Genomic DNA, 57,671 nt, shown 5'->3' with positions numbered 1-57,671 from the left:
GACAGTAAATAGAATAGTTCCGGCAATATAAAAATAACCCAAGTTCCTCTCCCCCTAACACTTCATTTCATTACCCTTTTTAATAGAAGGAACCATTCACTTTATGATAAATATCCTTACCCGCCCGTAACCGAAAACCTAATCCGATAAAGACATTTAATGATGCCGGATTACTGGGAGAGATCGATGTAATCAGCTGCTCCTTACCTGTCCGTTCAAACTGCTCCTTAACGCATGCGGCTGCAAAAGGACTGGCAAATCCTTGCCCACGGATATCTTTATGCATTGCCAAAAGCAGAATATTCTCTTCCTGATAAGCAAAGAAGCCTTCCACACGCCCCTCCTGCTTATAAGCAAGAATCAGCTTTTGCTCAATTAAGTCCTTTACCCAATTTCGATAACGTAGATCAGCCATCTCATTTGGTACTTGAAAATCACGGTGGTATCTGCCGCCTTGAAATGCTTCTTCGGCAATAGCTAATATATCATCTGCATTATAATTTTCATGAAAGGATACATCACCAGCCCGCTCTTTTAAAAATTTATCGCGGTAGCAGTAGGGCTCCATTAACGTATCTGCATAGTAAAAACCATATTTATGAAGTAATGCCTTATCTGCGAGCGGGTCTACCTTAACGGTAAAATGCCCCTCAACATCTGCCGATTCCCTTAATGCATCTTCATTATATTCGGTCAATTGATAGGTTGCGAGCGGGAAATTACGGCTGTCCCAGGGCGTGGGTTCTAAATATTTACTCATTCTCCTCTTCCTCTCTACCAGACTTCTTCTTTCAATATGTTATTTTTGTTGAACTTTTTGAACTGCACCTTTTATATCTTTAATTAAATAGATTGGCCGGTTTTTCGCTTCATTGAAAATTTTTCCAAGATAGAGGCCGATAATTCCAAGCTGGAAAAATATTAAGCCGCCAATAAAAAAGATAGATACCATCACACTGGTCCAGCCTTGAACAAGCTCATCTAAAAAGAAATAGCGAAAAAACAGATATAACGCATAGATAAAAGAAGCAAAAGCCATCAGAAATCCCACACCAATTGAGAGCCTCAACGGTTTATTTGATTGAGAAACAATCGCATCCGTTGCCAGAGCAAATAATTTTTTCAATTGGTAGGATGACTTTCCTTCTTTTCGGGCATCATGCTGCACTTCTATTTTTGTCTGCTGATATCCCATCCATTGAATAAAAAAAGGGAAATAACGGTTCTGCTCACGCAGCTTTCGAAAGCTCTCTACTACTTTTTTATGGGAAATGCTGAAGTTCGCTATCGAAGCGTCTGTCTTTTTCCCTGTAAAATAATCATAGACTTTATAAAAGGACTTGGACGTGAATTTTTTCAAATTTTTATCCTGCCTTTGCACACGCTGTGCAAACACAACATCATAACCATCCATTGCCCTTTCATACAGAGACACAATTTCCTCCGGGCGGTCTTGCAGATCACAATCCATCACAACCACCCAATCTCCGGATGTAAAATCAAGACCTGCGGTTATTGCATGATGCTGTCCAAAATTACGGGACAGGTTAATTCCCTTTATTTTTTTATCTTTTTGGTGAAGTTTAAGAATTGTTTCCCAGGCATGATCCGGGCTCGCATCGTTTACCATAATAATTTCATAATCTGCTGGAATGGACTGGATTGTTTGAATAATTCGGTTTGCAAGCTCGATCAGGCAGCGTTCACAGCCATAGACTGGAATCACTACAGAAATTAAATCGGTACGTTCGTTTTCCATTTTTGTAAATACCATCCCACAGTTTTTCTCAGTCCATCCTCTAAACCTACTTCGGGCTGCCAGCCTAGTTCTCTTTGTATCTTGCTTGCATCAATAGCATATCTTTTATCATGACCTTTACGATCCTCAACAAAGGTAATCAAGTCAGAAAAATGCTCCAAACGGTAAGTTTGAAGTAAATCCGATCTTTGTTCATCTAGTAAATGACAAATTAAATTTGTAATTTTCATATTTTCCTGTTCATTATTCCCGCCAACATTATATATCTCCATGGTTTTGCCCTGATGATAAACCATGTCAATGGCTCTGCAGTGATCCTCTACAAATAACCAGTCACGTATATTCTTCCCGTCACCGTAAATCGGTATCGGTTCATTTGCCAAAGCATGCCGGATAATCGTCGGAAGCAGCTTTTCTTCATGCTGTCTCGGACCATAATTATTCGAACAGGAGGAGATAATAACATTCATACCATACGTGTGACCAAAGCTTTTCACTAAAAAGTTCGCACCAGCTTTTGATGCACTATACGGATTTCTTGGATCGTAAGGAGTCTCTTCTGTAAACTTGCCAGATTCTCCTAATGATCCATAGACTTCATCGGTCGATATTTGATGAAACCGGCGCTCCTGAAGCACTCCCTTTGTCTCCCAGTCGGCTCTGGCCGCCTGTAAAAGATTCAAAGTCCCCACCACATTCGTATTAATAAATGGACTGGCGTCATCAATGGAGCGGTCTACATGAGACTCAGCAGCAAAATGAATCACACCCTCAATATCGTATTCTTTGAAAATTGCTGCCACTGTATTTATATCCGCAATATCTCCTTGAATAAAATGATAGTTCTCTTTATTTTCTACTTCTGTTAAGTTATTTAATGAACCGGCATAGGTCAGCTTATCAATATTAATTAACTGCTGGTCAGGATATTTCCTCTGATAATATTGGATGAAATTAGAGCCGATAAATCCGGCTCCGCCTGTAATTAAGATAGCCTTACTCATTTCCTACCAGCCCTAACATTGGATGATGGTCAATAGCATCCCAGTATTGCTGGTTATGCTTTCGATTTGCAATTTCCATTAAATATTGTCCATAGTCTGTTTTCTCCATAGATTTTCCTTTTTCATAAAGCATATCCCGGGAGATATAATTCAGATAGAAAGCAATTTCCTCCAGGCAGGCAATCTTGAAACCTTGACGCTGCTGTGTTGTTTTAATAAATTCAGCTGCATCAAATAAGGATTCCTGCGTTCCTGCATCCATCCAGGCAAATCCTCTTCCTAACAGCTCTACATGAAGCTGGTTCCATTTTAAATATTCTTTATTTAAATCTGTAATTTCTAATTCACCGCGCTCAGAGGGTTTGAGCTTTTTCGCAATTTGAACAGCTCTGGAATCATAGATATACAGACCTGTCACCGCAAAATCTGATTTAGGGTCCTCCGGCTTTTCCTCAATGGAAATCGCATTTTGATGATGGTCAAATTCAACCACTCCAAAGCGCTCTGGATCCTTCACACGATAACCAAACACGGTTGCATGCTTATGTTTTTTGATTGCATTCCGCAGTAATGTTGTAAAGCCCTGACCAAAGAAAATATTATCTGCAAGAATTAAAGTGACATCATCTTTTCCAATAAAATCTTCTGCAATAAGAAAAGATTCCGGGATTCCTTTTGGCTCAGACTGTTCTTTATAGACAATTTGAATACCTAAGGAAGATCCGTCTCCTAATAACCTTTCAAAGCGTTCAGTATCTTCCGGTGTACTAATTATCATCACTTCTTTAATACCGCCAAGCATTAAGACAGATAATGGATAATAAATCATCGGCTTATCAAATACTGGCAGCAGGTGCTTATTAATACTATCCGTACTTGGAGATAGACGTGTTCCGCTTCCTCCGGCGAGAATAATCCCTTTCATGGTACACACCCTCCGTTAAAATAGATTTTTATTATAAAAAACTTCTCTGTGAATATAACTCTTAGATTAAGTATTCCTTCTTATGACCATTTATAAACTTACATTCTTATTTCAAATTTATTTCGGGATGGTAATAATAATGGTGTTCATTGCCTAAGAATTGCCACAATTAGGATAAAGGTGTTAAAAGACAGAGACGTTCAGGGGTAATCTTGTATCTAAGGACCCAGCTTTTAAAGTTTAAAGCGATATTCTCTTTAAGTCCGGGAAATTATAATCTATAAAAAATATAAGCACGCATATGCTGATTCTTCTTTGGTAAAATAACAATCATAATTAAATAGATAGATGGAGATTGATTTCAAATGAATCAAGAACAGTTAGAGGAAAAATATATATAAATGCCTCCGCAGAGCTTAGAGACAAAGGTTATATCAGTCCAATTAATGTTTTGGTGCAAATGGACCGGCTAACAGTTAAGCAGGTGGAAGGCTGGCGTTTCAAAAGAATTAATTATTTAGAAGGAGCAATTAATCTTAATCTGGCAAAATTAAAACACTTTCTACAGGGCTTCAAAAAATATGCTAAAGAACATCATTTAAAGCCTTCTGTAACTGTCTATAAATCCTGGGGAAAAGGTGCAAAAAAAACATTGCGATTTTCGAAGACAGGAAATCCCAGTTTGGAAAAATCTTGTTTGACGCATTATGTAAAACAATCCGATAAAGAATAAAATTAAAAACCCTCTTCACCATTTTGAATTGAATGATGAAGAGGGATAAAATAATTAATTTATTTTAATTTGCCCAGCTTTCTTCGCTTACTGCCGTTTCTTGTTTTACCATTTTCGTCTGCTTTGCTTTTTTCCCATGCAGAAAATAGTATAAAACGGTAATGCCGACCACTAACAGACCCATGGCTAAATATAGATTACGGTAGCCTAAGAATGGAATCAGCATGCCTAAAAGAAATGGAGCAAAGCCTGCTCCTAAATCTGCAAGCATATAAAAGGTTGATGTTGCCAAACCAATCTTTTCTTTTGGAGCAGCTTTTACAGCAATTGCTTGAGAACTTGGTATGATTGTTCCATACCCCAGACCAATAAAAACAGCGGATAATAATAGTAAAAACCCGTTTGTTGCTGTTGCTAATAAGCCTAATCCAATAACAAAGCTTAAAAAGGATGGGTACATTACTTTATTTTCTCCAAAACGGTCAAATATTTTTCCAGTAAACGGACGTGAAACCAATGTGCTTACGGCATAAGCCATAAAGAAGAAGCTTGCAACAGAAACAAGGTTAACTTCCTGTGCATATGCAGTTAAGAAGGAAAGTACACTTGCATATGCAACCCCTACGAATACTGCAACAAAAGCAATTGGCAATGCTTCTTTCTGCACATATTTATCCAGCCCTTTTGCCGGAGCAGGCAATTTTTGATCCTCCAATTTTGGCAGAGGAGCCATGTTAATTTTTTTTATTGTCAGGCCAATTAAGAATGCTGCTGTAATAATTGCCAGACAGAATGTAAAGTTCATTTCAAATCCAAGGCGCTGGTTAATTAAAATACCAACAAATGGTCCGATTGCAGATGCTACGGTTGTACTTAATGCATAGTACCCAATTCCTTCTCCCTTACGAGATTCAGGAACAATTTTGGAAGCAATAGCCCCCGTAGAGGTAGATGAAATACCAAAAGCGATTCCGTGTAAAAAACGGACAATCATTAGAATTACCAAGCTATGAATTGTGAAATAAAGAGAAATAGTGGCAATAGAAGCAACCAGACCAATCATTAAAATATATTTGGGCTGCCATTGGTCAATATATTTACCGGAATACAGACGTCCAACTAACATACCTATAATGAATATTCCAGCTGCTAAGCCTCCCATTCCTTCACTTGCCTTGTACTCTTCCATTGTGAATACAGTCACAGTTACAATAAGAGAATAGTGAATAATATACATAAGAAAATTCACTAGTGTAATCAACATAAAATCCTTTGTCCAAAGCTTTTCCGACATGAAAAACACCACTTTCTTAAAAAACAGTATATATTTATTATATCCATCAGAAATATTGTTGTATAATTAAAATTAGTGATGTTTACATTAATAAAACTTATGTAAAGGAGTGATTAGATTGAATTTTGAACAATTACAGTATATCAAAGCTGTATTAGAATATGAGTCGATCACACATGCCTCTGAAGCGCTGCATATCAGTCAATCGGCTTTAAGTCAATCGATTGCAAGTTTTGAAAAAGAAATAGAGCATAAACTTTTTATCCGTTCCAGAAGCGGTACGATACCAACAGAAAATGGAAAAAAACTTATCCCGATTATCTTAGAAATCCTGGAATCCGAATCAAAGCTAAGGCAAACTGCCAACTCCTTATCAGCGACGCTGCGAGGAACGTTAAAGATTGCAACAACTCCATCCTTATTTATGACAGTTGTTCCACGTGCCCTCTCAAGCTTCAGAAAGGACTATCCGCAAATCGAAGTAAGTATTATCGAGGCAGAGAATGATGAGATTTTTCATCTCGTACAAAAAAAGGAGATAGATATCGGTCTGTTTTCTTTAATGGATTATCATAAAATTGATTCCAGCATGGAGGTCTATTCTTTATTCCTCTCCAGCAGCTTTAAAGTAATTGTTCCGATTGATTCCAAACTGGCTTTCCGAGAGTCATTAACCTTGGAAGACATTCAGGATTCACCTTTTATTTTATTCGACCGGGAATTTTATAATGTAAATATTGAAAGGTTTGAAGCAAGCCAAGGGCCGTTAAATATTTTGTTTACGACAAAGAATCCCAGTGTTCTTTTCCGCTCTGTATCAGCCGGGCTCGGGATCAGCATTGCTTCTGACTTAATGCTGCAGGATGATCCTTATATACAGACGAAAACAATTACCGCTGTTCCGATAGGGTATCCATTTAATGATGAAATTCAATTTGCAGGATTAGCTAATAAAAATAATGAAAAAAAACAGCTTACTGAGACATTTATTTCTTATATAAGAAATAATAAATAATCAGCTTAATCCATTAAGCTGACTAAAAGGATATAGCATATTAACTCTTCAAAATATACTATATCCTTTTTATTTAACTGATGTATTTATAGATGAAATACCTTTATTGTGCTCTAATCATGCTGTCTGATACACTTTTTAATATCCATAATTGCCTGCAAATGCATCCCTTCATGGAAAATAGTACGAATTAATACCTGCTCAACTGTATACATCCCCATATCAATCGGTGCAAATTCTTCGGTCAGCCGATCTTTATATTGTTTCTTAATAACATCAGGCTGCTCTCTTAATAAACTCACCAGCTGTTCAAACGCTGGTGTTTCTGAGGTGAAATCCTCTGGAGAAGTTCCAAAACCGAACCACTTATTAAAATACCTTGTTGCTTCAGAGGTCTCTTTCGTTAATGCCTCGATCCACAGAAATTGATCCAGGTAAATATGCCCCAGATTCCAGCGGATATTATTATTAAAATTCCCAGGTATTACCTCTGCCTGCTCACTTGATATTCCTTCCACAGCTGTCAAAACATCGGCCCGATATGCAGAAAGCTGATTAAACAATACTTCCTGTTCATTAGTCAATGTTGTCTCCTCCCTTCTACAGGTATTCCAACCTGTTTGTCCCCTCTTTAATCATTTCTACATAATTGATATAACTCCTGCCTGAACAGTACACGTATATGTAATAATCTATTGTGCCCTGCAACAAAAAAAGATATGATACTCATTTTCCAATGAGCAACATACCTTTGCTTAAATACTTATGCTTCTTTCTTAAATTTCTGGTCAACAGCAGACTCAGACTGCACATGCGAATTTTTCTGTGTGATTCCATACCAATAAGCAGCTCCAATAAAAACAGCTCCGCCGACAATATTACCTAAGGATACAGGAATTAAATTTGCAGCAAGTCCGGCCAGGGAAATTGTTTCCGGATGCGGAATCATTAAGGCCGTTGTCAATACAGTCATATTTGCCACACTATGCTCAAATCCAGATGTGATAAAAGCGAATAGACACCAGAAAATCATAATAAGCTTTGCTGTTTCATCCTTCAGCTTCACAGAACACCATACTGCAAGACAGACAAGAATATTACACAAGATACCACGGACAAACAGCTCCATAAACGCGCCATTCATCTTTGCTCCTGCTGAGGAAATAATGAAATCAGCCGTTCCTCCCGTTGCAAGTCCAGAATAAAAGAATAATCCGGCCACAATAATCGCTCCGGCAAAATTACCAAAATAACTGAACACCCAAATACGCAGCACATCTAAAATCTTTGTTTTTTTTGTTAAAAAACCAATCGTCATAATCATATTGTTTCCCGTAAATAAATCAGATCCAGCCATAATGACCAGGCTCAATGCTATTCCAAAGGATACTCCCATTACAATAGATGTTCCAGCAAAACCTGTCGGAGCAAGCATACCGCCGATAGTAAAAATCAAAATGATACCGAGTCCCACGAAAAAGCCTGCCAGCATGGTCATAATGAGATACTTACTTTTACTATGATTCAATTGTTTCACCTTGGAAACAGCGGTGTTACCGAAAGTGGTTATTGTCTCCATCATTTTTTATTCCTCCTCTTTGCATACATGTCTACAGTATAACCCAGGGTGTTATTATAGCGGACTTCCAGTTCAGCTTTCAATTCTTTGGCGAGCTCCGGACTTGCACCGGATGTGGAAATTGCCAGGATGAACTTATCCCGTTTGACCACTGCCGGAGTAATAAAATCAGACCGTTCACTCTTACTCGTATCATTAACCCACTGATTCGCTGCAGCACACTGGCAAACATACTCATTCACTGCTTTGTTATCTGTCGCTGCAAAAATAAGATGTGCTCCCTTTAAATCTTTTGCTTCAAATTCTTTCTGCTTCCACACCACATCATGAAGTTTAAATAACTCCTTCCGTATACCTGGGCTGACAACTACTATTTTAACACCAGTCTCTGCCAGCCCCTTTGCTTTACGCAGAGCTATTTTTCCTCCTCCGATAATTACTGCCTTCTTTCCGCTCAGATTCATCATTACCGGATACAGCTTCTCCATCACAGGCTTCCTCCATCCGTTTGATTAATGTTTTTTTCATCAGCTCATCAAATTCTAAATTTCGGCAGATATCAAAGGTATCTTTTGAGTTGAAGACAGTCTGTTTTATTTTTTCAAGCAGCAGACCTGTAAATAATAGATAAGGCATTACATAGACTTTTTTATATCTATAGGGAAGGAAGGCCATTGCCTCCTCCATACTAGGTTTGCCAAGCTTTAGAAAAGCTGCATACACAGGAATACCCAATTTCTGCTCAACTTTTCTTCCAATCTGCTGCAATCCTTGAACAGGCCCAAGATGACTGCTTCCTCTGCCAACAAGTAAAATTGCTGTATCCTGCTCGTTCTTTTCAGCATTAATACGTTTCACTACAAGATCAACCATATATGGATGCGTGCCAAATGGTTCTGTCATTTTAAATGATATAAAAGGATATTTCTTTTGAACAGCACGTAGTTCTTCTGGAATATCCAATTTATGATGGAGTGCTGAAAAAAGAAGGATAGGAACAACTAAAAAGCGTTTTGCTCCTCCAGCTATTAATTTTTCAAGTGTCTCAGAAATTGGTGGATCTGTTAATTCTAAAAAAGCAATTTCCTGGTTCCGATAATCTACTTCCTGCATCACTGATTCTATAAACTTCTTAAATTGAGCATTCGCTGCTTCACGCCGGCTTCCATGACCAATATAAACCACTGCATCAAACATGTTAATCCCTCCAATTCATTCGTTTTAATTCCGACTGAACCGCTTCATCAATAACACTAAACCCATGCTCCATGGCGTATTCCTTTACAGACTCTCCTATATATGCAAACTGAATATCCAATAGATGATGCACGTCAAGCTTCTTTAACTCTTTTATAAAGCTGGTTACCGCTGCTTTATTTGGAAAAATAACCGTTTCCCAATCTTCTTCCATTAACATTCGTTTGTTAATCTCATCAAAACGTTTATCAGCCAGCCACTCATGAGTAGAATAAGGTTCCTTTTCAGGACATATATCCGATTGTGAACCAATCACTATCGAAGATGCATCGCTGATCTCCGCTTTGTTCGCCATAATTCCTCTTGCTTCCAACGCTTTTTTGGTTTGCTCCGTCCGGTATTCTATATTACGAGGCAGATCACGAATATCATAATGGGCCTGAGTATATTGACGAAACAGAATATCTACACTTGATGCATTTGTAAAAGTGAGCCGATTCGCATGCATAATCACTTTTAATTCTTCCTTTGTAAATGAATGAATCTTTTGCTTCCATATTGGAAAGGAATAAGCTTCTGCTCCGAGCTCTGTAAAATAATCCTCCATAGAAAATGGACTTCCGGATGCTTTGGCAATAAGAATTCTTCTTCCACTGAACATTTTCTTATCAAACCAGATAAGCTTCTTTCTAAGCTCAACAACATCGCCGACAATCATCATCGCCGGACTTTCAATATGTCCTTTTTCAATGATGGCTTGAATGGTTTCCAATGTTCCCTCGGCCACTTTTTGTTTTCCTAATGTCCCCCACTGGATAATAGCTACTTTGGTGTCAGCCGGCTTTCCCTGATTAATCAATTCTCTGCAATTAACCAGCATTTTTTTCATGCCCATATAGTAGGCAATCGTATCTCCCAACAGCTGTCCGTCACCATGCAAAGCCGCATTACTTTTACAGGTATGCCCCGTTCTGAGCGTCAAGCTGGTGCTGTAATCCCGATGAGTAACAGGGATTCCTGCATAGGCTGCTGCCGCAATACTGGAAGTAATACCAGGAACTATTTCAAATGCAATATGATTAGCGGCAAGCTCTTCCGCCTCCTCGCCGACTCTTCCGAAAACGGAAGGATCGCCACCTTTCAAGCGGACAACATAACACCCTTTGCTCGCGTATTGAACGAGCAGTTTATTTATCTTCTCCTGCCGCATCGTATGTCTCTCTGGGAGCTTCCCGCAATAAATAAATTCACAGGAATCCTTCGCATTGCGCAGCAGTCTCGGGTTTGCCAGACGATCATACAAAATGATATCCGCTTTATTTAAACATTGAATTCCTTTTTCAGTCATCAGCCCTGTATCCCCAGGGCCGGCACCGACGAATGAAACAAATCCTTTTGGCTTTTCCATAATCTACACCGTTATGTGTACATAACCGTCAATAATCTCTGTCTCATAGACAGTTACGCAGCCGTCATCCGGTGCTTGCACTTTTCCAGTGAGCAATGAAATTTTCCGGTTATGCAGTGGACAAAAGACAAATCCTCCAGAGACAATTCCTTCGGCTAAAGGGCCGCCGGCATGCGGACATCTGCTTCCGATTGCCTGAACCTCTCCATTAGTCAGATGAAAAAGAGCTATAGCCTCTCCGTCCACATGGATTTCCTTTCCAATTTGTTTTGGCAAATCCTCCAATTTAATGATTTTTATCTTCTCTTTACTGGCTTCCATAATAAGAACCTCCCTTTGTCAAAAGTACTATACTCTCCTACAGCTCATTGTTCATTTTTTCACAATTTCATACAGCTCTTTTTCTTTTCTATTTTTAAGTGTGCTGCTCCAAGCTTCTTCATACGTACCTTTTGCATGATGGAATCTTTCTATCAGTGCAGTATTTTGTTTTTCATTTAAAAGAACAAGTTTAATATTTTCCGCTCCTATCCGATCGACCCAAGGAGCAGTTCTTTCATTATAAATACCAGTTTCCCGATAATACTGCATAAAAGCCGTCGCCATGGTGATTACTTCTTCTTCCGTCTTTACGGTTGTAAAGGAGTCACATTCGCGGACCTCTGTTCCGCCATTTCCTCCAAAGTAAAGCTGAAATCCGTTTTCGACACAGACAACGCCAAAATCTTTGGTTAATGCTTCTGCACAGTTACGTGGACAGCCTGACACACCTATTTTCATTTTATGAGGAGTGTCTACCATCTCCAACTCTTTCTCTAAACGAATTCCCAATCCCAGAGAATCCTGCGTTCCGAAACGGCAAAACTGAGCGCCGACACAGGATTTTACATTTCGCAATGATTTGGAATAAGCATATCCTGATCGCATGCCAAGGTCTTCCCATACTTGTGGTACATCTTCTTTTTTCACTCCGTATAATCCAACTCTGCTTGCACCGGTAATTTTTACTAAAGGTACATTATATTTATTCGCAACTTCCCCCAGCCGGATTAAGTCATCGCCAGTTGTTGTTCCGCCGTACATTCGTGGAACAACAGAGAATGTACCGTTATTTTGGATATTACCGTTCATCCGCTCATTTACTAAACGGGAAGCTTTGTCATCTTCATATTCTCCCGGTCTAATCATTCTCATATAATAATTGAGCGCAGGACGGCAGACATGACAGCCTTCTTCATTTGCAAATCCAAGTACATTACGGACTTCTTTTGGAGATTGCAGACCTTTCTCTTTGATTTCTGCAACGACTTCATCCCGCGTCAGCATTGTACATCCACACATTCCAGTTTTTACCGCAGCCGGATCAAAGCTGTCTCCCAGCGTATTTGAGAGGATACCTTCCACAACACCCTTACATTTCCCGCAGGAAGCGCCAGCCTTGGTACAGGTTTTTACTTCCTCAAATGATTTTAAATTCTGTTCCAGGATAGCCTGAACAATCGTTCCTTTTGTGACACCATTACAGCCGCAGACTGTTTCATCCGGGCTCATCTCAGCTATCATCTCTTCTGATGCATCTTCACCAGCTTTTTGCAGGACTGCAGCACTTGTAAAATCACTGATATCTGTTTCTTTCTTCAGCATGCTGAACAGCCGGGTTCCGTCTGAAGCATCACCATAAAGCACGACACCGACTACTTTGTTATCTGAAACAAGAACCTTCTTATACACACCCGAAAACTGATCCTGAACGATAATTGCATCTGTATTTTCATCTTCTTCAATTTTTCCACCTGAGAATAAATCACAGCCCGCAACTTTTAGTTGTGTAGATAAAATACTGCCGTGATACCCGGCTGTATTCTCTCCCGTTAAATACTTCGCAAGCTCTATCCCCTGCTCATAAAGTGGTGCGACCAGTCCATAGGTGATACCGTTATGCTCAGCACACTCCCCTATTGCATAAATAGAAGGAACTGAAGTCTGCATCTGATCATTCACGACGACACCCCGATTGACATTCAGCCCGGCCTGTTTTGCCAAAACAACATTAGGCCGGATCCCAACTGCCATCACTACAAGGTCACATTCGATAGACGAACCATCTGAAAATGTGATTCCTTCCACCCGTTCCCCTCCATAAATTTCAGCTGTCTGCTTTTCCATTAAAAATTCCATTCCCTGTGCTTCTAAATCCTTCTTAAGCATTTTAGCTGCAGGGTTATCTAATTGCTGCTCCATCAGTCTTGGCATCAGGTGTACAACCTGAACCTGCATACCCCGATCCATTAATCCTCTGGCTGCTTCCAATCCAAGGAGTCCGCCGCCAATCACAGCTGCTTTTTTATAGCGCTTTGACGTGTCAATCATAAATTCTGTATCCTGAATGTTTCTAAAGCCGATAACACCTTCCAGCTCGCTTCCAGGTACAGGTAAAATAAATGCGCTGGATCCAGTTGCAATAATTAACTCATCATAAGGAATAACTCTATCTTTATCTGTCTTCATTTTTTTATCTTCCGTTTTTATTTCCGTTACTTTTTCACCGGTAAACAGTGTAATTTCATTTTCCTGATACCATTCCCAATCATTCATATTAATTTCAGAGACCTCTGTTTTTCCTTGTAAAACATGTGAAAGCATAATCCGATTGTAGTTTGGATAAGGTTCATCTCCGATAATAGTGATTTCAAAAGTCTCTTTATTTCTTTTTAAAATTTCCTCGATACACCTGACTCCAGCCATCCCATTTCCAATCATTACGAGCTTTCTCTTCATGGCATAATCCTCCAATTTTTGTGAAGTAATTCACATGACATCCCAAAAATAAATTGTGAATTGTTTCACAATGGTAATTAAAATTTTTTGCTTTTTTAGCCTATATTTAGTTAAGAAGTAAATCCCTCTACAGTTAGTGTAGCATATTCTTTTTTTGAATTGCATTGATTTTTTGAACAGTTTGTGTCTGGTTTTGAGTGACTTGATGAAAAGTTGTTTAATTGAAAGGGCGTGCTTTAGGAAAAAATTAAATCGGTGAAATATATGCCATCATTTATTATGACAAAGCAGGGTCGCCTTAACCTCCAGGCAACCCTGCCAAATTAATGTTCATTCTGTATCTTTTAGCTTTATATATTTGTAAAACTATTCACTTTTTAGAAGTTGTCTAAATCCAAAGTGAAGGCGTCCGTCTTTAAACTGCAACAGGAAATCAGTGCCCTGCATGGTAATTGTCACCGCTCTGCTGCTGACGGCTTGCGTTGGTATTTGAGCTCCCTGGATCTCTACAAAAATTGCTTTATCTTTTTCATAAACCTTAATTGTTTGTCCCTCATTAGATTTGTAGACTCCAGTAATAGCCTTGCAATCTGCTTCGCTAAGTGTATAATCATCATATTTAGCAGCTTTTTTATCTGGTGCTATATCCATTTCGCTTTGCAGAGCTCCTCTCAGAAGAGATTCCGCAGGGGCACCTGCAATATTCGTCAGACAGATAGCGGCAATATTTTTCTCAGACAGCACTGCGAAATGTGCCGTCACGCCTTTAATCCCTCCACCATGTTCAATAAGCGTTGTACCAAAAAAGTCAGGTGTAATCATAACTCCATAACCATAATACCGGCCAGGCTCTATTTCAATATATTGAGCGGTCATTGCAGTAAGACTTTCTTCCGTTAAAATACCATTGCTTTTGTTTAAAAAGACATCACTATAACGAAGCATATCATTCGCAGTTGATTTAACATAACCGGCTGCCCACATTACTGGGGCATCCCACCATTCAGGTGAGTATTTAATAGCCGGTGTCTCAGCTGTCGGGTCAATATCATACTGCCGTGCTGCCTGCTCGTCCAATTGATTCGGATCCAAAAAGCTGCTTTTCATCCCGAGAGGAGTAAAGATATTTTTCTCTATATAATGTTCATATGGCAGCCCGCTAACACGTTCAATAATGATACCAAGCAAGGCATAGCCGTCGTTTGAATAGCTGAATGATTTTCCGGGCTCGTCAAGCAGGTCAAATGACAGGCTATTTAAATAACCTATAAATTCGTCATACGTATCAATACTGTCCTGCTCCCGTTCAAGAGGTAAGCCCAATTTGATCTGCACATCGAATGAGCCATCTCTTTCCATTGACCGCTTATTTGCGTAAAAAAGTGTGTTTAATGGCGGAATGCCGGACGTATGAGTCATCAAGTGATGAAGCGTTATTTCATCACTTCCTTTAAATGTAATCTCAGGTATATATGCCTTAATATAATCATCGACGGATAGATTTCCCTTTTCTTGCAGCTGGAGAATTGCGATACTAGTCATTGATTTTGTGGTACTTCCAATTCCAAAAATCGTGTCAGCCGTTACAGGTAATTCATTTTCCTTATCCCGGTACCCGAACCCTTTTTCGTAAATTTGATTGTTCAATGCAACGATTGCTCCCGGAGTTTTATAGGCATTCACGAGCGATTCAGCGAATTCTTCATATACTTTTTTATCCATAGAACTACCTTCCTTTTTAACTTAATAAATATTCTTTTTATTGTTCAAATGTTCTCTGAAATTTCCTTTAAATACAATACTTGTTAAGTTATTTTAACATACATGGAGGTTAGTTCATGAAAAAAATCCGCCTATTTTTATTTATTAGTCTTTGTTTAATTCTTAGTAGTTGTAGTAGTCAAACGAGTTCTTCAAAAGAATTACCTCCTTCCATAACGATAAAACAAGCGATCGATTTAGCTTATTCAGATGCTATAAAATGGGATGAAAAAGCTAAATTAATTGAAGGGACCAGTGTTGATAATGATATGATAAAGAACCAACCGGAGCTGATGGAAAACGGAGATATTGGAACATAACTTTTGGAGTACCTAATACAAGCCGCCTTTATTTGGTAAACATACATGACGCAAAAATTAATGAACACGTAGAATTACCTGATGAAGGCATCATTCATCCAGAAAATCATTTTATTGATGACTTATCAAAAATCAAACATGACAGCCCTGAACTCTTAGAAAAAGCAAAAAAATTAACAGACTTATATCCAGGCGACCTATTTGCAAAAGGATATAACTTCGGAGTTACAAATGATCCTAAAAATGGGACAGTGGTGATAAAAGTAGTTGGATGGGACAAAGCATTAAAAAGCATGAAATATGTCTTATTTAATGCTGAAACTGGTGAATTTTATTCTGAATTTGAAAGAGAACAATACAGATAACATGGGGATGCTTTTTTTTAGCAAAGAATAATTTTGAACCTTAAAAGGGCCGCACATTTTTATCTGCTTCTAAGATGTGATCCCCCTTTTACTAATCAATATTGTAAAACTCTGTACATTGCAGATCGTCAAATACTGCATCTCACAAACCATTCAGGTGGATTATTATTATTAAAATCATGTGTTTCAATGATATAACGCGTTCTCTCCTGCACATCTTTCAAATTTCCTCTCAAGTAACCGCTGATTTGATTCGCATGCTGGTTTAAAGCAACAAATAAATTGTACTTTCGCCAGAATATATCCGGAATTTTATTATCAAAATATCCCATCACCTGTCCTTTAGCAAAATAAATGCTTGTTTGAATTGTGTATTTCGGCAGCTTAAAAAATTCTTCCCATGGATCGCCCCAGTCAAATGAATCAAAATCGATAATTCCGTTTAACTTCTCATTTTTTATAATAATATTTTGAGGATGAAAATCATCGTGCTGGAAACTCACCGGGCTATTCTTTAACATATCAATATTCTCATTAATATAACCCTCTATAAATTTTTGTTTATAAAAGGCCAGGCCGAATTTTTTGCAGATTTGTAATTTATCTTGATATTTTTGGAACCTTTTTTGATACCAGTTAAATGTGATATCCGGTGTTAATAAATGAATTTTCCTTAATTCTCTCCCTGCTTGCAAGCCAATTTTATACTGTGAATGCTCCCCTAGCTCAGGTAAAGCAATATCACCGCTTATTCCTTTAATATAAGGCAGAATCAGATAGCATATCCACTCTTTTTCACTGTATCCAAACAGCTTTGCTTTTTGGCATAAAACTTTATTTTGATAATGATGATTTAGCAGCTCAAATTCATGTTTGATTCTATCTCTTTTTTCAAAATCATATATTTTCAATAAATATGCCGGATTATTTTCAGAAGAATAGAGTTTATATTTTTTTGCAGATGAATACCCTGCTTTTAATTCTTTATAGCTTTCTGCGTGTAAATGATTAGAAGTGATGATCTCTCTTATGTTAACCATACAGCCCCCTTCATAAGTTCCTTTATCTCATTCAATTTTTATCAAAGGTGCCCTTTCTCTTTTTTATACCATTCCAAAGCTCTCTGCTCCAGTTCACTCACATAGCTTCTTTTTGCTTTACTGTATTCGTTTGTATCCTGATACTTCATTGCTAACTGCTCTTTAAACTGGCTATATTTAACGGCTTCCTTTGTATGTATCCTTAAATAATCTCTGAATATTAAATGTCTGTCTATCTCCCCATTTCCTTCTTGATAGATATGTATATGATGTGTTCTATCCTCGCCTCCTTTGCGCAATAATCTTCTGCCTTCAATGCCCCATTCACCAGCTATATCATAGCCTAGTTCTCTTATGTACGGGTTAAGTTGATCAACTTTATCAATATTTTTAACAATAATCAGCATATCAATGACTGGCTTGGCTTTCATATTAACAATAGAGGTACTGCCAAAGTGCTCAAATTGAATGACAAGATCACCAAACAGTTCGCTTAACCGCTTACATTCCTTTTTATATTCATTTACCCAATCAGGGTTATAAGGGCTTAATCTGACTTTCAACATATCTCTCCCCTTTTATATACATAGTTTAAGATAATATTTTTAACCTGATTTCTGAGCTCAGTAACAAAATAGCAGTTCTAAAATAATAAAAAGAGTTGAAAACATTGATATATCAACATTTACAACCCTTTTTCATATTCTCCAAATGGAGACGGAGGGAGTCGAACCCTCGTCCAAGAGTATCGGCACTCAAGTATCTACACGCTTAGTCAGTATATTATCATTCGCTCTCATGTCAGCCTACTGACAGGCTTTCATGGAACTAGTCTGATTAAGTTCTTCTGCCCATCCTCAGACGGTGGATAGCAGTATAGCCCGCTTCATTTGAGACCCTTCAATCTGCCACACGGGCGATGGCAGGAAGGATCGTTTTAGGCTACTTACGCAGCTGCTAAAACAGGTTGATTGTTTTCTTTGCCAATTATATTTAGGCGTAACGTTTTACGAGCCGTAACCTCGACGTGCAACTTGAGCTCAATCTACCCCTGTCGAATCCGTAACGTCCCCGTATAAAAAAATCACAGGGAATAATTAAACACATTTTAATTATTCAGTTATCCCTTGTTTCTATAGTAATAGCTGTTCAATAAACAGCATACTATGAACAGGGTACCTTCCATTATAACAAATCATGCTAAATTGTCAAATATGCTTCAGATTAACGCATATGGTCTTTAATAGCACGGTCCACATCGCGCTTCATTTGCTTACGTTTTAGGTCTTCACGCTTATCGTATTTTTTCTTCCCTTTTCCAAGTCCAATTAACACTTTTGCATAACCATTTTTAATATAAATTTTTAATGGGACTAATGCATACCCCTGCTGCTGAGTCAGACCAATTAATTTATCAATTTCCTTGCGATGAAGCAACAGTTTTCTTGAACGGGTCGGGTCGTGATTATAACGATTTCCCTGCTCGTATTCAGCGATATGCAAGTTAATTAATTGCACTTCCCCTTTTCTGTCAATCCGCGCATGAGCATCTTTAATGTTCACTCTGCCGTTACGAATGGACTTAATTTCCGTGCCCTGTAGAACAATACCCGCCTCATACGTTTCTTCAATAAAATAATCGTGGGAAGCTTTTTTATTTTGTGCAATGGTTTTTCCATTTCCTTTTGGCATCTAAAATCATCCTCTTCCATCGAACTTTTAAAAGTTCTTGTTCACATGGAAAGAAATCTCGCTCTCTCCCCGTATGAATCCTCTGTATATTTTACCAAAAAACCTGTCTTATCTCAAAAGTTTCATTCATTTGATGAACCTCTGCTCCCTGTGTGAAAAAACGATAAAATCTCCTAGGCAGAGATTTTATCGTTTTGGTTTATTCTTTTTCTTATTTTTAAGATTTGCTTTGCCTTTTGGGTTTGCTTTACCCTTCACTTTTGGCTTTGCTTTTGATTTTTCTTTCGTTTTTGGTGAAGATTGGATAACCCGTCTGGAAGACTTGTCCTTTCTTTCCTTCCTGCGCGGTGAACCTAAGGATGTCAGTTCAAAATCAACTGTGTATTCCTCCAGGTTTACATCAGCCACCTTAATATCCACTTCGTCTCCAACACGGAATACTTTAGCTGTCCGTTCGCCAATCATCGCCTGACTGCGCTCATCGAAATGATAGTAATCATCTGTCAAATAGCTGACATGAACCAGCCCTTCTACCGTATTTTCCAATTCGACAAACATACCGAAATTCGTTACAGAGCTGATAATGCCGGTAAATTCTTCACCAATCTTATCTTTCATAAATTCTGCTTTCTTCATATTATCGGTATCACGCTCGGCATCTACTGCCCGACGTTCCATTTCTGAAGTATGGCGGGCAATTTCCGGCATCCGATCCTTCCAATGCTTCATCGTTTTCTTATCCATCTTGTTTTCAATTAAATAAGTGCGGATTAAGCGATGTACAATTAAATCCGGATAACGGCGGATCGGCGATGTGAAATGTGTATAAAAATCCGTTGCCAGGCCAAAATGGCCAACACTATGTGGCGAATATTTTGCCTGCTGCATGGAACGTAGCATTAACTTGGATACAATCATTTCCTCTGGCTCATCTTTAATGGAGTCCAGCACTTTTTGAAGCTGCTGCGGATGGATTTCGTTAGCTGTTCCTTTTACTGAGATGCCAAGTCCAGCTAAGAATTCATAGAATTTCTCAAGCTTCCCTTCATCCGGATCCTCATGAATACGATGGATAAATGGTACATCCATCCAATGGAAATGCTCAGCAATTGTTTCATTCGCTGCCAGCATAAATTCTTCAATTAATTTCTCCCCGACGGAGCGTTCGCGAATGACCACATCAGTCGGATGGCCTTTTTTATCGACAAGCACTTTTGCTTCTTTAAAATCAAAGTCAATAGCGCCTCGTCCAAAGCGTTTCCCGCGCAAAATAGCTGCAAGCTTTTCCATATTCTCAAACATCGGAACAAGCGGTTCATATTTCTTGCGTAATTCTTCATCCTTATCTACTAAAATCTTATTCACATCAGAGTAAGTCATTCGTTCATTCGAATTAATAACACTTTGGAAAATTTCATGATGAACAACTTGTCCACTTGTATTAATCTCCATTTTACATCCCAGTGTTAAACGATCAACCTGGGGGTTAAGGGAACAGATACCATTGGATAGGCGATGAGGAATCATCGGAATCACTCGATCGACTAAATAAACACTTGTTCCCCGCTCAAATGCTTCATTATCCAGCGGTGTACCTTCCTTCGCATAATGACTGACGTCTGCGATATAAACTCCGAGCTCATAATTTCCATTATCAAGACGTTTGACACTTACAGCATCATCAAGGTCCTTGGCATCTGCTCCATCAATCGTAACGACAACTTCATCCCGCAGATCCTTTCTCCCCCGTATATCATTTGGATCAATTTCTTCCGGAACCTCATTTGCTTGCTCTATTACCTCTTCCGGAAAATCTATCGGGATACCGTGCTTATAAATAATGGAAAGAATATCAATTCCCGGATCATTTTTATGACCCAGAATCTGAATAATTTCTCCTTCTGCACTTTTTCTTCCTTCCGGATATTTAGTAATGCGTGCAAGTACTTTATGACCGTCGATAGCTCCATGTGTATGTCCCTTAGAAATAAAAATATCATTTGGAATCCGCTTATCATCAGCAATAACAAAACCAAAGGAACGGTTATCCTCAAATGTACCGACAACAGTAACTACTGCACGCTCTAAAATACGTATAACCTTTCCTTCCGGGCGGGAGCCTTCTGTATCTTTCTTTTCCAGACGTACAAGTACTTTATCCTTATTCATTGCAGATTCCATATCATTTGCATGGATATAAACATCCGTTTCATTTTCATCTTCCGGAATAAGAAAGGCAAAACCTTTTGCATGCATTTGAATGGTTCCCTTAATGAGATTCATTTTGTCAGGAAGTCCAAATCTGTTTTTCCTTGTCCGGACAAGCTCTCCCTCTAATTCCAGTTCATTCAGAGCAATGACCAGCTCTTTAAATTCTGATGCTTCCTCTAATCCCAGGGACTCTTCTAATTCTTGTACAGACAAGGGTTTGGTACTATTTTCTTTAATATAATCTAAAATTCGTTCTTTCATTGTCTCACCTTCTTTCTATTTATCTTTCCTGCTTTATAGTTTATACTTCCCAATTTAAGTTTTCTAAAAACATATAGATATCTTCGTGAAGCTGTTCCTTTTCTTTATCCATTGTAATAACATGACCTGAATTGGGGTACCACTTAATCTCTTTTTGTGTAGATTCTACATTATTATAAATATAATTAGCACTGTCCTTGTTGATCATTTCATCCTTTTCTGCCTGGACAACAAAAGTTGGTGTATAGATCATATCAATATTTGATTTTACTTCTTTAATGGTAGCTCCTACACCCTTAAACAGCTCCTTGGAATTTTCCATTAATGTATCCAATTCTTCTTCAATAACAGCTTCATCCTTTTGTTCGAGCTGTTTAAACTCTCTGGAAAACTCCCGAAAACCCTTCGTTAGCTGCTCCTCATTATCAAAAAACATCGGTGCACACATAGATACCATACCTTTAATTTGCTCAGAATAAGCAAGTTTTAAACCTAATACCCCTCCAAGAGAAAGACCCGCTACAGCAATTTCCTTATAACCTAAATCCTTCAAATAGTTATATGCGGCTTTTACATCTGCCCACCACTGTTCCGGATTACTTTTAATTAATTCCTCCGGAGGGAGCCCGTGCCCGCGATAAATTGGCGCATGGCTCGTATAGCCTTTCTTTTCTAAAAACCGTCCAAGCATACGGACATCTGCAGAATGACCTGTAAATCCGTGTAATAATAAGACAGCACGCTCTCCAGCTTCAAATGTAAATGGCTGCGGCAGCTTTATTTTCACAATCATCCATTCCCTTCATCTTCTCTAAATCATTTTTTCCAAATTCATTTCTAGTATACCCTGTATCGTTATAGAAGTGTGTTCAAAAAGGCTGGTAAAGCGTACTTTTTAAACTTCCCCTTTAAGCGGAAATAAAAAAACCTTACCACAAAACTGTGATAAGGAATAATATTTATTGTAATACGTACGCTGCCAGGAAAGCTAATAAAAAGAACAGCACACCTGTAACAATTGTTAAACGATGAAGCACTAAATCAATTCCGCGTGCTTTCTGTTTTCCAAATAACTGCTCTGCACCACCAGAAATAGCTCCAGAAAGACCAGCGCTTTTTCCAGACTGCAGTAACACAAGTGCAATCATAACGATAACGTCAATTACTAATAAAACATTAACCACAGTTAACAACATGTTTCCATACTCCTCCTATGTTCCGACAATCCCTAGTCTTTACTTTATCATACTTTGAATTTGTTGTGCAAGGCAGATTTGTGAATTACCAGGGGAAAATCAATATTTTATCAAATTGTAAAAGTGGACGAATTAATCAGCATGTGAACCTCCCTCACCAAATCTAAGATTTGAAAGGGGCTTCTATTGACTTAAATACAGCAAACAGCACGCATAATCACGCACCATTAGTACGTAACGCCTGATGTAAGCTAATTAATGAAGCCAATGTCAGCCGAGTTCTAGTTACTAAGGAAGGAACTTTTGCCTCCAGTAGTAACCTTTTCTTTTCAGAAAAGGACTTAAGGAATTCTCTAATAAAATACCGTGCTCCTATATTATAAGAAGCACTTAAATCTGCGTGATAGACTTTATCATTTTGATAGGCGGCAAGGTCTTTTTTATGATTCCGTTTCACTTCTCCAGAACCGTCAAAAGCAAGTGCGGAAGTATACTTAGCACTTACTCGTCGAATACGTATGCCCTTGTAATGGGCCATCTCTTCGGCTTTACTTTGAATGCCCAGCTTGCTCCAATGATGTACTTTATGACGTAACTTTTTTGCACCATACATTCCCTCTGGGTGTTTCATTTTACCAAGGTACTCAAATACGATGATATCTGCTTGATGATCGACAGCGAATTTGATAATTTCTGAAGATGTATGATGCACGATATGTTTCTTTAGACCATTAATTCGTCTCCAATAGTTTGGTGCATTTACATACCCAGAATGACGTTGAGCTTTCTTTAGTTTGTTGATTTTTGTGTACATACGGTCTTTTTCTACCGGTTGATTAATAAATTTCCTGCCGATGACAGTTCCAGCTGAACGCATTGCGCAACAAACCGCAGAATACGTTATACCTAAGTCTACAGAAACGATGACTTGTTCTTTTAATTTTGTTTTATTTAATGTAATCTTTTTCTCATAAGAAAAATGAATGAAATACTTTTTGCCTGTTTTTACTAAGGTAGGGTTATTTTCTTTCCAACCGGCAATTCCACGATTCTTTAAATTTTTATGATGGAAAGCAATCGTTACCCAAACCCAATCATTATTTAGGAAAACTTTGATTTTTGTTTGATTGCTAGATAATTGTTTAAACATATTCCCTTTATAAAACACCGGAAACGCTTCATGCCTAACAGATAAAACAGGGGCTGTTTCTTAAAACGCTTACCATTTACAATTGATTCGCTTTTTTCATCCAACCAGTTTTGATAGTTAGAACGATAACTTTTTACAATTCCATAACCTTTAGAAATGGCAGATTAAGAAGGGAACTTATAAAATGTTGCGTCAAAATCACATTTTGGGCAGGGGTTCGTTTTGGTGTGATGCGTTAATTTTTCTACAGCGTTTACCAACTCTTTCGTGCTTAAATTTTCTAAAACAGACCATTCCGTATTTATAACATCTACTAGAAAAGATAGTGCCTGCCGATAGATAGCAAGTGTAGGTTCGAAGGTTTTCGAACTGTGAGAGGTTATTTTATTTTTAATCGTTTTCGTCTGTTGCATCAACCAACCCTCCCTTATATATGTGTTATAATCACATTGTAAAACAAACCGTTGTAAAACGGTATCCCCAAGATATATACGAAAGGAATTCGCTGTATTCTTAGCGCCATATTATTGGAAACCTTATTTTTGGAGTAGGAGCTATCTTATCCTTTCGACAGAAGGAGCTTCTTTAAAAGTAATCAAAAACTATATCGAAAACCAAGACCGTGAAGGCTGACCCCCACTAATTGCTTTTCAATTTGAAGGGGACTGCGCCTTCACTTTTTGTCCAAACAGATAGCATTTGTTGTCAACCTGTCTTCAAAGTATAATAAAAATAACAGCGTTATATACAAAATTATATGAAGAATGACAGGGATAATAAAGGGGGAGACTAAATGCAGTTGAAAGAAGATTGGCTGGAGTCCTCTGATGGCACCAGTATCTATATTAAACAGTGGCTTCCTGATAAACAAGCAATCGGAATCCTTCAGATTGCACATGGAATGGTTGAGCATATTGAACGCTATCACGACCTTGCTTCTTATTGTACTTCCCTCGGATTTATTGTTATTGGCAGTGATCATCGCGGCCATGGTAAAACCGGGGATAAAGGAATACAAGGATACTTTACAGAAGAAAATGGATTCCAGCGTGTTGTTACAGACCTTTATGAAATTATGCAATTTGGAAAAAAAGCCTTTCCACACCTCCCGTACTACTTTCTTGGGCATAGTATGGGCTCCTTCTTAATGCGGAATTTTATTCAGCATTACAGCGCTGAAATAGATGGATTAATATTAACCGGTACGGGACACTACTCCAGAATTGTCACAGCAGCAGGCAAAAGGGTTGCTTCCTTTTTACCGCCTCTGAGTCCCTCTCCATTGATGAATAAGCTTGTATTAGGGAGCAGTAAAAAGCGGAATAAACACTATAAGCATGCATGGCTGACCAGAGATAAAACATTTGCAGCTTCCTACGAAGAGGATGCCTATACCGGCTTTATTCCAACAGCCCGTTTTTTCTACGATCTATTAGAAGGTATCTATCAAACAAGAAATCAAAAACTCAATCAAAGCATTCGTAAAGGCCTCCCTCTTCTCCTTATCAACGGAGATCAGGATCCGATTGGCCAATATGGAAAAGGTATATGGAAAACAGCTGTTCTTTTTCAAAAAAGCGGTATGACAAATATTACCGTTCTGGTTTATGAAGGAGGAAGGCATGAGCTGCTAAATGATACATGCCGGGAAGAAGTATTTGCGTTTATAGGAAACTGGCTGAAAACGCTCTGCAATACCAATAATTAACACTTCTTTCAAATACAGAAAAACACTTGCAGCTGGCATTTATTACTTGCACAATGACCTGCGCTAATTTAGTATATATATGTTATAATGATGTTTAAAGCTTTACTAAAGAAAGGATGCTCTCATGATGAAAAAAATGAATGGAATTGCTGCATCTAGTGGAATTGCCATTGCTAAAGTATATGAACTTAAGGAACCAGAATTAAATTTCGAAAAATCTTCAATTGATGATCCAGGAAAAGAGATTGAACGTCTTGACAGCGCACTGGAAGTTTCCAGAAAAGAACTGGAGAAAATCAAAGAACATACATTAAAAGAGCTCGGAGAAGAACATGCAGAAATCTTCTCTGCACATTTGCTTGTATTAGGAGATCCAGAGCTTATTAACCCGATAAAAGATAAAATCAATGATGATAAAGTAAATGCAGAAGCAGCTTTAGATGAGGTTGCTACAATGTTTATCGGGATGTTTAAAGGAATGGATAATGAGTATATGCGTGAACGTGCAGCTGATATCCACGATGTAACAAAACGTGTGATGTCTCATTTACTGCAGGTTACCTTCCCTAATCCAGCCTTAATTGATGAGCAGGTAATTGTCATTGCCAGAGATTTAACCCCTTCTGATACAGCACAATTAAATCGTGAATTTGTAAAAGGGTTTGCAACAGATATCGGCGGCAGAACTTCCCATTCAGCAATTATGGCCCGTTCATTAGAGATTCCAGCTGTTGTCGGCACAAAAGAAATTACCGGCGCAGTGAAAAAAGACGATCAAATTATTGTTGACGGAATTGAAGGAAAGGTTATTATTAACCCGACAGAAGAAGAAATTAAAGTATATGAAGAGAAGCAGGCTGCCTTTGCTAAGCAGCAGGCAGAATGGGCAAAATTAAAAGACGAGCCTACTTTCTCTGCTGATGGTGAACAGGTAGAGCTGGCTGCAAATATTGGTACACCTGATGACGTTGAAGGTGTTCTTAATAATGGCGGTGAGGGCGTCGGCCTTTATCGTACAGAATTCTTATACATGGGTAACTCTGAATTACCTTCAGAGGATGTTCAATTTGAAGCATATAAAACAGTGTTAGAAAAAATGGGAGACAAGCCTGTCGTTGTAAGAACACTTGATGTCGGCGGCGATAAGGAAATCAGCTATTTAGATATGCCGCATGAAATGAATCCGTTTTTAGGATTCCGTGCAATCCGTTTCTGTTTAGAAAATGAACATGTATTCCGTCCACAGCTTCGTGCTTTATTACGTGCAAGTGCATACGGCAATTTAAAAATCATGTTCCCGATGATTGCTACATTGGAAGAATTCCGTCAGGCAAAAGCATTACTGCTGGAAGAAAAAGAAAATCTTCAAAAAGACGGTGTAGAAGTTTCTGAGGATATCGAAGTTGGTATTATGGTAGAAATTCCATCTACTGCAGTTATTGCAAAACAATTTGCAAAAGAAGTTGACTTCTTCAGTATTGGAACAAATGACTTGATTCAATACACTATGGCTGCTGACCGTATGAATGAGCAGGTATCCTATCTGTATCAGCCGTACCATCCAGCAATTCTGAACTTAGTAAACAATGTTATTGAAGCAGCTCACGCAGAAGGTAAATGGGCTGGTATGTGTGGTGAAATGGCGGGAGATTCTACTGCTATTCCATTACTTCTTGCACTCGGTCTGGATGAATTCAGCATGAGCGCTACTTCTATCTTACCGGCAAGAACGCAAATTCTTGGACTTAATAAAAAGGAACTTGCAGCACTTAAAAATGAATTCCTTTCTCTAAGCACAGCAGATGAAGTTGTTGCATTAGCTGAAAAAACAATAAATAAATAAGATGATGAAAACCTGTGATTATTGTTTTGTCCAAACAATAATCACAGGTTATTTTAGTACATTCGGTACATTCCTACAGAATTGGGAGCTGTGTATTGAAATCCAAATTGTTCATATAATTTATCAGCCGGAATATCTGCAATCAGACTGACATATGAACCTTTGTATGTATGGCTATCTAAATAATTCATAATTTCCTTCATCACACGTTTTCCAAGCCCTTGTCCCTGATAGCTTGGTTTAACTACAATATCAACTACATGAAAAACAACTCCTCCATCACCAACAACTCTCCCCATACCTATTAACGTATCTCCATCATAAATAGATATAGCAAACAGAGTATTAGGAAGCCCAATTTCAATTGCCTTTCTTTCCTTGCTGCTGAGCCCGGCTTCTATTCTTAATTCATTAAATACTTCAACACCTGGTGTCTGATACTTGATTTGATAATGTTCATTCATTTCCTTGTCATCCTTTTCGACAGTTTATTCTATTTTAACATTTAAATATATATCCAAATAAGCTTCCATATAATATTTTCTTATCTAACCCTATTAAAAACCAATATTATACTTAAATAGTCTACAAAGCTATAATTAATTATAACGATAAAAATTACTGAGGAGGAGATGCGTTGGATTTTCATAGTAAAGATAATATGTACAGCTATACAAATCGTGAAGTCGATATGACATGGAAGGAGAAAATAAAAGAGCTGATTGATATTGCTTCTATTCACCAGGCTGCAGATATAGGATGCGGAGGCGGTATTTATTCTAAAGCTTTGGCTGATATCGGAATTCCCTCTGTATCAGGTATCGACTATTCCAAGCCGATTTTAGAAGGAGCCGTGAAACACTGCAGCAATTACTCCAATATTTCCTTTCAGCTCGGTTATGCTAATAATACCGGTTTAGAGTCGGGCAGTGCAGATTTCATTTTATCCAGAGCATTAATCCATCATATAAAAGACCTAGGTTCTGTATTTGTTGAAGCATACAGGGTATTGAAAAGTGATGGCTGTTATCTTATTCAGGATCGCACATTGGACGATTGCTTGCTGGAAGGAAGTAACGAGCATATTCGCGGCTACTTTTTTGAAGCTTTCCCGAAATTAAAGGAATTTGAAAAGAAACGAAGACGCTCCAGCGATAATATAAAATTAAGTCTTCAGCAAGCAGGTTTTCGAAAGATTGAAGAGCATCGTCTATGGGAAATAAGGAAGACATATAAAAACAAACAAGCACTCCTGGATGATATTCAATCCAGAGCCGGACGCAGCATCATGCATGAGTTATCTGATGCTGAATTGGCATCTTTAATTAACTATATCGATCAATCTATCGGTGATATAGAAGAGCTTGTGGAAAAAGACAGATGGACGTTGTTTAAAGCTGTGAAGGGATAAATTTTTATGAGCGGGCTTGTGCTACAACTTTTTTTCAAGCCCGCGCTGCTATCCAGTATTTAAAAACATGAATATCACTATCTTTTTCTCGCTATTACAGTTCCTATCCCTGTAATCCAGATATAAGCAACAAAGAAAATCCACAAATAAGCAATAGATACTGATTCAGCTCCCAGAAGACTGAATATAAATATTCCCATAAATAATACAGCTAAGGAAACATAAGATACGTATGCGGAAAAACGAAATATATTATGCTTTACTCTTTCATCTGCTTCTGGAGTATTATCTTTTTTACGTTTGTACTTAATAAATGCAAATACTGCTAAAATAATTGCCCCGGTTAATCCCCCCAATAATACTTCATATGGAAATTCTTCCCCTTGAAAAAAGTAAAGATATCTTTACTAATTTCCGTTCTTTTATTAATCGAATAATGATATTACTTTTCTGTAAAGTGCATTCTAATCATCTAAAACTTTATAAGTACTCCTTTATCATCGATTATATAGCCGACGCCAGCCGTATAAAATAAACTGTAACCATTTATAAATCTCAACGTCAATTCATACTCATTTGCTTCGTCTCTTATTCTGTCTACATTATTAATCCGATATAATCTATACCCATCATTTATATATTGCTTTACTTCATCTCCTGCAATAATAAAATTCTGATTATCTTCAGGTATATATAATCCGAAAAATCAGTAAACTTATCCGGAAATTGCCCTGACATTTCAGCCTCTATTCTTTCAATCGCATTCACCGAAGTTTCCGCATTGTCCTCAACCATCTCAGCAAAGTTAACGGGTAAAGAAAAAGTTAAGTTAAATATCCACATAATCAATGAAACGGCAATAATCAATAATAATATAAAATTAAATAACTTACTTAACTTTGATTTAGGCTCGTGCAAATAATACCCCCTCTTCTTTCAACATTTTCAGGCTGTTTAAATAACTCACAGTTATGTTCAATCATTATATACTTCTTATCAATGTGTATACCCTGATTTTTAAAATAATAAAAAAGCCACCCGTAAGGCGACTAAAAATTTTATTTATCTGATAAATTCTTCCTGATACTAATCCTATACTAGTTAGAACCATATCTAAAATAATCAGATCTCGCTTATGTATATTAGAAAGAGCCTCTCTTATTTAAATCGAGAGCTCTTTCCTTTAAATTCTTGTTAACGGGATTCTTCCTATAAAAAAATCTTATTTAAATTATTAATATTGGTTCTAGCACTTTCCAGCGGATCACCGACAAAATCTTCCTGTTCCACTATAAACCAGTTAACCCCATTCTCTTTTCCAACACGGAGCAATGTTTTTATATCAAGCATGCCCGCTCCTATCTCTATACTTCGTCTTTTACCGTTCTCTTCTTTCATATCTTTTATATGGAGAGATATAATCCGCCTCCCATATTTTCTGATAATATCAGTCGGGTCATAACCTGCGTGCGTTGCCCAGTAACAGTCCAATTCAATCTGTACAAGTTCCTGTTCTGTCTGACCGAATAAAAGCTCAAAACCTGTTTCGCCATCAAACGTCTCAAATTCAAAGTGATGATTATGATAAGCAAATATCATCCCGTTGTCCTTGCATATTTGTCCAATTTCATTTAATTTTTGAGCTGTCCGTTGATAATCTGCTCTAGTTTTTCGGTCTGTTTCAGGCAGCCAGGGACAAATCAGCAGGCTGTTCCCGATTTCCTGATTATAAGCAATCGTCTCTTTCAGCTTGTCCCCGGTCAATTCATCAAGGCCTGTATGACTGCCAGCTGCACCAATCTGTTTATTGTCCATTAATCTTTTCAAATTCATTGCAGGCGTCTGAAAGAATCCTGCAAACTGAACTCCCTGATAGCCCATATCTGCTACAAGGCTGATAGTCTCTAATAAATTATCTTCTGCTGTATCACGAACAGAATAAAGCTGCAACCCAAATTCACCCATAATTCCATCTCCCATCTGTTTGTAATTTCTTTATATAATCACTTTCATCCGATTGATTTGATAGAAATGCCATTTATAAATCAGCTTATTCAGCGAAAAATTTAACCGGTTCTCCTTTATCGGCAGATTCATAAAGTCCATTAATAATTTTTTGAAGAATCACCCCCTGTTCTGCCGTACTGATTGGCTGGTCCTCATTCAAACAGCAATCTATGAATCTTTCCATTTGCAATTCGTAATTATCTTTCGCCGGTAGAAAAGATGGTGTAGTATCTATTAATGTTTGATGTTTTTCCTGGTAAATTTTTAAAGGAAAAACATCTGCACCTCCGCTTTCACCCATCAAAGAAACAGACATTTCATCATGTTTCTCTGTATTTGCGGCAAACGCCGATTCCAAAATAATCGATGCTCCATTTTTAAACGTCACCATTCCCCGTGCCATATCTTCTATCGAGAAGTTCTCCCAGTCCCAATGTCCTGCCAAGCCGACACCCGGTTTATTGCCGAGCTTCTGATAAGTAACACCAAAAACAGTATCCGGTTCCGGGTATCCCATCAAGTAAAGGGCAGCATCCAGCATGTGCACACCAATATCAATAAGCGGGCCTCCCCCCTGGAGTTCCTTGTTCGTAAAGACACCCCAGCCTGGGATTCCACGACGTCGGATTGCATGTACCCTCGCAGCATAAATTTCACCAAGTTCATTTTCATCAATAAACCGCTTTAAAGTATCTACTTCCTGTGTATGTCGAAAACTCAGCCCATAAGTTAATATTTTCCCATACTGCTTTGCTGTTTCAGCCATTTTTTGAGCCTCCTCCACCGTCATCGCGGGAGGTTTCTCACAAATAACATGACAGCCTGCCTGAAGCGCTGCAATTGTCACTTCAGCATGAAACTTATTAGGTGTACAGACGCTTACGGCATCAAGCTCTACTTCCTTCAACATTTCCTGGTGATCTGTAAAAACTTGATTAATATTAAATGTTTTGGCAACAGCTTTCGCATTCTCTTTGGCCACATCTGTGATAGCAACAATTTCCACCTTGTTCTTTTGCTTTAGATAATTTGGGATATGCACCGTTGCCGCAATGCCTCCTGCTCCTATAATACCGACACGTAACGCCTTTTCCATTACTATTCCCCCAGCAATTCAATTAGTTCAATCCGGCGATTTTCTTCTTGTGATAAAGCTGCCGCTTCGTTAAGACGGGTTAATTGAATAACGTCTTCTTCTGTGATAGTTGGTTTCGATTTGCCCTGTATTGCTGCAGCCCACTGTTCCATTGGAATTGGGAGAGGCTCCTGTGCATCTTCTGGCTGTATCCATCCACTCCCCTCGAATTGACTGCTTCTTAAACGAATCTGTTCATCTTCAATAAGCAGTGTCCCTTCTGTTCCATAAAGTTCTAATTGAAAAGGGCTTCCATTTGATAAAAAGCTTGTTTCAATAATGCCCAAGCTGCCTGATTCATATTCCACAATAACAACAGCATTATCATCTGCACCAAGATTTCTTATGGAATGGAGTGATGCTTGCAATGCTTTCGCAGGACCAGCGAGCCGATTAGTCAAATAGAACGGATGCGCCCCAAGATCAATGAGCGCCCCTCCCCCACTCTGTGCTGCATTAAAAAAACGTTCCGGGAGCCAACCGTATTTTCCATCTCCAGCAGCAACTGCACCATTATGCGCAAACCGGCAGCGAATTGTGGTTAAATCTCCAAGCCATCCTTTGTCTACTGCCTTTTGTGCGTACACATAATAATTCGCTGTTAGTCTCGGCATGGAAACCATCAGTTTTACCTGATTTGCTTTCACAGTTTTATAGATTTCTTCACATTCTTCAACCGTAAATGCCAATATCTTTTCCGTAAATATATGCTTTTTATGTTCTGCTGCGGCGATAATGATATCTTTATGCAAACTTGTCGGTGTCGTAACAACAACAGCATCTATTTCCGGATTGTCCAGGACGGTTTGGAAGTTCACTTCAAAAGGAACTCCCAGTTCGTCTGCCCATTTCTTTCCCCGCTCTTCCTCCTCATCCCAGACAAGCTGGACAGAAAGGTGTTCGTTTTCTTTCACTTCTCTTGCATAATCATCTGCATGTACATGCCATCTGCTAAGTAATGCTACATTTATCATTTTTTTCCTCCTCAGTTAAGGCAACATATTATTTGTTAAATATTTTTTTAGAAAATACTCCAATTAAAAATAAACTGCTTTCCCTGTTTTCGCAGATTCATAGATCGCCTCCAAAATTTGCGTAACAACAAGTGTTTCTTCTGGTTTTACCGTTGGTTCTGTATCGTTGATAATACTTTCTATCCACAATCTCGCTTCCAAATCGGCATCATTTTCCGCTTTTCCTTCATAAAAGGCCACACCGCTGGTTGAGAGATCAATCTCATTGGTATATAGTTTTCCAAAGTCCTCCCCATTAATTCGCAAGCCGTTTTTCATATCTGCGCCGCCCTCGGTACCACTGAGCGTACACTTTGCTTCATCCACATCTAATGAATTCAATGCCCAGCTCGCTTCCAGAGTAATCGTTGCCCCATTCTCCATTGTAATAAAACCGAATGCGGAATCTTCTACCGTAAATTTTTCCGGATCCCAAGGCCCCCATGCATTCGCGGCATCTTTCTTTTTGCCTAATTTATGATACGTGTTTCCCATGACAGACTTTGGTTTATAATTGTCCATCATCCATAAGGTAAGATCAAGCGCATGTGTTCCAATATCAATTAATGGTCCACCGCCCTGTTTTTCTTCATCCAAAAATACACCCCATGTTGGTACAGCCCGACGTCGAATCGCGTGTGCCTTCGCGAAATACACCTCCCCTAAATCTCCACGTTCAGTTACCTGATGCAGATGCTGGCTGTCTGGTCTAAAGCGGTTGTTGTAGCCAACCGTCAATTTCTTCCCAGTCCGGTGTGCTGCTTCTACCATTTGTTTTGCTTCCTCTGAGGTTTTGGCCATTGGTTTCTCGCACATTACATGCTTCCCGGCTTCCAGTGCAGCAATCGAGATTTCTGCATGAGAGATGTTCGGAGTCAGAACATGCACCACATCAATCGTCTGATCCTCCAATAATTTTTGGTAATCTTCATATACTGTCGCGTCTTCTGTTCCATATGCTTGAGCCGCTTTTACTGCTTTTTCTTTCTCAATATCACAGAATGCTGTTAATGCTACTTCCTTTATTTTTGATAGGCTTGGAAGGTGTTTTCCATTAGCAATTCCTCCGCACCCGATAATAGCCACATTTAATTTTTTCGTCATATTCAAATTCCTCCTATTTTTTCAAAAAAGTTTTTACCTTGTTCATCAATTAAAGATTCAAAATGCATTTCAAAAATGGAGCAGGCGCCAATAATACCAGCTTTAATTCCCTCCACTGCCGGCCCCTTTTCTTATTTCAGATTTCATTCCAGATATTCTGAACATTGTTCAAACTAATTTTAGTAGCTTGTCTGCATTCTTCCATTCATTCGAATTCAATTGAAATGTATCCATCATAGCCGGATTGCTTGATGACATGGATGATATCGTACAAGTTGATATCTCCATGTCCACTGATTGCTCCGCGTAAATAATTACCTGAAGCTGTTTGAAACCAGCCTTCACCAAGATAATGCGCAGATTCTAGACGATAATAGAAATCCTTGATATGAATCATAGATGCATCTTTTATATTTTTCTTCACGGCAGCAACAGGGTCTTCATCCACACAGAGGAAATTTCCGACATCCAAAGTCGTTTTAAAATTTTCCCGATCCACACTGCTAAGTAAACGCTGAATTCGGTCGCTTGCCTAAACATAAAAACCATGATTTTCAATGCTGGTCACAATATCGTATTTCTTTGCGTAGTCAGCTATCCGTTGACAGGCTTCCACCAGCCGCGGCAGGTCTTTTTCAAACTGTTGAATCGACGTTTCCTGGATCGGTTTAAATGAAACATCATGCCGCATCCGCTTAACTCCTAATGCGTCAGCGACATCTACTTCTTTTTTGACACGCTCCACCTCCTGTTCATATGCTTCTGCTGTAGCCGGCAGAAAATCTGCACCAATAGCATAATTAGAAATTTCAATTCCAACCTCTTTTACTCTTTCTTTAATTTTTTTAATTAAACCCGGATTATCGGTCAATGTATATCCCATTGGCACCAATTCAATATGCTTTCCTCCCTGAGCTGCTGTCAAATCAATAACATCCAAAATGGTCATTTCTCCGACATTCAGCGCCTTCACTAAACTATAAGAACTTATCCCAAGCTTCATTTTCGAACACCTCCAGCAGTTATTTGTTTCCTTTTCATATATCTAGTGTGTTTAAAATTTTCATGTCTGAAGGGACTGTGCCTTCCCAAGAAAACGATGGTATGATCCGCGCTTGCCCTGTATGTCTCTACACAATCCTCTATTTCTTCACATTCCAATATTAAATGGCTGTTATATCCTGGCTCTTTCATAAGTTTGACGACCTTCTTTCTGCTATTTGCCGCAAATTCATTTCAAAGTATTCAAACATACTTTTTTCTGGCGGTAAGTCGAAAGCGATTACATCATTCTATATGCATTTACTACTCAACTATTTTAACCTATCGACATGTTTTTTCACATCGTCCTTTCGTTGTTAATCATTTTCTTTCCAGCGATTATAAGCATCCTGATAAATCTCCACGTAACGTTTGATATTCATCTTTTCAATGGTATCAACATAATTATCCCAGTTGGATAATGGCTCCACACCTGTAATAAATTTCGCCTCCATTTGTTCTACATAAGAATTCAAGTCCACTTCAATATTGTTTACTTCTTTTTGCTCCTCTTTTGTCAAATAAACAAGAGGATATCCGATTTCGCCAAACGGTTCAATCTTTTCCGCTGTTTCTTCCTTAATAAATTGTTCAAATTGAGTATCTTCTCCCAAACTATCCAGATCATTTCTTAATGACGGTGTTGTAATACCATAGTCGGGAGTAAGCGAACCCCGATAATCCTCTGAAGACTCATATCCTTCCGGTGTATCAAGCTTCTGCTTCGTTCCTTCTTCTTCATCTTCCCACTCCCATAGATGCCCTTCTGGTCCCATATTCAAATATTCAAATCCTTCTTTGGAGTAGAAATAATCAATCCAGCGAATCGATGCTTCTGGATTCGGATTACTTTCTGAAATAGAGAAGGCTCCTCTGGACATCCCGTGACCAAGAGGAATTACAGGCTCTCTGGAATCGTCATTCGTCAAAGGATAGAACATTGGATTCCCGACAGCTTCTTCTTCCGGTTCTCCAGTAGTAAAGAAAGAGTACCAATCCGGGAAAACACCAATGCGGCTGTCTTGACCTTTGGCCTTTTTCTGTTCATCAGACTGAGAAAATGTTTCCGAATCCAATAACCCTTCTTCATAAAGTTTATGCATATACGTCAAATACTCTTTATATGCTTCTTCCATTGGGGCATAACGCACTTTTCCGTTATTTTCTTCAATTCCCCATTCCTTGATACCAAATGCAGCAAGCAGCCATGGACGGGAGCTTTCCATTTTTACATCCAATAACGGAATTTCATCAGCTTGTCCATTTCCGTTTGGATCTTCTTCTTTAAACCGTTTCAATAATTCATAGAATTCATCTGTAGTTTTGGGTAATTCCTCAACTCCTAGTGCTTCCAGCCATTTCCCGTTATACCATAATGGCCCTGTATACCATTGTGCAGTTGTTTCATCACTGACCATCGGTAAGGAGTAGATGTGGCCGTCAACGGTTGTAATTGACTTTTTAATATCCGGTTTTTCTTCCAGCAGTTTTTTCAAATTCGGTGCATATTCTTCAATCAATTCTTCCAGCGGTATAAGTACACCCTGCTCTCCATAATCAACCTCCATCCCAGGTGTCAAATTATCTGTGCCTGCACCGTAAATGATATCCCCTATGTCCCCGCTGGTAAAGGCAAGGTTCAGCTTTGTCTGAAAATCACTGGCCGGCGGCGTAACGTATTTGAATTGAATGTTGGTCTTCTCTGTATAGTCCTTCAGCAGCTCCATATTTTCCCACTCTTCGATTCCGTTTCCTGGAGCCATCATTGTTAATTGTATTTCTTCATCCACAATAGGAAATCCCTCTTTGTTGACCTCCGCTTCTGCTGCTTTTTGTGCATTTGCATCTCTTTTTTGCGTTTCTTCATCTGAACCGCATGCTGCCATTATGGTGATGAATAGCATTAAAGTTACTAGCAGCCTCCAAGTTTGTTTCATTGTTATTCTCCTTTCCATTTTACAAATAATCCATAAATTTCATATTATTCATCTCTAACCTTTTAGCGAGCCGATCATAACACCCTTTACGAAGAAGCGTTGTAAAAATGGATATATAATAATAATCGGCAAGGTGGAAACAATCATTACACCATATTTGATAACTGCTGCAAGTTGTTGCTTACTGTGCATTGCTTCTGCCATACTTCCTGTTACATCCGTGTTCTGTGAAGCCATTTCTTGTAAAACAAGTATTTCCCTCAAAACCAGCTGAAGCGGAAACAGTTCTTTGTCTGATAAATAAATCAATGCATTAAAGTAGCCATTCCAATGTCCTACACCATAGAATAGTCCCATTACTGCGATAATAGGCATAGACAAAGGCAATATGATTTTGAAAAACATTTTAAAGTTAGATGCTCCGTCAATAATTGCCGCTTCCTCCAGTTCTTTCGGGATCGTTGACTGGAAAAACACCCTGGCAATAACAATATTCCAGACAGCCGCTGCATTTGGCAGAACCATTGCCCAAATGGTGTCGATTAACCCAAGACTTTTTACAACCAGATAAGTAGGAATCAACCCGCCACTGAAAAACATAGTAATTACGAACATTGCCATGAATAAATTTCTGCCCGCAAAATCCTTCCTCGACAAGGCATATGCTGCAGGTATAGTTACGGCAAGATTAATTGTTGTCCCCAATACTGTATAGAATAGGGTATTTAAATACCCTTTCCAGATTGCACCATTTTCAAAAATAATGCGATATCCTTCAAACGTAATTCCTTTAGGAAAAAGCCACATTTTTCCTGAATTCACATCGGCAGGGTCACTAATAGATGCACTGATTATATATACCAGAGGATACAATACAATTAACGTAGCAAAACCCAGGAAAACGTAAATCAGAATTTTTATAATCTTATCGGTCATTGTTTCACTGATAGCTGAATTCATCAAAACCCTCCCTTTTTACCATAAACTTGTTTCTGATCGTTTTTTTGCAATTTGGTTAACAGTTATAAGCAGAATTGCGTTAATTACTGAGTTAAATAGACCGACGGCAGCTGCAAAACTGTACTGTGCGTCCAACAATCCAGCCTGATAAACAAATGTTGCGATAACATTAGACGATTCCAAGTTAAGCGGATTTTGTAAAAGCAAGATTTTCTCGAACCCCATTGCCATGATATTTCCCAGGTTCATAATTAACAGTATAATCATCGTCGGTACGAGAGCGGGAATGTTGATATGCCAAATCCGCTGCAGTCTGGTTGCTCCATCTACAATTGCTGCTTCATGATGCTGTGGATCCACTCCGGAAAGCGCCGCCAAATAAATAATCGTTCCCCAGCCAGTGCTTTGCCATACGCCGGAAAAAACATATACTGTCTTAAACCATTTCGGATCACTCATAAAAGGAATTGGATCGAATCCCAATAATGTAAGCCCGTGGTTTATAATCCCCGTTGCAGGAGAAAGAAAAGCAATAATCATACCAGCCATTACTACAACTGATATAAAATGGGGTGCATAAGTGACTGTTTGTACCGTTCTTTTATATAGCCCATCCTTTGCTTCGTTTAAAGCCAGCGCCAAAATAATAGGCAGTGGAAATCCGATGATTAATTCATACACGCTGAGTCCCAACGTATTCTTTATAAGATCCCAGAAATAATATGAATCAAAAAATCGTTTAAAATGTTCCAGCCCTACCCATTCGCTTCCCCAAATTCCGCTCGAAGGAATAAAATCTTTAAAAGCAATTTGAATGCCGTACATTGGAATATAATGAAAAATAAAAAAATATAAAAAGGCAGGTAAAATAAATATGTACAGCTGCCAATTCTGTAATATTTTTTTATTCTTCTTTTTTGGCTTCGGCAGTTTTGTCGGAACTTTCCTGCTTTTTGGTGTTTGCTGCTTTTCTTCCTCGGTTAACACCGTTGCCGTATTTGAATCCATATCCTTTCCTCCTCTCATGTAACTGCTTTCATTCTAGATTTTTCTGAATAGAGATTCAATATGTATATTTGGTTAAAACTTGTCGCCATTCCCTGCAAGAATCGCTTTACCGCCCGCCCACCAATAAACTTAAATATTTAAGATATGTTAAATTTGTTCATCTATGTCAAATACGTTGAAACCATGATAAACGCTGTAATAGCACCGTTTACAAATTATGTAGTAATCAAACCATCTACTGATTTTCTCTCTTCTGCGTATAACGCAAAAGGAAAATCAGTCCTCCGCCAAAAGCTAATAAAAAAGCTAATAAAAGAATTCGAGACATATTGGATATACTTGATTAACCAAGTATGGCCGATCCCGTAATTTTCTTATCAACTGGATAGTATCATCACAGTAGAAATAAGTGACATCCACATTTCCAAGACATATGAGAAGTCTATAAAAAAGCCTGATATAAGCTCGTTTTAAAAAACAAGTTATCAGGCTTCTTTTCCCTATTTACATTTCTATTTAGCGAATGAATTAATTTAATTATATATATTTCTTAGTTTTATAGTTAGACTCAACTTCTATTGATCACTTTCTTTCCATCGATCATAGGCTTGCTGATAGATTTCCACATATTCTTCTGTATTCATTTTCTGAACTGTTTCTACATAATTATCCCAATTGGATAATGGTTCTACGCCTGTAATAAACTTTGCTTCCATTTGCTGGACATAGGATTTCAAATCCACTTCAATCGTATTAACTTTCTTTTGCTCGTCTGTTGTTAAATAGACTAAAGGAAAAGGTACTTCAGCATAGGGTTCGATTTTTTCTTTTGTTTCCGCAGCAATAAATTTATCGAAATCTGATTCTTCTAATCCACGGATTGGACCACTCTTTGTTGGTGTCGGAATCCCGTAATCCGGAGAAATAGTGGCTCGGAAATCTTCCCTGGAATCATAGCCTTGAGGGACATCGAGTAATTTTCTTTTTTCCCCTTCCCACTCCCAAAGCTCTCCTTCCGGTCCCATGTTTAAAAATTCATAGCCTTCTTGCGAATAAAAATAATCAATCCATCTAATCGATGCTTCCGGATTAGGATTTTTATTTGTAATAGAGAAGGTTCCTCGCTCAATTGCAGGATTTCTCGGTATAATGGGCTCCTCTGAAACAGGGCTTGTCAAAGGCTGGAACATCGGATTGTTCATCGATTCGTCTTCAGCTTCTCCAGTGGTAAAAAATGAAAAGTAATCTGGAAAAGCTCCTACTCTGTTATTCTGTCCTTTTGCCTTCTTTTGTTCATCTGCTTGTGAAAATGTCTCCGAGTCCAATAATTTTTCGCTATAAAGTTTATTCATATACGTTAAATATGATTTATACTCCTCTGTAATTGGGGTATATCGGACTTTTCCATTCTGTTCTTCAATCCCCCACTCCTTCATACCAAAAGCTCCTAACATCCAATGACGTGTGCTATCCATGTTCACATCAATCATCGGGATCTCATCGGCTTCCCCATTTCCATTAGGATCTTCATCTCTAAAACGAACCAGTAGTTCATAAAATTCATCTGTTGTTTCAGGTAATTCTTTTACATCAAGCGCTTCCAGCCATTTTCCGTTATACCAGATTGGTCCTTTGTACCAGATTGAGGTTGAACCGACAGACACTCTCGGCAAGGAATAAATATGTCCGTCCACAGTAGTGATAGATCTTTTTACATCCGGATTTTCTTCTAACATTTTTTGGATATGTGGAGCATATTCTTTAATTAATTCTTCTAAAGGAATTAATAATCCTTGTTCCCCGTAATCTACTTCCATCGCGGGAGTTAAATCATCAGACCCGGCAGCGTAGATAATGTCTCCCATATCTTCACTTGCAAAGGCTAAATTAAGCTTCGTTTGAAAATCATTCATTGGAGGGGTGGTGTATTTAAATTTAACATTTGTCATATCTGAATAGGCAATTAAAGTTTCCATATTGCTCCACTCCTCCATACCGGCACCTGGCGCCATCAGGGTCAACTCTATCTCTTCATCTACGATAGGAAAACCTTCTTTATTTACATCTACACTTGCAGCATGTTCCATTTTTTTATTTTCTACATCATCTACCTTCTCCGTGGAAGCACATGCTGTCAATATAGACATCAATAAGGTAACAGCTATAAATAATTTCCAAATCTTCCTCATTTTAATCCCCCAATATAGTAATTTATTAACTTTTTTATTTAAAATCGCTCCATAAGTCCAGCAATCATTGAGATAGTACTACAATAGAATTTTTCACTATTTCTCTATATAGAAAGATAGCCGGACAAAACTTATTTTTTAAGAACATTGCCCGGGTCGACGGACTTTTAGGGTTTACATATTAACGAAAGCAAGTAGGAAATCTAGTTACTCCTCCAGTTGTCATAGGCCTCCTGATGAATTTCAACATATCTGTCAATGCCCATCCCCTTAATTGTTTCTACATATTTATCCCAATTTGATATCGGCTCTACACCGGTGATAAATTTTGCTTCCATCTGTTCCACATATGACTCCAAATCTACTTCAATCGTATTTATTTCTTTTTGTTCTTCTCTTTTTATACTTACTTCAGGAATAGCAACCTGGTAATATGGTTCTCTTTTTTCTTCTGTTTCATCAATTGTAAAAAGAGCAAAAGCATCAGGCTCTTCTTTTACCTCAAGAGGAGGATTTAAAAATGGTGCTGCAATTCCATATGATGGTGTTAACGTCTTGCGGTATTCTTCTGTATTGTCATATCCTTCAGGCAGGGGAAGCTGATTTCTTTTATTTTTTTCTTCGTCAGCCCATTCCCATCTATATCCTTCAGGCCCTTGGTCAAGGTATACTCCTCCATCCTCCGTATAAAAATAATCTGCCCATCTGATAGATGCCTCCGGATAAGGATTTTCTTCCGTTAAAATAAAAGCGCCACGGTTAAAACCTTGCGATGCAGTAACAATTAATTCATCAGACACCGGACTTGTTAATGGAACAGTCATTGGATTATTTACTGCTTCATCATTTGCCTCACCAGTTAAAAAGTAAGAATAGTAACCTCCCAGCAGACCAATTTTATTTTCCTGTCCTTTTGCGTTTACTTGATCTTCAGATTGAGAAAATGTCTCGGGATCCAGCAAGTTCTCCTCATATAACCTGTTCATATATATTAAATATTCTTTATAATTTTCGGTTATTGGCGCATAGCGAACTTCGCCATCTATTTCTTCTATACCTTGGCTTTTCAAACCGAAAGCGTTCAGAAATAACATTCTGATGGGGTCCATTCCTTCACTGCTGATTGGAATTTCATCCGCTTCCCCATTTTCATTTGGATCTTCATCCCGGAATTGAATTAATAAATCATAAAGTTCATCTGTTGATTCAGGCAGCTCCTCTACTCCTAAAGAATCCAGCCATTTTCCGTTATACCACACTGGGTTCACCCATTTTCCTCTATGATCCGTATTAATATGCGGCAAAGCATAAATATGACCGTCTGCTGAAGTAATCGATTTTTTGATATCCGGTCTTTCTTCCAGCACTTTTTTCATGTTCGGTCCATACTCCTCGATTAAATCCTCTAAAGGTAAAAATAGACCCTGCTCTCCGTATTCTCCTTCCATACCTGAAGTCAAATCAATTGGTCCATAAATAATATCGTCTAAATCACCGCTGGATAGAGCAAGATTTAAGTTTGTGCCAAAATCACTGGCCGGAGGAGTATTAAATTCAAAATGTATATTGGTTTCTTCTGCATAATCTTGAAAAAAGGGCATATCCTTCCATTCTGTACCTTGTGCATTCGGCCCCATCATCGTCATCGTAATTTCTTCATCAACAATTGGAAAACCTTCTTTTCTTACTTCTACATCAACGGCATGTTGTTTATCCTCCTCAGCCCCCGATGAACAAGCTGATATAAAACACGCTGCAACGATTGTAACAACTGACATCATCACTCTATTCCCCATCCATAATCTCCTTTCTTACTCTTTTATAGTGAGTTGATAGATTTCTGCAGAATTTACAGTACCTCCTTTTTTGTAATGCTTACATATTAGTGCTTTTTGAAACCGTTTTCAATATGTGTATTTGCGTATGAATTGTCACTGTTACTAGGCAACATTTGTTTACAAAGGTTTTATACTTTATGTGATATGTAAAACTTGTCCAACTATGCTGATTATTACAAAAATGAGGAGAACCTCTTGGTTCCCCTCATTTTTATTATCGATTAAACCTGCGATATTGTCCTGGTGTGATACCAACATTCTTTTTGAATTTCCTGGTAAAATTAGCAACATCCTTATATCCGACATTCAAAACAATCTGTTTGATTGAATCATTGCTTTTTACCAATTGCTGTTTAACATAATTCATTCTTAGCTCTTGTACATATTCAGAGAAATTTACACCGGTTTGGTCTTTAATAAAGCGGCTGACATAAGATGCCGATAGTTGGAATTCAACTGCAATTTTCCCCAGTGACAGGTCGTACTGATCAAAATTGAGCTGTATATAGTTTAGAATATCTTTTCGTAACTGATCATTATGGCTTTCTTTATCTTTTGCAACTTCCTTGCAGACCTCCTGAATCATTGTCAGCAAATCTCTATGCAGCTGTTCAGACGAACTAAATTCTGCAAGTTTATCAATATTTTGTATATGGTTCCTGAGCCCAAGATCCGATATTGTTTTAATAACCGTATTAATAATATCGTAGTATATCAACTTCACAGCATGCAGTGGAAGCCCTCTCTTTGTATGCAGCGAAAAAATGTCAGTTAACGTTTCCTTTGCTACTGCCACATCACCCTGTTTTAAACTCTGCACCAGTTTTATTTGTTCTTCTCTAGGGTAACCGAAGACCTGCTCCTGTTCCAAACTTATATCTTCAAAGTTAATAATGCTTCCCGCTGGATACATAAATTTATAATCCATAGCTGCCAGTGCTTCAATGTAGGAACGATTTATTGATTTTTTTTCATTACAAATTCCTCCCGCACTAATTGTAGGCTCCGAGGAAAGCCTCTCTCTCATATAATACTGTACTTCTCTAATTACCTGTCCCCTTTCTTGCCCAGCATTCCCATGTCTTTTCTCTAAGCCGATAATCAACGCGAATGTGTCATTATAAAGTAAATTGACAGCCTGCCCAACGGCATTCGTCAGTGCAAGTTCCGAAAAATCCTTTAATACTTTCTCCCTTATTTCTACCTCATTTGCTTTAACATTTTTTTCCTCAAAAAAGATTATGGCAACAAAGTAGGCTTCAGCTTTTATTGGAATATGCAATGTATCCAGCATCTTCTCTATTTCTTTCTCATCATTTATATCTCCTCTTAGCAAACGGACCAACAGTTGTTCTCTTGCAAAAGGCTGTTGTAAATCGACGGTTTCATTAATCATCTGATAATCGTGATAAATATGCGAAATACGGTGTTGAATAGTCTCCAACTCATTTTTATTTTCATTATTAAGGCCGCCATTTGTCAGTTCAAATAATTTTTTTATCGGCTTGTACTGATTTCTGCCCAAATAAACTGCAAGCACAATACCCAACACAAAAATCCCTGTTATAATCAAGAGAATTAATTGCTTTGTATGCTGCAATCTTTCAAAAAACTGTTCCGTATCCAGGATCGTTACAAATGTCCAACCACTGTCATCCGATTTAACAGTTGAACGTGAATATTCATTCCCATTAATTTTTAAATTATCGATCCCCTGCTTGTTTCCAATAATCTTATCCAAATCTGACTGTGCAATATCTTCATCATGTATTGCAGCTGCAACCTCTTCATTATTTTCATTCAAAATATATGCATTTCCTTCAAAATCGCCAAGAATGGTTTCCATCTGGTCATTCATCATAGATTCCTTAATAAAAAACATCACCGTTCCATAAGGCGTCGGATTATTTGGTGCAATTGGGAACAAATAAGCGACAACACGTTCCTTATTTCCTTCATTTGTAATGATATTTTCAGCAGATTTAATCATTGGCAAATTCGTATGTAATTCTTCTATAAACTGTTCTTTTTCCCAATCCTCAAACTGGTATTTTCTTTCTAAGAGTACATTAAGCGGGTAAGAGCCATTGGTGGAATACAAAATATCTTTTGAATGATAATAAACAAATAATTCTTCTATAATGGAACTATTTGCTTTATATTTTTTCAACTCATCGATGGCCTCACCACCGTAATAATCATCACTCACCATGTAGGGAGTTAAACGGGGATCATAGGATATTCTTGCAGCAAGCGTTTCCAATTCATTCATTCTTTCATCTGTCAATTGTTTTACTTGTTCAAGTTTACTGATATTGGCCTGTTCAATTTCTTCACGTAAACTGGAAACCGAATTCTTGTATACGATAAAACTTAAAACAGAAAATGGAACTAGAAATATTAATAAATAGGAGACAATATATTTGTATAATAAGCGGGATTTTAACCATTTAAATTTAGACAACTCCCTGGCCTCCTTTTATTTTTAATTCATCTTTTTTTCTTCCAGTTGAATAAAAGCTCTATGAGCAAACCATGTAATAGGAAAAATAGTCAATGACGCTCCCAAAAAAAAAGTCAGCACCGGAAGATATATAAATAAATAATACAGCAATAAAATGCATAACAGCATAGCAATTGTTTCAAAAGGCCGGGCAAATGCAACGAAGAAGGATTGCTTGAAATATTGAAAGTATTTTAATTTATAACGTGAAAATACAGGAAAGAAATATAAAAGAACCACGATATATAGTAAAACGATAAGTAATAATAAAGAATGGATAAACGCAGATTGGATTACTTGTTTAGATATATTCAAATCCATATATAGAAAGACGCCTATACCCAGAAGAACAATTCCCAGCCCATTCGATCTTAAAAATTGTTTCTTATATGTATGAAGAAAAACCTGAAAAATAGGCGCATCGTATCCTTCCTGGAACCATTTACTTATAACTGTAGTCACCGAAACAGTTGCTGGAATAACTCCAAAAAGACCAAGTCCTAATATAGTAAACATAAGCCAGAGTATCTGTAAATAAATCATTTTAGATAACCAATTTCCAAAATCGTAAAAAACCTTAATAAAACCGCTTAGTGCTGACATATTTCCCCTCCCATTTAATGTTATCGGCCTCTCATTCATAAATTGTTCGATACATCCGAATCTTCTTATTTATCAAATAATGAAAATTACAACTTACCCTCTCTGTATAACAAACATATCATACTTATCCATCTTTTGGTAGGCTCAAATTTTACGCTCTTTCGATATACTTTTGCCCTTACAATATACATTTTTTTGAAATCATCACCTTACCCGCACTTCGAATTTTCACTGCACTGAAATACTTTTACGATAAAAACAAGAAAAGTATCTGATTAAAAAAACCTCTGTCTATGATGAATCATTCATCGTAGACAGAGGTTTCTCCATTTTTATTACATATTATTTATCGGCTAAGTTGTAGAAAGAAGTTAATCCGCCATACTCGCCCATGCCAGCTAATTCATCTTCAATGCGAAGTAACTGGTTGTATTTCGCAACACGGTCTGTACGGGATGGAGCACCTGTTTTGATTTGACCAGCATTTGTGGCAACTGCAATATCAGCAATTGTTGTATCTTCTGTTTCACCAGAACGGTGAGAGATAACAGCTGTATAGCCAGCACGTTTCGCCATTTCAATTGCTTCAAAAGTTTCTGTAAGTGTACCGATTTGGTTAACTTTGATAAGGATAGAGTTACCAATACCCTGTTCGATACCTTTAGAAAGTTTTGCAGTGTTTGTAACAAATAAATCGTCACCTACAAGCTGTACTTTATCGCCAAGACGATCTGTTAATAATTTGAAGCCGTCCCAGTCGTTTTCATCTAAACCATCTTCAATAGAGATGATTGGGTATTTAGAAATCATTTCTTCGTACCAGTCAACCATTTCTTCAGAAGTACGTACAACGCCTTCCCCTTTAAGGTTGTATTTACCATCGCTGTAGATTTCAGAAGCAGCTACATCCATAGCAAGTTTTACTTCTTCGCCAGGCTTGTAACCGGCAGCTTCAATTGCTTCAACAATTGTTTGAAGAGCTTCTTCATTGGAACCAAGGTTTGGAGCAAATCCGCCTTCGTCTCCAACAGCAGTATTATAACCTTTTGAGCCTAATACTTTTTTCAGCGAGTGGAAGATTTCAGCGCCTGTGCGTAGTGCTTCTTTGAAAGAATCTGCGCCTACAGGCATAATCATGAATTCTTGAATATCTACGTTGTTATCTGCATGCTCTCCACCATTTAAGATATTCATCATTGGTGTTGGAAGAGTTTTTGCATTGAATCCGCCAAGATAGTTGTATAAAGGAACCTCTAAGTGGTTAGCTGCTGCACGGGCTGCTGCCATAGATACGCCTAAGATAGCATTAGCGCCTAATTTTCCTTTGTTTTCTGTACCATCTAAATCAATCATTAAAGCATCAATAATATTTTGACGGGTTGCATCTAAACCGATTAGTTCAGGAGCAATGATTTCATTTACGTTTTCTACCGCTTTTTCAACACCTTTACCAAGGTAACGGTTTTTATCGCCATCACGTAATTCTACAGCTTCATATTCACCTGTAGAAGCACCGCTTGGTACGATTGCAGAGCCAAAAGCTCCGGATTCAGTGAAAATTTCTACCTCAACAGTCGGGTTACCTCTTGAGTCTAATACTTCTCTTGCGTATACGTCAGTAATATATGGCATTATTTTCTCTCCTTTAATGTAATTCAAAAAGTTCGTCAAAAATGACACTTCAGGAAAAGGTACTTCTACTAAGTACGTCCACGTCCTGTGGACAACGTAGAAGTCATCACATCCTGTGAAAGCTCGTTAGCTTGCATTTCCGTTGGGGCTGGGACTGCGATTACTCGCCCCATTAAAAGAGCTGCTCACGTATTTAAAAGCATACGTTCCGCTACTCAATACTGCGCCGCCTCGAACTTCTTGGTCATTTTCACCAATCTTTTTGACTATTTATTTTAAATTTTTATTTTTTAATCAAGGATGAACCAGTCATTTCTTCCGGTTTCTCTACATCAAGTAAATCTAATAATGTTGGTGCCAAGTCAGCAAGAATGCCGCCGTCCCGCAATGTTATATCATCTTTCGTTACGATAACGGGAACAGGGTTTGTTGTATGGGCAGTCATTGGTTTATCTTCCAATGTAATAACCTCATCAGAGTTTCCGTGGTCAGCTGTAATAATAGCATGTCCACCTAACTCCGTAATCTTATCAACAATTTTACCAAGACATTCATCGACTGCTTCAATCGCATCGATAGTCGGCTGCAGCATTCCTGAATGACCTACCATATCCGGATTGGCAAAGTTTAATATAATCGCATTCTGCTCTCCGCCGTCAAGTTCTTTTAATAACGCGTCCGTTACTTCATAAGCACTCATTTCCGGTTGCAGATCGTAGGTTGCTACTTTTGGTGAATCAATAAGAATACGTTTTTCACCACCAAATTCTTTTTCACGGCCACCGCTCATAAAGAAGGTGACATGTGGATATTTTTCTGTTTCTGCAATACGTAATTGGTTCAGGTTATTCTGAGCTAAAACTTCGCCAATCGTATTATCCAAGTTAATTGGTTTATATGCAACATATCCATCCACAGTTTCACTGAAGTTCGTCATCATAACAAACTCAAGATTCTTTGGAGCTTTCTCTCCGCGGTCAAAATCTCTGAAATCGTCGTTTGCAAATGTTCTTGAAACCTGAATAGCGCGGTCAGGACGGAAGTTATAGAAGATAATAGCATCTTCGTCTTCAATAGTTGCAACAGGTTTATCATTCTCATCTGTAATAACAGAAGGAATCACAAATTCATCGTAGATTTCGTTTTTATAGCTGTCTTCTACTACTTCAGCAGCACTGTGATAAGAAGGGCCTTCTCCATAAACCATGGCATCATATGCTTTTTTTACACGATCCCAGCGCTTATCGCGGTCCATGGAATAGTAGCGTCCAGAAACGGTCGCAATTTGACCTACTCCTAATTCCTTCATTTTTTCTTCAGTCTGCTTCAGATATTCACCCGCTGTTTGTGGACCTACATCACGGCCATCAAGGAAAGCATGAACATATACTTTCTCTAAACCATGCTGCTTTGCCAGTTCCAATAAGGCGAATAGGTGATTGATATGACTATGCACACCGCCATCAGATAAAAGCCCGAAAAGATGTAATGCTTTATCTTTCTCTTTTGCATGTTTTACAGCATCAACAAGTGCATCTACCTCGAAAAAGTCGCCTTCCTCAATAGATAGATTAACACGTGTCAAACTTTGATAAACAACACGGCCTGCGCCAATATTTAAATGACCAACCTCAGAGTTACCCATTTGGCCCTCAGGCAGTCCAACTGCGTTACCGGAAGCAGTCAGCTGATTATGTGCATAAGCATTCCAATAACGGTCAAAGTTTGGTGTGTTTGCCTGCTTGACTGCATTTCCTTTTACTTCATCACGGATAGCAAAGCCATCCAGAATAATTAATGCAGCTAATTTATCTTGACTCATTTTGTACCTGCCTCCACTAATTGAACAAAGGATTCCGGTTCTAAGCTTGCACCGCCGACAAGTGCTCCATCAATATCAGATTGAGCAAGAAGTTCATCAATATTAGCAGGCTTAACGCTGCCGCCATATTGGATAATTACTTGGTCAGCTATGCCTTGAGAAGTAATTTCTGCAATTACTTTACGTGTTTTTGCACAAACTTCATTTGCATCCTCGCTGGAAGCTGTTTTTCCTGTTCCAATTGCCCAAATTGGCTCATATGCAACAATTGTTTGTGTTACTTGCTCATCAGATAACCCTGCCAATGCTTTTTTTACCTGATTGCCAACAACATCCATGGTTTCGTTTGCTTCACGCTGTTCCAGTGTTTCACCTACACAAACAATTGGAGTTAAGCCATGTGCAAAGGCTGCTTTTGTTTTTTGATTAACAGTTTCATCTGTTTCCGCAAAATACTCACGGCGTTCAGAGTGTCCGATAACAACATGTGTTACGCCTATATCTGTTAACATAACCGGGCTGACTTCCCCAGTGTAAGCTCCAGATTCTTTAAAGTGCATGTTTTGAGCAGCAACTTTCACATTTGAACCCTTTGCTTTTTCAACAAGAGCAGGTAAATGTACGAAAGGTGCACAAACAATTGCTTCTGTATTCCCACCTGAAGCTTTTGGAATAACGGCATCCATAAAATCAGATGCTTCCGCCAGTGTTTTATTCATTTTCCAGTTTCCCGCAATAACTACTTTTCGCATGCGCTCACCTCATCCATTCTTAATTATTTATCGTTTAACGCATCTACTCCCGGCAGAACTTTACCTTCCATAAATTCTAACGAAGCTCCCCCGCCTGTAGATACATGGTTCATTTCACTTGCCAGACCGAATTTTTCTACTGCCGCTGCAGAGTCTCCACCGCCAATAACAGAGAATCCTTCTGTTTCAGCTACAGCGTCAGCAACTGCTTTTGTACCGCCGGCAAATGTATTTAATTCAAATACACCCATTGGTCCATTCCAAATAACTAATTTAGAATCTTTTATGATAGAAGCAAATGCTTCACGAGTTTTTGTTCCGATATCCAACGCTTCCCAATCAGCAGGAATTTGATCGATATCAACAATTTTCGTATTCGCATCTTCTGAAAAATCATCTGCTACAACTGCATCAACTGGTAAAACAAAATTAACGCCTTTGTCTTCTGCTTTTTGCATAAACTCTTTCGCTAAATCAATTTTGTCTTCCTCTAATAGAGATTTACCAATTTCATACCCTTGCGCTTTAATAAATGTATAAGCTAATCCGCCGCCAATAATCAAGTTATCAACTTTGTCGAGCAGATTATCAATAACATTGATTTTATCTTTTACCTTTGCTCCGCCGATAATTGCTGTAAATGGACGCGCCGGATCTTCCAATGCTTTCCCGAGAACTTCGATTTCTTTTTCCATTAAAAGTCCTGCTGCAGCTGGAAGCTTTGTAGCAATACCTGTTGTAGAAGCATGGGCACGGTGTGCTGCTCCAAAGGCATCATTTACATATACATCAGCCATTTGTGCAAATGCATCAACTAACGCTGGATCATTCTTTTCCTCACCAGCCTCAAAACGAACGTTCTCAATTAATAAAATATCGCCATTTTGTAATTGGTCGATAGCTTTATTAACTTCTTCACCGTAGACTTCATCCGTCTTAATTACTTCTTTGTTTATTAAATCGCTCAAACGTTTTGCTACCGGATCTAAGCGAAGTTCCTCTACAACTGTCCCTTTAGGACGTCCAAGGTGACTCGCTAAGATAAGTTTTGCTCCTTTATCCGTCAACTCACGGATTGTCGGCAATGCAGCACGAATACGTGTATCGTCCGTAATTTCGCCGTCTTTTAAAGGCACGTTAAAATCTACCCGGCAAAATACACGTTTACCTTCTACTTGTAAATCAGCAATGGTTTTTTTGTTCAACGGAATCCCTCCTAATTAGGTATATGTAACTCTCGTTATTATACCATTTTATCTTGCTTTACTACTAATTCTAGTGAAAATAAGTGTTCAAAAAGTCCGTTAAAAGGCCGGGTCGGCTAAAATCGCAACGTCCTGGGGTTGCGATTACTCACCCCATCGAAGACATTTGTTGCAACGCCGGCACTAACACGTCCTGTGGGCGCAGCTTCGAGTAGTGGAATATATGTTTTTAAATACATGAGCAACTCTTTTAATGGGGCGAGTAATCGCAGCCCCAACGCAGAAACAAGCTAACGAACTTCCGCAGGATGCGGTGACTTCTACGTTGCCCACACGACGTGGGCGCTTTTAGTAGAAGATCCTTTTCCCGATGCGTCATTTTTAACGGGCTTTTTGAACATCCTATAAAAAGAAAATAGAGGAGGAAAACTGCTCCCTCCTCTACTTATACCGTTCGGAGAGGCTTACCTTACAACGAACGTCGTTTATTATCTTATAGTCCTTTTTTAGCCATGAATACAGCTAAGTCTACACAACGAGAAGAGTAACCCATTTCGTTATCATACCAAGAAACAACTTTTACAAGGTTGCCTTCCATTACGATTGTAGATAAAGAATCGAAAATAGAAGAGTGATTGTTTCCTACGATATCAGAAGAAACGATTGGATCTTCAGTGTACTCAAGGATTCCTTTTAATGGTCCTTGCGCAGCTTCTTTCATTGCATTGTTAACATCTTCAACAGTTACTTCTTTATCAAGTTCAGCAACTAAGTCAGTTAATGAACCATCTGGAGTTGGAACGCGTACTGCATTACCGTTTAATTTACCGTTAAGTTCCGGTAGTACCAGACCAACTGCTTTAGCAGCCCCAGTTGAAGTAGGGATGATGTTTTGAGCAGCTGCACGCGCACGACGATAGTCTTTATGCGGTAAATCAAGGATTTGCTGATCATTTGTATAAGAGTGGATTGTAGTCATTAATCCACGTTTAATGCCAAAGTTATCGTTTAATACTTTAGCAAATGGTGCTAAGCAGTTTGTTGTACAAGAAGCATTAGATACTACATTGTGCTGAGCTGGATCGTATTTATCATCATTAACACCCATAACGATTGTTAAATCTTCGCCATTAGCTGGTGCAGAGATAATTACTTTTTTAGCTCCTGCTTGAATGTGTTTTTCAGCATCTGCTTTTTTAGTGAAGATACCAGTAGATTCGATAACGATTTCTACACCAAGGTCTCCCCATCCAAGGTTAGCAGGATCACGTTCAGATAGTACTGTGATTTCTTTCCCGTCAACAACAAGGTTAGAACCATTTACACTGATTTCTTCTTCCAGTTTTCCATGAACTGAGTCATATTTCAATAAGTGTGCAAGCATGTTAGCATCTGTTAAATCGTTGATTGCTACAATCTCCACTTCATCATTTTTTAAAGATTGACGAAATACGTTACGTCCAATTCTTCCAAAGCCATTAATACCAACTTTTACAGCCATATTAAATTCCTCCTAAGAATATCTTGAAATTTTTATTTATATAAAGAGGTTATCCTCTTAATATCTTTTCTGCAGCACCTTGATCGGTGATTAACATATTGCTCTTCCCCTGTTTAAAGTAAGAGTTAATTGCATTTCCCTTCGATGCCCCTCCAGCAACTGTAATAATATGCTTTGACTTATCCATATCCTCCAGCTGCAATCCTACTGTTTTTACTTTATAAACAATATCGCCATCGACATTAAAGTAATAACCAAAGGCTTCTGAAACTGCATTTTCCGACTTTAATAAATCCAATACTTTCTGGGAAGACTTCCTTCGTTCCGCCATACGCAATGCATCTCCAATTCCATGTAAAACAATGTTAGAAGCTTTAATAACAGCTAATGCATCAATCACATGGGGTTCCTGAATAATCAGTTCGTATGTGGAATCACTAATCGGATCTGGTACATAAAGCATTCTATATTGACTATTTGATCTTCTGGCCATTTCTGAAACAATACGCGATGCCTGATTCTCAACCTTTTCACCAATACCGCCTCTTGCAGGGACAAATAATACATCTGTTCCTTCAGGCAATGGTTTCATTGCATCGGCTACTGCAGCGATAGTGCTTCCGCCTGTCACAGCAACTGTATTGTTTTTTTGTAAGACAGATTGCAGATAGGCAACACTTGCTTTCCCCATCTCCGCTTTTATTTGAGGATTATGATCACTATCACCAGGAACTACAATCACATTATCAACGGATAAAGTACGTTTTAACTGATCCTCCAGATTATCTAACCGGGACAAATCTCCAATTAAAGCGGCTAACTGATCCAGGACTACTTTTCCCTCATTGGTAATAAACATACCCTTCGAAGTAACCTCGACTAACCCTTGTCCATGAAGAAAATCAATCTCCCCGCGAACATGCCGCTCTGTTAAATTTGTACTTTCCGCTAATGCTCGTCTGCCAATTGGCTGATGCAAATGTACATGCTGTAATAACGTATACCTTTCCTGCATCAAACTAACCAATTCAGGTACGATTTTTCTCTGTAGGGCCATGATGGAATCCATTTTAACCATTCTCCTCTGTTCGGGATTAAAAGCGTCCCAGGTGGTAGTTCTACGTCCCGAATCAATTGTATTATAACATACATCCTATCAAAAGCAAAGAAAAAGTCTTAAAACAGCTGCTATTTTATACAAAAGTAAGAAGCATTTTATACCCCCTAATTTCTTCATTAAAATGCATACACTTTATCTATTCCCATTGCATGTGAAGTTAAACACAGAAACTTATTTAAAACTGTTTTTTTATGCAATATAGAAAGAGATTCTCCAAAAATCAACTTTTGGAGAATCTCTTTCTTATTCAGACAGCAGTCTGCTGATATTTTCTATATTTATTTCATTTCCGTATACTTCTTTTTCTTTGTATACTATCACAGGAATCATTAATTGATACTTTTCTAATAAAACCTCCGATTGATAAATATCTATTTCTTCTATTAGAATATTATTCGTATTCAGCATATCTAATAATGCTTTTGCTTCGTCACATAAAGGGCAATTATTCTTAGTATAGAATTGAATCATTTTCTCAGTCCGTTCTCCTTTTCCGCTTTGAGGAAGATTGAATACCCAATTCTTCTCTGTATTTCATCACTGTTCTTCTTGCTACATATACTTGATACAGCTCTTCCAGTTTCCTGCGAATTTTTTCGTCAGAGAGCGGCCGGGCCTGGTCTTCATCAGCTATAATCTCCTGTACATACTGCTTCACGACCACGCGGGCAACTCCTTCTCCTTTTCGGGCTTCACGCTGCAATAAATACTTTACCCGAAGAATACCGAAATCAGTTTGTAAATATTTATGACTGATGGTGCGGCTGATGGTCGAGACATGGAGATCCAAAATATCTGCAATTTCCTGGAGAGTCAAAGGTTTCAATGCTGTTATACCTTCTTCAAAAAAAGATAATTGTTTATTTACAATAATACGCAAAACCTGTTCTAAGGTTTTCCCGCGGTATTGAATGGCCTGATCCAGCATCTCTAACTCCTTTTTCTTTTCTTTTAAAAAATCTGCTCCATCTTTTGGCATATCAGCCAGTAATATATCCTCACGAATTTGAATTTGCGGGCTTGACCAGTGGAAGAAAGACAACCGCCATTCATCATCTTCCTTAAAAACCACCGCTTCTGGAATAATATACTCTACCTCTTCATCTTCTAATAATTTACCCGGATTCGGATGGCAAAGCTTCATATTAGTAATTAATCTATCTGCCTCATCTTCCGTGATAGCATATATTTCAGCTAAGCCTTGAATATCTTCCTCTGCAATCAGAACAAGATTATTTTCAAAAAGATCCTCTAAAAAGCAATAATCACTGTCCATTTCTTTCAGCTGCAAATGGATACACTCTTGTAAATTTCTTGCTCCTATTCCAGGCGGATCAAGCGATTGCAGATAAGAAAGTGCCTGCTGTATTTCTTCCATAGATAATTGGCACTGCTCTGCCCAATCCTCCAGTGTTATATCCAGGTACCCGTTCTCATTTAAAGAATCAATGCCAAATAAAACAGCTTCTTTTATTATTTCCTCTGAAATGGACAGCATGTACACATTTTCTTTTAATTGCTCGTACATATTTTTTTTCGAGGCATTCATATTTTCAAAGGCATTCGAATCACCGTGAAACTGCGAGAGCACCTGTTGATCAATTGGACGGATATCCTCAATCAAAGGATTTTCTTCAGCAATCTTCTGTACATAATCATATAATTCAATACCGGAAAGCTGCAGAATCTCAATGGATTGATGAAGTGATTGATTCATTTTCCAGGATAATGCCTGCTTTAACACTAAACTCTGCTGCATGCTTTGACCTCCGTGCGATTCTTAGGAAATATTGTATTTAGGAAATACCTCTAATACCAGACTTTTAATAAAATGATATTATACTTTTTTCACCTGATTTTCCATAACACCTATTCCTTCTATCTCTAATTTCACATGGTCCCCTCCCTGAAGCAGTCCGGACGGCTCCATAGCTAAACCGACACCGTGTGGAGTTCCTGTTAAAATAATATCTCCCGGTTCAAGTGTCATAATTTCTGAAATAAAGTTTATTAAAAAGGGGATATCAAATATAAGGTGCTCTGTATTTGATGATTGACGTTCCTCCCCATTAACAAAGGAACGGACATTTAATGCGTGAGGATTGTCTATCTCGTCCTTCGTCACAACCCACGGACCTACAGGTGTAGTATGATCAAGTGTTTTTCCTTGCAGCCATTGTGGTGTCCTTTTTTGTAAATCACGCGCAGATGTATCATTTGCAAGTGTGTATCCGGCAATATAATCAAAAGCATCTTCTTTTTTAACCTTTGAAGCTGTTTTTCCAATAACCAGTGTTAATTCAACTTCATAATCTAATTTTTCAGTAATTGATGGATAATGAATATCATCCTCCGGGCCAATAATAGCATTATCAAATTTAGCAAATAGAACCGGGAAATCAGGAATATCCGATTTCATTTCATGAACATGCTCCTGATAATTCTTACCGACACAAATCACTTTTTTTGCTTTTCCAAGCGGCATTCCCAGATGAACATCCTGAAGTGAAATAGTTTCATGCTCTGCTTCTTCATTTAAAATTTTCTGCAGCTCTTCCACATGCTCTGCCGCACGCGCATAAAAATCAACCGGGTCAGCCGGAAGCTTTTCTTTACCAGCTTGCTTGGACAACGTTTCCACGTCTGCAATTGATTCCGAATCTGTTAAAACACCTGTACGATATTTTTCACCTTGTTCTTTCCGATAAGCTACTAATTTCATATGTATTCCTCCCTTTCCCTTATTATAGTAGAGTTACTGTAGGAAGGAAAATAAAATATGTCATAATTTATTCAATCAAACGACTCATTAGTCATGCTATACTAGGTGTTGATTATACTAAAAAAAGTTGAAGAAAGGAGCTATATAAATGAAGAAAAAAATATTCTTTATCCTGATTGCTCTTATAACTGTATTAGTTGCCTGCTCCAATAATGAAGCGGATACAGCAGAAAAGGACAATGATACGGATTCACAGGAATTATCTGTCCTGGAAGTAGATTTTGATGTTCCAGAGCATGTTGAAGTTGGGGAAACAATTGATTTAACAGCGCATGTCAGCTTTGAGGATGAGCCTGTTGAAGATGCACATGAGGTTTTATTTGAGGTATGGACACAAGGCCATGCTGATGACAGTGTTAAATTAGAGGGAGTCCATCAGGAGAACGGTACATATACTGCAAGCTTTACCTTTGAAGAGGAAGCTGTCTATGAAATGTATGCACATACAACAGCAAGAGAAATGCATATCATGCCTTTAGAAACGGTTATTGCCGGCGATGCAGAACCATCTGAAGAAGATGCCCATGACGAAATGGACCACGAGCATCATGAACATGGCGATGATGGAGATGAGCATGGTGAGCACCAAGGACATGACGATGATGAAGATGAGTAAAACAGTTTTATAAACAGACAGAGCTGACATGTATTCCTTTCTGATCTAAAATTCGTTATACTATGTACGTAGAAATGGAAGCTTAAATGAGGTGATATGCTTTGATTCAAGTGTATACCGATGGAGCCACAAACGTGAACACTGAAAAAAGCGGCGCCGGTATTTATATAAAGTCAGGAGAAAAGAAACTGGAATATGCAGTTCCTTTACCTTATATGCCAAATCATGAAGCTGAATTTCATGCCATTATAGA

At 38.2% G+C, this 57,671-nt stretch carries 53 protein-coding genes, 1 other RNA gene and 3 pseudogenes (2 of these 57 cut by a window edge); 10 read left to right on the top strand and 47 right to left on the bottom strand.

All coding sequences use genetic code 11. The annotated features are described in order from the left end of the window. The 5 genes in view from OSO01_RS10100 to rfbA are tightly spaced (at most 39 nt apart) and all read right to left on the bottom strand, a layout consistent with a single transcriptional unit that may run on beyond the window. A protein-coding gene (locus tag OSO01_RS10100) for an EamA family transporter (protein ID WP_147210307.1) crosses the window boundary here: on the bottom strand, window positions 1-42 show its 5' portion. 315 nt of this gene lie to the left of the window's left edge; only the first 42 of its 357 coding nucleotides appear in the window; the start codon lies at window positions 40-42; the stop codon falls past the left edge of the window. A gap of 37 nt (window positions 43-79) precedes the next feature. Continuing rightward, complete coding sequence (locus OSO01_RS10095) at window positions 80-760, bottom strand: GNAT family N-acetyltransferase (RefSeq protein WP_147210306.1); 681 nt, start codon at window positions 758-760, stop codon at window positions 80-82. A 39-nt stretch (window positions 761-799) separates the two neighbouring features. Continuing rightward, window positions 800-1,759 carry a glycosyltransferase family 2 protein gene (locus tag OSO01_RS10090; RefSeq protein ID WP_147210305.1) on the bottom strand — a complete coding sequence of 320 codons (960 nt, stop codon included), beginning with the start codon at window positions 1,757-1,759 and terminating at the stop codon, window positions 800-802. Then, window positions 1,735-2,763, bottom strand: coding sequence for a dTDP-glucose 4,6-dehydratase (gene rfbB, locus OSO01_RS10085; protein WP_147210304.1), 1,029 nt, complete (start codon window positions 2,761-2,763; stop codon window positions 1,735-1,737). The genes OSO01_RS10090 and rfbB overlap by 25 nt, the downstream gene beginning before the upstream one ends. Beyond that, a complete protein-coding gene (gene rfbA, locus OSO01_RS10080) occupies window positions 2,756-3,688 on the bottom strand; it encodes a glucose-1-phosphate thymidylyltransferase RfbA (protein ID WP_147210303.1) in 933 nt (310 codons plus the stop codon). Before rfbA ends, rfbB begins: the two co-directional genes overlap by 8 nt. 355 nt (window positions 3,689-4,043) lie before the next feature. Between rfbA and OSO01_RS10075 the strand changes: the two genes are divergently transcribed. Beyond that, window positions 4,044-4,421 carry a hypothetical protein gene (locus tag OSO01_RS10075; protein ID WP_246145115.1) on the top strand — a complete coding sequence of 126 codons (378 nt, stop codon included), beginning with the start codon at window positions 4,044-4,046 and terminating at the stop codon, window positions 4,419-4,421. Window positions 4,422-4,485: 64 nt separating this feature from the next. Here OSO01_RS10075 and OSO01_RS10070 read toward each other — a convergent pair whose 3' ends face one another. Continuing rightward, a complete protein-coding gene (locus OSO01_RS10070) occupies window positions 4,486-5,715 on the bottom strand; it encodes an MFS transporter (protein WP_147210302.1) in 1,230 nt (409 codons plus the stop codon). Window positions 5,716-5,833: 118 nt separating this feature from the next. On the opposite strand from OSO01_RS10070, the gene OSO01_RS10065 reads away from it, so the two are divergent. Then, window positions 5,834-6,730: a LysR family transcriptional regulator gene (locus OSO01_RS10065; protein WP_147210301.1), complete on the top strand. Its 897-nt coding sequence runs from the start codon at window positions 5,834-5,836 to the stop codon at window positions 6,728-6,730. Window positions 6,731-6,843: 113 nt separating this feature from the next. Here OSO01_RS10065 and OSO01_RS10060 read toward each other — a convergent pair whose 3' ends face one another. The 8 genes from OSO01_RS10060 to OSO01_RS10025 form a co-directional block, all read right to left on the bottom strand. Beyond that, on the bottom strand, window positions 6,844-7,314 hold the full coding sequence (locus tag OSO01_RS10060; RefSeq protein ID WP_147210300.1) for a DinB family protein: 471 nt from the start codon (window positions 7,312-7,314) through the stop codon (window positions 6,844-6,846). A 179-nt stretch (window positions 7,315-7,493) separates the two neighbouring features. Further along, a complete protein-coding gene (locus tag OSO01_RS10055) occupies window positions 7,494-8,312 on the bottom strand; it encodes a formate/nitrite transporter family protein (protein ID WP_147210299.1) in 819 nt (272 codons plus the stop codon). Beyond that, window positions 8,309-8,797 (bottom strand): precorrin-2 dehydrogenase/sirohydrochlorin ferrochelatase family protein, encoded by a 489-nt coding sequence (locus OSO01_RS10050; RefSeq protein WP_147210298.1) that lies wholly within the window; start codon window positions 8,795-8,797, stop codon window positions 8,309-8,311. Before OSO01_RS10050 ends, OSO01_RS10055 begins: the two co-directional genes overlap by 4 nt. Further along, on the bottom strand, window positions 8,715-9,506 hold the full coding sequence (locus OSO01_RS10045) for a sirohydrochlorin chelatase (RefSeq protein ID WP_147210297.1): 792 nt from the start codon (window positions 9,504-9,506) through the stop codon (window positions 8,715-8,717). Before OSO01_RS10045 ends, OSO01_RS10050 begins: the two co-directional genes overlap by 83 nt. Before the next feature lies 1 nt (window position 9,507). Further along, window positions 9,508-10,914 (bottom strand): uroporphyrinogen-III C-methyltransferase, encoded by a 1,407-nt coding sequence (gene cobA / locus OSO01_RS10040; protein WP_147210296.1) that lies wholly within the window; start codon window positions 10,912-10,914, stop codon window positions 9,508-9,510. Window positions 10,915-10,917: 3 nt separating this feature from the next. Continuing rightward, complete coding sequence (gene nirD, locus OSO01_RS10035; RefSeq protein ID WP_147210295.1) at window positions 10,918-11,235, bottom strand: nitrite reductase small subunit NirD; 318 nt, start codon at window positions 11,233-11,235, stop codon at window positions 10,918-10,920. A 51-nt stretch (window positions 11,236-11,286) separates the two neighbouring features. Next, window positions 11,287-13,692, bottom strand: a complete 2,406-nt coding sequence (gene nirB / locus OSO01_RS10030; protein ID WP_147210294.1) for a nitrite reductase large subunit NirB — start codon at window positions 13,690-13,692, stop codon at window positions 11,287-11,289. Between the two features lie 366 nt (window positions 13,693-14,058). After that, window positions 14,059-15,414 (bottom strand): serine hydrolase domain-containing protein, encoded by a 1,356-nt coding sequence (locus OSO01_RS10025; RefSeq protein ID WP_147210293.1) that lies wholly within the window; start codon window positions 15,412-15,414, stop codon window positions 14,059-14,061. A 116-nt stretch (window positions 15,415-15,530) separates the two neighbouring features. On the opposite strand from OSO01_RS10025, the gene OSO01_RS10020 reads away from it, so the two are divergent. Together OSO01_RS10020 and OSO01_RS10015 are read left to right on the top strand one after the other, a co-directional pair. Then, window positions 15,531-15,773, top strand: a complete 243-nt coding sequence (locus OSO01_RS10020) for a hypothetical protein (RefSeq protein ID WP_147210292.1) — start codon at window positions 15,531-15,533, stop codon at window positions 15,771-15,773. Between the two features lie 32 nt (window positions 15,774-15,805). Further along, window positions 15,806-16,138, top strand: a complete 333-nt coding sequence (locus tag OSO01_RS10015; RefSeq protein WP_147210291.1) for a hypothetical protein — start codon at window positions 15,806-15,808, stop codon at window positions 16,136-16,138. A gap of 128 nt (window positions 16,139-16,266) precedes the next feature. Here the strand turns inward: OSO01_RS10015 and OSO01_RS10010 are convergent, their stop codons facing one another. The 9 genes and pseudogenes from OSO01_RS10010 to OSO01_RS24175 form a co-directional block, all read right to left on the bottom strand. Continuing rightward, window positions 16,267-17,178 carry an aminoglycoside phosphotransferase family protein gene (locus OSO01_RS10010; RefSeq protein WP_147210290.1) on the bottom strand — a complete coding sequence of 304 codons (912 nt, stop codon included), beginning with the start codon at window positions 17,176-17,178 and terminating at the stop codon, window positions 16,267-16,269. 41 nt (window positions 17,179-17,219) lie between these two features. Beyond that, window positions 17,220-17,741, bottom strand: coding sequence for a GrpB family protein (locus OSO01_RS10005; protein ID WP_147210360.1), 522 nt, complete (start codon window positions 17,739-17,741; stop codon window positions 17,220-17,222). Window positions 17,742-17,887: 146 nt separating this feature from the next. Beyond that, window positions 17,888-18,251: a transfer-messenger RNA gene (ssrA, locus tag OSO01_RS10000) on the bottom strand. Window positions 18,252-18,402: 151 nt separating this feature from the next. Next, a complete protein-coding gene (smpB, locus tag OSO01_RS09995; protein ID WP_077601995.1) occupies window positions 18,403-18,870 on the bottom strand; it encodes an SsrA-binding protein SmpB in 468 nt (155 codons plus the stop codon). A gap of 186 nt (window positions 18,871-19,056) precedes the next feature. Further along, window positions 19,057-21,342 carry a ribonuclease R gene (gene rnr / locus OSO01_RS09990; RefSeq protein WP_147210289.1) on the bottom strand — a complete coding sequence of 762 codons (2,286 nt, stop codon included), beginning with the start codon at window positions 21,340-21,342 and terminating at the stop codon, window positions 19,057-19,059. 40 nt (window positions 21,343-21,382) lie between these two features. Continuing rightward, window positions 21,383-22,129 carry an alpha/beta hydrolase gene (locus OSO01_RS09985; RefSeq protein WP_147210359.1) on the bottom strand — a complete coding sequence of 249 codons (747 nt, stop codon included), beginning with the start codon at window positions 22,127-22,129 and terminating at the stop codon, window positions 21,383-21,385. Between the two features lie 172 nt (window positions 22,130-22,301). Beyond that, window positions 22,302-22,538 carry a preprotein translocase subunit SecG gene (gene secG / locus OSO01_RS09980; RefSeq protein WP_077601993.1) on the bottom strand — a complete coding sequence of 79 codons (237 nt, stop codon included), beginning with the start codon at window positions 22,536-22,538 and terminating at the stop codon, window positions 22,302-22,304. A gap of 217 nt (window positions 22,539-22,755) precedes the next feature. After that, window positions 22,756-23,688, bottom strand: coding sequence for an IS200/IS605 family accessory protein TnpB-related protein (locus OSO01_RS09975; RefSeq protein WP_246145114.1), 933 nt, complete (start codon window positions 23,686-23,688; stop codon window positions 22,756-22,758). Then, window positions 23,640-24,101: pseudogene (locus tag OSO01_RS24175) on the bottom strand (hypothetical protein). The gene OSO01_RS09975 and the pseudogene OSO01_RS24175 overlap by 49 nt, the downstream one beginning before the upstream one ends. Window positions 24,102-24,159: 58 nt before the next feature. Here OSO01_RS24175 and OSO01_RS09970 point away from each other — a divergent pair. From OSO01_RS09970 to ptsP, 3 genes and pseudogenes are all read left to right on the top strand, one after another. Beyond that, window positions 24,160-24,321: pseudogene (locus tag OSO01_RS09970) on the top strand (transposase); the annotation flags it as partial. A gap of 160 nt (window positions 24,322-24,481) precedes the next feature. Further along, the gene (locus OSO01_RS09965) at window positions 24,482-25,396 is read left to right on the top strand and encodes an alpha/beta fold hydrolase (RefSeq protein WP_147210288.1); all 915 of its coding nucleotides are present in this window, start codon (window positions 24,482-24,484) and stop codon (window positions 25,394-25,396) included. Between the two features lie 127 nt (window positions 25,397-25,523). After that, on the top strand, window positions 25,524-27,239 hold the full coding sequence (ptsP, locus tag OSO01_RS09960) for a phosphoenolpyruvate--protein phosphotransferase (RefSeq protein WP_147210356.1): 1,716 nt from the start codon (window positions 25,524-25,526) through the stop codon (window positions 27,237-27,239). 53 nt (window positions 27,240-27,292) lie between these two features. Here ptsP and OSO01_RS09955 read toward each other — a convergent pair whose 3' ends face one another. After that, a complete protein-coding gene (locus OSO01_RS09955) occupies window positions 27,293-27,703 on the bottom strand; it encodes a GNAT family N-acetyltransferase (RefSeq protein WP_147210287.1) in 411 nt (136 codons plus the stop codon). Window positions 27,704-27,876: 173 nt separating this feature from the next. On the opposite strand from OSO01_RS09955, the gene OSO01_RS09950 reads away from it, so the two are divergent. Further along, entirely contained in the window at window positions 27,877-28,650 is a 774-nt protein-coding gene (locus OSO01_RS09950) for a class I SAM-dependent methyltransferase (protein WP_307725842.1), read from the top strand. A 77-nt stretch (window positions 28,651-28,727) separates the two neighbouring features. Here OSO01_RS09950 and OSO01_RS09945 read toward each other — a convergent pair whose 3' ends face one another. The 23 genes and pseudogenes from OSO01_RS09945 to OSO01_RS09835 form a co-directional block, all read right to left on the bottom strand. Continuing rightward, window positions 28,728-29,006: a hypothetical protein gene (locus tag OSO01_RS09945; protein WP_147210286.1), complete on the bottom strand. Its 279-nt coding sequence runs from the start codon at window positions 29,004-29,006 to the stop codon at window positions 28,728-28,730. 289 nt (window positions 29,007-29,295) lie between these two features. Continuing rightward, window positions 29,296-29,568 carry a hypothetical protein gene (locus tag OSO01_RS09940; protein ID WP_147210285.1) on the bottom strand — a complete coding sequence of 91 codons (273 nt, stop codon included), beginning with the start codon at window positions 29,566-29,568 and terminating at the stop codon, window positions 29,296-29,298. Between the two features lie 291 nt (window positions 29,569-29,859). Next, window positions 29,860-30,615, bottom strand: a complete 756-nt coding sequence (locus tag OSO01_RS09935; RefSeq protein ID WP_186813623.1) for a sugar phosphate isomerase/epimerase family protein — start codon at window positions 30,613-30,615, stop codon at window positions 29,860-29,862. A gap of 85 nt (window positions 30,616-30,700) precedes the next feature. After that, on the bottom strand, window positions 30,701-31,753 hold the full coding sequence (locus OSO01_RS09930; RefSeq protein WP_147210283.1) for a Gfo/Idh/MocA family protein: 1,053 nt from the start codon (window positions 31,751-31,753) through the stop codon (window positions 30,701-30,703). 2 nt (window positions 31,754-31,755) lie between these two features. Then, entirely contained in the window at window positions 31,756-32,766 is a 1,011-nt protein-coding gene (locus tag OSO01_RS09925; RefSeq protein WP_147210282.1) for a Gfo/Idh/MocA family protein, read from the bottom strand. A gap of 63 nt (window positions 32,767-32,829) precedes the next feature. Further along, on the bottom strand, window positions 32,830-33,909 hold the full coding sequence (locus OSO01_RS09920) for a Gfo/Idh/MocA family protein (RefSeq protein WP_147210281.1): 1,080 nt from the start codon (window positions 33,907-33,909) through the stop codon (window positions 32,830-32,832). A 136-nt stretch (window positions 33,910-34,045) separates the two neighbouring features. Continuing rightward, window positions 34,046-34,912: pseudogene (locus OSO01_RS09915) on the bottom strand (sugar phosphate isomerase/epimerase family protein). A 355-nt stretch (window positions 34,913-35,267) separates the two neighbouring features. Then, window positions 35,268-36,887: an extracellular solute-binding protein gene (locus OSO01_RS09910; RefSeq protein ID WP_147210280.1), complete on the bottom strand. Its 1,620-nt coding sequence runs from the start codon at window positions 36,885-36,887 to the stop codon at window positions 35,268-35,270. A 54-nt stretch (window positions 36,888-36,941) separates the two neighbouring features. Continuing rightward, window positions 36,942-37,847, bottom strand: a complete 906-nt coding sequence (locus OSO01_RS09905; RefSeq protein ID WP_147210279.1) for a carbohydrate ABC transporter permease — start codon at window positions 37,845-37,847, stop codon at window positions 36,942-36,944. 15 nt (window positions 37,848-37,862) lie between these two features. Further along, complete coding sequence (locus OSO01_RS09900) at window positions 37,863-38,855, bottom strand: ABC transporter permease (protein ID WP_147210278.1); 993 nt, start codon at window positions 38,853-38,855, stop codon at window positions 37,863-37,865. A gap of 575 nt (window positions 38,856-39,430) precedes the next feature. Beyond that, window positions 39,431-41,044, bottom strand: coding sequence for an extracellular solute-binding protein (locus tag OSO01_RS09895; RefSeq protein ID WP_147210277.1), 1,614 nt, complete (start codon window positions 41,042-41,044; stop codon window positions 39,431-39,433). Between the two features lie 203 nt (window positions 41,045-41,247). Then, window positions 41,248-42,840 carry an extracellular solute-binding protein gene (locus OSO01_RS09890; RefSeq protein ID WP_147210276.1) on the bottom strand — a complete coding sequence of 531 codons (1,593 nt, stop codon included), beginning with the start codon at window positions 42,838-42,840 and terminating at the stop codon, window positions 41,248-41,250. Window positions 42,841-43,096: 256 nt separating this feature from the next. Further along, entirely contained in the window at window positions 43,097-45,346 is a 2,250-nt protein-coding gene (locus OSO01_RS09885; RefSeq protein WP_147210275.1) for an AraC family transcriptional regulator, read from the bottom strand. A 21-nt stretch (window positions 45,347-45,367) separates the two neighbouring features. Beyond that, on the bottom strand, window positions 45,368-45,988 hold the full coding sequence (locus OSO01_RS09880) for a YesL family protein (protein WP_156984876.1): 621 nt from the start codon (window positions 45,986-45,988) through the stop codon (window positions 45,368-45,370). Between the two features lie 342 nt (window positions 45,989-46,330). Further along, window positions 46,331-47,620, bottom strand: a complete 1,290-nt coding sequence (gene eno, locus OSO01_RS09875; protein WP_147210273.1) for a phosphopyruvate hydratase — start codon at window positions 47,618-47,620, stop codon at window positions 46,331-46,333. A gap of 283 nt (window positions 47,621-47,903) precedes the next feature. Next, window positions 47,904-49,442: a 2,3-bisphosphoglycerate-independent phosphoglycerate mutase gene (gpmI, locus tag OSO01_RS09870; RefSeq protein ID WP_147210272.1), complete on the bottom strand. Its 1,539-nt coding sequence runs from the start codon at window positions 49,440-49,442 to the stop codon at window positions 47,904-47,906. Beyond that, window positions 49,439-50,194: a triose-phosphate isomerase gene (tpiA, locus tag OSO01_RS09865; protein WP_147210271.1), complete on the bottom strand. Its 756-nt coding sequence runs from the start codon at window positions 50,192-50,194 to the stop codon at window positions 49,439-49,441. The genes gpmI and tpiA overlap by 4 nt, the downstream gene beginning before the upstream one ends. Window positions 50,195-50,217: 23 nt before the next feature. After that, window positions 50,218-51,399: a phosphoglycerate kinase gene (locus OSO01_RS09860; RefSeq protein ID WP_147210270.1), complete on the bottom strand. Its 1,182-nt coding sequence runs from the start codon at window positions 51,397-51,399 to the stop codon at window positions 50,218-50,220. Window positions 51,400-51,892: 493 nt separating this feature from the next. After that, window positions 51,893-52,900, bottom strand: a complete 1,008-nt coding sequence (gene gap, locus OSO01_RS09855) for a type I glyceraldehyde-3-phosphate dehydrogenase (protein WP_147210269.1) — start codon at window positions 52,898-52,900, stop codon at window positions 51,893-51,895. Window positions 52,901-52,949: 49 nt separating this feature from the next. Beyond that, on the bottom strand, window positions 52,950-53,969 hold the full coding sequence (locus OSO01_RS09850; protein WP_147210268.1) for a sugar-binding transcriptional regulator: 1,020 nt from the start codon (window positions 53,967-53,969) through the stop codon (window positions 52,950-52,952). A 294-nt stretch (window positions 53,970-54,263) separates the two neighbouring features. Continuing rightward, entirely contained in the window at window positions 54,264-54,491 is a 228-nt protein-coding gene (locus tag OSO01_RS09845; protein ID WP_147210267.1) for a glutaredoxin family protein, read from the bottom strand. A gap of 4 nt (window positions 54,492-54,495) precedes the next feature. Further along, the gene (gene rpoN, locus OSO01_RS09840; RefSeq protein ID WP_147210266.1) at window positions 54,496-55,779 is read right to left on the bottom strand and encodes an RNA polymerase factor sigma-54; all 1,284 of its coding nucleotides are present in this window, start codon (window positions 55,777-55,779) and stop codon (window positions 54,496-54,498) included. A gap of 78 nt (window positions 55,780-55,857) precedes the next feature. Continuing rightward, on the bottom strand, window positions 55,858-56,742 hold the full coding sequence (locus OSO01_RS09835; RefSeq protein WP_147210265.1) for a fumarylacetoacetate hydrolase family protein: 885 nt from the start codon (window positions 56,740-56,742) through the stop codon (window positions 55,858-55,860). A 148-nt stretch (window positions 56,743-56,890) separates the two neighbouring features. Here OSO01_RS09835 and OSO01_RS09830 point away from each other — a divergent pair, with 148 nt between their 5' ends. Continuing rightward, window positions 56,891-57,418 carry a FixH family protein gene (locus tag OSO01_RS09830; protein ID WP_147210264.1) on the top strand — a complete coding sequence of 176 codons (528 nt, stop codon included), beginning with the start codon at window positions 56,891-56,893 and terminating at the stop codon, window positions 57,416-57,418. 110 nt (window positions 57,419-57,528) lie between these two features. Continuing rightward, on the top strand, window positions 57,529-57,671 hold the 5' portion of the coding sequence (locus OSO01_RS09825; RefSeq protein ID WP_307725843.1) for a ribonuclease HI family protein. The gene runs 238 nt beyond the window's last position; 143 of the gene's 381 nt are visible here — the first part of the coding sequence; the start codon lies at window positions 57,529-57,531; its stop codon lies off the right edge, out of view.

The sequence above is a fragment of the Oceanobacillus sojae genome (assembly GCF_007991515.1).
In the GTDB taxonomy this organism is placed as follows: domain Bacteria; phylum Bacillota; class Bacilli; order Bacillales; family Amphibacillaceae; genus Oceanobacillus; species Oceanobacillus sojae.
The sequence above is the reverse complement of the archived record's forward strand: the minus strand, read 5'-3'. Positions and strand labels throughout refer to the sequence as shown.

Excerpts from the sequence above, each read along its gene's own strand:
- OSO01_RS09850 (WP_147210268.1), bottom strand. The coding sequence starts at position 53,969 with ATGGATTCCATCATGGCCCTACAGAGAAAAATCGTACCTGAATTGGTT.
- OSO01_RS10055 (WP_147210299.1), bottom strand. The coding sequence starts at position 8,312 with ATGATGGAGACAATAACCACTTTCGGTAACACCGCTGTTTCCAAGGTG.
- OSO01_RS09925 (WP_147210282.1), bottom strand. The coding sequence starts at position 32,766 with ATGATAAATGTAGCATTACTTAGCAGATGGCATGTACATGCAGATGAT.
- OSO01_RS10045 (WP_147210297.1), bottom strand. The coding sequence starts at position 9,506 with ATGTTTGATGCAGTGGTTTATATTGGTCATGGAAGCCGGCGTGAAGCA.
- OSO01_RS10010 (WP_147210290.1), bottom strand. The coding sequence starts at position 17,178 with ATGGTTAACATAAGAGAGATCATCACTTCTAATCATTTACACGCAGAA.
- OSO01_RS09890 (WP_147210276.1), bottom strand. The coding sequence starts at position 42,840 with ATGGGGAATAGAGTGATGATGTCAGTTGTTACAATCGTTGCAGCGTGT.
- OSO01_RS09845 (WP_147210267.1), bottom strand. The coding sequence starts at position 54,491 with ATGATTCAATTCTATACTAAGAATAATTGCCCTTTATGTGACGAAGCA.
- nirD (WP_147210295.1), bottom strand. The coding sequence starts at position 11,235 with ATGGAAGCCAGTAAAGAGAAGATAAAAATCATTAAATTGGAGGATTTG.
- rfbB (WP_147210304.1), bottom strand. The coding sequence starts at position 2,763 with ATGAGTAAGGCTATCTTAATTACAGGCGGAGCCGGATTTATCGGCTCT.
- OSO01_RS09930 (WP_147210283.1), bottom strand. The coding sequence starts at position 31,753 with ATGGAAAAGGCGTTACGTGTCGGTATTATAGGAGCAGGAGGCATTGCG.
- smpB (WP_077601995.1), bottom strand. The coding sequence starts at position 18,870 with ATGCCAAAAGGAAATGGAAAAACCATTGCACAAAATAAAAAAGCTTCC.
- OSO01_RS09895 (WP_147210277.1), bottom strand. The coding sequence starts at position 41,044 with ATGAGGAAGATTTGGAAATTATTTATAGCTGTTACCTTATTGATGTCT.
- OSO01_RS10020 (WP_147210292.1), top strand. The coding sequence starts at position 15,531 with ATGAAAAAAATCCGCCTATTTTTATTTATTAGTCTTTGTTTAATTCTT.
- rfbA (WP_147210303.1), bottom strand. The coding sequence starts at position 3,688 with ATGAAAGGGATTATTCTCGCCGGAGGAAGCGGAACACGTCTATCTCCA.
- OSO01_RS09975 (WP_246145114.1), bottom strand. The coding sequence starts at position 23,688 with ATGTTTAAACAATTATCTAGCAATCAAACAAAAATCAAAGTTTTCCTA.
- OSO01_RS09830 (WP_147210264.1), top strand. The coding sequence starts at position 56,891 with ATGAAGAAAAAAATATTCTTTATCCTGATTGCTCTTATAACTGTATTA.
- OSO01_RS10050 (WP_147210298.1), bottom strand. The coding sequence starts at position 8,797 with ATGGAGAAGCTGTATCCGGTAATGATGAATCTGAGCGGAAAGAAGGCA.
- OSO01_RS10095 (WP_147210306.1), bottom strand. The coding sequence starts at position 760 with ATGAGTAAATATTTAGAACCCACGCCCTGGGACAGCCGTAATTTCCCG.
- OSO01_RS09900 (WP_147210278.1), bottom strand. The coding sequence starts at position 38,855 with ATGGATTCAAATACGGCAACGGTGTTAACCGAGGAAGAAAAGCAGCAA.
- OSO01_RS10025 (WP_147210293.1), bottom strand. The coding sequence starts at position 15,414 with ATGGATAAAAAAGTATATGAAGAATTCGCTGAATCGCTCGTGAATGCC.
- OSO01_RS10070 (WP_147210302.1), bottom strand. The coding sequence starts at position 5,715 with ATGTCGGAAAAGCTTTGGACAAAGGATTTTATGTTGATTACACTAGTG.
- rpoN (WP_147210266.1), bottom strand. The coding sequence starts at position 55,779 with ATGCAGCAGAGTTTAGTGTTAAAGCAGGCATTATCCTGGAAAATGAAT.
- OSO01_RS09910 (WP_147210280.1), bottom strand. The coding sequence starts at position 36,887 with ATGAAACAAACTTGGAGGCTGCTAGTAACTTTAATGCTATTCATCACC.
- gpmI (WP_147210272.1), bottom strand. The coding sequence starts at position 49,442 with ATGAGTCAAGATAAATTAGCTGCATTAATTATTCTGGATGGCTTTGCT.
- eno (WP_147210273.1), bottom strand. The coding sequence starts at position 47,620 with ATGCCATATATTACTGACGTATACGCAAGAGAAGTATTAGACTCAAGA.
- OSO01_RS09880 (WP_156984876.1), bottom strand. The coding sequence starts at position 45,988 with ATGTCAGCACTAAGCGGTTTTATTAAGGTTTTTTACGATTTTGGAAAT.
- secG (WP_077601993.1), bottom strand. The coding sequence starts at position 22,538 with ATGTTGTTAACTGTGGTTAATGTTTTATTAGTAATTGACGTTATCGTT.
- OSO01_RS09935 (WP_186813623.1), bottom strand. The coding sequence starts at position 30,615 with ATGGGTGAATTTGGGTTGCAGCTTTATTCTGTTCGTGATACAGCAGAA.
- OSO01_RS10090 (WP_147210305.1), bottom strand. The coding sequence starts at position 1,759 with ATGGAAAACGAACGTACCGATTTAATTTCTGTAGTGATTCCAGTCTAT.
- ptsP (WP_147210356.1), top strand. The coding sequence starts at position 25,524 with ATGAAAAAAATGAATGGAATTGCTGCATCTAGTGGAATTGCCATTGCT.
- OSO01_RS09905 (WP_147210279.1), bottom strand. The coding sequence starts at position 37,847 with ATGAATTCAGCTATCAGTGAAACAATGACCGATAAGATTATAAAAATT.
- gap (WP_147210269.1), bottom strand. The coding sequence starts at position 52,900 with ATGGCTGTAAAAGTTGGTATTAATGGCTTTGGAAGAATTGGACGTAAC.
- nirB (WP_147210294.1), bottom strand. The coding sequence starts at position 13,692 with ATGAAGAGAAAGCTCGTAATGATTGGAAATGGGATGGCTGGAGTCAGG.
- OSO01_RS09920 (WP_147210281.1), bottom strand. The coding sequence starts at position 33,909 with ATGACGAAAAAATTAAATGTGGCTATTATCGGGTGCGGAGGAATTGCT.
- tpiA (WP_147210271.1), bottom strand. The coding sequence starts at position 50,194 with ATGCGAAAAGTAGTTATTGCGGGAAACTGGAAAATGAATAAAACACTG.
- rnr (WP_147210289.1), bottom strand. The coding sequence starts at position 21,342 with ATGAAAGAACGAATTTTAGATTATATTAAAGAAAATAGTACCAAACCC.
- cobA (WP_147210296.1), bottom strand. The coding sequence starts at position 10,914 with ATGGAAAAGCCAAAAGGATTTGTTTCATTCGTCGGTGCCGGCCCTGGG.
- OSO01_RS09835 (WP_147210265.1), bottom strand. The coding sequence starts at position 56,742 with ATGAAATTAGTAGCTTATCGGAAAGAACAAGGTGAAAAATATCGTACA.
- OSO01_RS09965 (WP_147210288.1), top strand. The coding sequence starts at position 24,482 with ATGCAGTTGAAAGAAGATTGGCTGGAGTCCTCTGATGGCACCAGTATC.
- OSO01_RS09955 (WP_147210287.1), bottom strand. The coding sequence starts at position 27,703 with ATGAATGAACATTATCAAATCAAGTATCAGACACCAGGTGTTGAAGTA.